Annotated in this window: 47 protein-coding genes; 13 read left to right on the forward strand and 34 right to left on the reverse strand. The window is 59.8% G+C overall.

Translation table 11 applies throughout. From position 1 onward, the window contains the following. Positions 1-211: 211 nt before the first annotated feature. Positions 212-775 (reverse strand): D-glycero-beta-D-manno-heptose 1,7-bisphosphate 7-phosphatase, encoded by a 564-nt coding sequence (gene gmhB / locus REA38_RS16170; protein ID WP_033635715.1) that lies wholly within the window; start codon positions 773-775, stop codon positions 212-214. A 188-nt stretch (positions 776-963) separates the two neighbouring features. Between gmhB and metN the strand changes: the two genes are divergently transcribed. The 6 genes from metN (at position 964) to proS (ending at position 6,558) form a co-directional block, all read left to right on the forward strand. Continuing rightward, on the forward strand, positions 964-1,995 hold the full coding sequence (gene metN, locus REA38_RS16175) for a methionine ABC transporter ATP-binding protein MetN (RefSeq protein WP_004932012.1): 1,032 nt from the start codon (positions 964-966) through the stop codon (positions 1,993-1,995). Next, a complete protein-coding gene (locus REA38_RS16180) occupies positions 1,988-2,641 on the forward strand; it encodes a methionine ABC transporter permease MetI (protein WP_308886237.1) in 654 nt (217 codons plus the stop codon). Before metN ends, REA38_RS16180 begins: the two co-directional genes overlap by 8 nt. A gap of 39 nt (positions 2,642-2,680) precedes the next feature. Next, complete coding sequence (locus tag REA38_RS16185; RefSeq protein ID WP_033635716.1) at positions 2,681-3,496, forward strand: MetQ/NlpA family lipoprotein; 816 nt, start codon at positions 2,681-2,683, stop codon at positions 3,494-3,496. A gap of 114 nt (positions 3,497-3,610) precedes the next feature. Next, positions 3,611-4,015 carry an Rcs stress response system protein RcsF gene (gene rcsF, locus REA38_RS16190; RefSeq protein ID WP_025304011.1) on the forward strand — a complete coding sequence of 135 codons (405 nt, stop codon included), beginning with the start codon at positions 3,611-3,613 and terminating at the stop codon, positions 4,013-4,015. Continuing rightward, positions 4,012-4,719, forward strand: a complete 708-nt coding sequence (gene tsaA / locus REA38_RS16195) for a tRNA (N6-threonylcarbamoyladenosine(37)-N6)-methyltransferase TrmO (protein WP_039569840.1) — start codon at positions 4,012-4,014, stop codon at positions 4,717-4,719. The genes rcsF and tsaA overlap by 4 nt, the downstream gene beginning before the upstream one ends. Before the next feature lie 120 nt (positions 4,720-4,839). Beyond that, positions 4,840-6,558 (forward strand): proline--tRNA ligase, encoded by a 1,719-nt coding sequence (gene proS / locus REA38_RS16200; protein WP_033655309.1) that lies wholly within the window; start codon positions 4,840-4,842, stop codon positions 6,556-6,558. A gap of 60 nt (positions 6,559-6,618) precedes the next feature. On the opposite strand, the gene nlpE is transcribed toward proS, so the two are convergent. The 3 genes from nlpE to REA38_RS16215 are packed head-to-tail and all read right to left on the reverse strand — an operon-like array spanning position 6,619 to position 8,297. Then, on the reverse strand, positions 6,619-7,302 hold the full coding sequence (gene nlpE, locus REA38_RS16205; protein WP_033655310.1) for an envelope stress response activation lipoprotein NlpE: 684 nt from the start codon (positions 7,300-7,302) through the stop codon (positions 6,619-6,621). 29 nt (positions 7,303-7,331) lie between these two features. Continuing rightward, entirely contained in the window at positions 7,332-7,745 is a 414-nt protein-coding gene (arfB, locus tag REA38_RS16210; RefSeq protein ID WP_308886239.1) for an alternative ribosome rescue aminoacyl-tRNA hydrolase ArfB, read from the reverse strand. Between the two features lie 3 nt (positions 7,746-7,748). Next, the gene (locus REA38_RS16215; protein WP_033655311.1) at positions 7,749-8,297 is read right to left on the reverse strand and encodes a YaeQ family protein; all 549 of its coding nucleotides are present in this window, start codon (positions 8,295-8,297) and stop codon (positions 7,749-7,751) included. A gap of 213 nt (positions 8,298-8,510) precedes the next feature. Here REA38_RS16215 and REA38_RS16220 point away from each other — a divergent pair, with 213 nt between their 5' ends. Beyond that, positions 8,511-8,711, forward strand: a complete 201-nt coding sequence (locus REA38_RS16220; RefSeq protein ID WP_004931993.1) for a YaeP family protein — start codon at positions 8,511-8,513, stop codon at positions 8,709-8,711. After that, complete coding sequence (gene rof, locus REA38_RS16225; protein WP_004931991.1) at positions 8,698-8,961, forward strand: Rho-binding antiterminator; 264 nt, start codon at positions 8,698-8,700, stop codon at positions 8,959-8,961. Before REA38_RS16220 ends, rof begins: the two co-directional genes overlap by 14 nt. Positions 8,962-9,011: 50 nt before the next feature. Here the strand turns inward: rof and REA38_RS16230 are convergent, their stop codons facing one another. The 25 genes from REA38_RS16230 to rpsB form a co-directional block, all read right to left on the reverse strand. After that, complete coding sequence (locus REA38_RS16230; protein WP_308886240.1) at positions 9,012-9,326, reverse strand: c-type cytochrome; 315 nt, start codon at positions 9,324-9,326, stop codon at positions 9,012-9,014. Continuing rightward, positions 9,326-10,657 (reverse strand): tRNA lysidine(34) synthetase TilS, encoded by a 1,332-nt coding sequence (gene tilS / locus REA38_RS16235; RefSeq protein WP_308886241.1) that lies wholly within the window; start codon positions 10,655-10,657, stop codon positions 9,326-9,328. Before tilS ends, REA38_RS16230 begins: the two co-directional genes overlap by 1 nt. 56 nt (positions 10,658-10,713) lie before the next feature. Beyond that, complete coding sequence (dtpD, locus tag REA38_RS16240) at positions 10,714-12,165, reverse strand: dipeptide permease DtpD (protein WP_308886242.1); 1,452 nt, start codon at positions 12,163-12,165, stop codon at positions 10,714-10,716. 68 nt (positions 12,166-12,233) lie between these two features. After that, positions 12,234-14,372, reverse strand: coding sequence for a lysine decarboxylase CadA (gene cadA, locus REA38_RS16245; protein WP_043139919.1), 2,139 nt, complete (start codon positions 14,370-14,372; stop codon positions 12,234-12,236). Between the two features lie 95 nt (positions 14,373-14,467). Next, on the reverse strand, positions 14,468-15,811 hold the full coding sequence (gene cadB / locus REA38_RS16250; protein WP_041036471.1) for a cadaverine/lysine antiporter: 1,344 nt from the start codon (positions 15,809-15,811) through the stop codon (positions 14,468-14,470). A gap of 368 nt (positions 15,812-16,179) precedes the next feature. Continuing rightward, positions 16,180-17,733: a lysine decarboxylation/transport transcriptional activator CadC gene (gene cadC / locus REA38_RS16255; RefSeq protein WP_161727195.1), complete on the reverse strand. Its 1,554-nt coding sequence runs from the start codon at positions 17,731-17,733 to the stop codon at positions 16,180-16,182. Positions 17,734-17,822: 89 nt separating this feature from the next. Next, the gene (locus REA38_RS16260) at positions 17,823-18,212 is read right to left on the reverse strand and encodes a VOC family protein (protein WP_033655316.1); all 390 of its coding nucleotides are present in this window, start codon (positions 18,210-18,212) and stop codon (positions 17,823-17,825) included. Between the two features lie 105 nt (positions 18,213-18,317). Further along, positions 18,318-20,462, reverse strand: a complete 2,145-nt coding sequence (locus REA38_RS16265; RefSeq protein ID WP_060431013.1) for a lysine decarboxylase LdcC — start codon at positions 20,460-20,462, stop codon at positions 18,318-18,320. 111 nt (positions 20,463-20,573) lie between these two features. Continuing rightward, positions 20,574-21,533 carry an acetyl-CoA carboxylase carboxyl transferase subunit alpha gene (accA, locus tag REA38_RS16270; RefSeq protein WP_004931972.1) on the reverse strand — a complete coding sequence of 320 codons (960 nt, stop codon included), beginning with the start codon at positions 21,531-21,533 and terminating at the stop codon, positions 20,574-20,576. A gap of 12 nt (positions 21,534-21,545) precedes the next feature. Continuing rightward, entirely contained in the window at positions 21,546-25,034 is a 3,489-nt protein-coding gene (gene dnaE, locus REA38_RS16275; protein ID WP_308886243.1) for a DNA polymerase III subunit alpha, read from the reverse strand. 82 nt (positions 25,035-25,116) lie between these two features. Continuing rightward, positions 25,117-25,710 (reverse strand): ribonuclease HII, encoded by a 594-nt coding sequence (gene rnhB / locus REA38_RS16280; RefSeq protein WP_033635733.1) that lies wholly within the window; start codon positions 25,708-25,710, stop codon positions 25,117-25,119. Beyond that, on the reverse strand, positions 25,707-26,855 hold the full coding sequence (lpxB, locus tag REA38_RS16285) for a lipid-A-disaccharide synthase (protein ID WP_033635734.1): 1,149 nt from the start codon (positions 26,853-26,855) through the stop codon (positions 25,707-25,709). Before lpxB ends, rnhB begins: the two co-directional genes overlap by 4 nt. 3 nt (positions 26,856-26,858) lie before the next feature. Next, on the reverse strand, positions 26,859-27,647 hold the full coding sequence (lpxA, locus tag REA38_RS16290) for an acyl-ACP--UDP-N-acetylglucosamine O-acyltransferase (RefSeq protein WP_004931964.1): 789 nt from the start codon (positions 27,645-27,647) through the stop codon (positions 26,859-26,861). Between the two features lie 3 nt (positions 27,648-27,650). Then, positions 27,651-28,106, reverse strand: a complete 456-nt coding sequence (gene fabZ / locus REA38_RS16295; protein WP_004931962.1) for a 3-hydroxyacyl-ACP dehydratase FabZ — start codon at positions 28,104-28,106, stop codon at positions 27,651-27,653. A 160-nt stretch (positions 28,107-28,266) separates the two neighbouring features. After that, positions 28,267-29,289: a UDP-3-O-(3-hydroxymyristoyl)glucosamine N-acyltransferase gene (gene lpxD, locus REA38_RS16300; RefSeq protein ID WP_033635735.1), complete on the reverse strand. Its 1,023-nt coding sequence runs from the start codon at positions 29,287-29,289 to the stop codon at positions 28,267-28,269. A gap of 3 nt (positions 29,290-29,292) precedes the next feature. Continuing rightward, on the reverse strand, positions 29,293-29,790 hold the full coding sequence (gene skp / locus REA38_RS16305) for a molecular chaperone Skp (protein ID WP_004931958.1): 498 nt from the start codon (positions 29,788-29,790) through the stop codon (positions 29,293-29,295). 156 nt (positions 29,791-29,946) lie between these two features. After that, entirely contained in the window at positions 29,947-32,373 is a 2,427-nt protein-coding gene (gene bamA, locus REA38_RS16310; protein WP_033649807.1) for an outer membrane protein assembly factor BamA, read from the reverse strand. Positions 32,374-32,408: 35 nt separating this feature from the next. Further along, a complete protein-coding gene (gene rseP, locus REA38_RS16315; RefSeq protein WP_308886256.1) occupies positions 32,409-33,764 on the reverse strand; it encodes a sigma E protease regulator RseP in 1,356 nt (451 codons plus the stop codon). 27 nt (positions 33,765-33,791) lie between these two features. Next, complete coding sequence (cdsA, locus tag REA38_RS16320; protein ID WP_033644875.1) at positions 33,792-34,634, reverse strand: phosphatidate cytidylyltransferase; 843 nt, start codon at positions 34,632-34,634, stop codon at positions 33,792-33,794. A 9-nt stretch (positions 34,635-34,643) separates the two neighbouring features. Next, positions 34,644-35,402 carry a (2E,6E)-farnesyl-diphosphate-specific ditrans,polycis-undecaprenyl-diphosphate synthase gene (ispU, locus tag REA38_RS16325; RefSeq protein WP_033635737.1) on the reverse strand — a complete coding sequence of 253 codons (759 nt, stop codon included), beginning with the start codon at positions 35,400-35,402 and terminating at the stop codon, positions 34,644-34,646. Between the two features lie 277 nt (positions 35,403-35,679). After that, entirely contained in the window at positions 35,680-36,876 is a 1,197-nt protein-coding gene (ispC, locus tag REA38_RS16330) for a 1-deoxy-D-xylulose-5-phosphate reductoisomerase (RefSeq protein WP_048321893.1), read from the reverse strand. Positions 36,877-37,033: 157 nt separating this feature from the next. After that, positions 37,034-37,591 carry a ribosome recycling factor gene (frr, locus tag REA38_RS16335; RefSeq protein WP_004931943.1) on the reverse strand — a complete coding sequence of 186 codons (558 nt, stop codon included), beginning with the start codon at positions 37,589-37,591 and terminating at the stop codon, positions 37,034-37,036. 119 nt (positions 37,592-37,710) lie between these two features. Further along, positions 37,711-38,436, reverse strand: a complete 726-nt coding sequence (gene pyrH / locus REA38_RS16340; RefSeq protein WP_004931940.1) for a UMP kinase — start codon at positions 38,434-38,436, stop codon at positions 37,711-37,713. A 148-nt stretch (positions 38,437-38,584) separates the two neighbouring features. Further along, entirely contained in the window at positions 38,585-39,436 is an 852-nt protein-coding gene (gene tsf, locus REA38_RS16345; protein WP_033654122.1) for a translation elongation factor Ts, read from the reverse strand. A 129-nt stretch (positions 39,437-39,565) separates the two neighbouring features. Further along, a complete protein-coding gene (rpsB, locus tag REA38_RS16350) occupies positions 39,566-40,291 on the reverse strand; it encodes a 30S ribosomal protein S2 (protein WP_016929891.1) in 726 nt (241 codons plus the stop codon). A gap of 345 nt (positions 40,292-40,636) precedes the next feature. On the opposite strand from rpsB, the gene map reads away from it, so the two are divergent. From map to REA38_RS16370, 4 genes are all read left to right on the forward strand, one after another. Further along, entirely contained in the window at positions 40,637-41,431 is a 795-nt protein-coding gene (map, locus tag REA38_RS16355; RefSeq protein WP_004931936.1) for a type I methionyl aminopeptidase, read from the forward strand. 73 nt (positions 41,432-41,504) lie between these two features. Then, on the forward strand, positions 41,505-44,168 hold the full coding sequence (gene glnD / locus REA38_RS16360) for a bifunctional uridylyltransferase/uridylyl-removing protein GlnD (protein WP_033649826.1): 2,664 nt from the start codon (positions 41,505-41,507) through the stop codon (positions 44,166-44,168). Between the two features lie 42 nt (positions 44,169-44,210). Beyond that, positions 44,211-45,035 (forward strand): 2,3,4,5-tetrahydropyridine-2,6-dicarboxylate N-succinyltransferase, encoded by an 825-nt coding sequence (gene dapD / locus REA38_RS16365; protein WP_004931932.1) that lies wholly within the window; start codon positions 44,211-44,213, stop codon positions 45,033-45,035. A gap of 129 nt (positions 45,036-45,164) precedes the next feature. Then, the gene (locus tag REA38_RS16370) at positions 45,165-45,554 is read left to right on the forward strand and encodes a DUF3461 family protein (protein ID WP_004931929.1); all 390 of its coding nucleotides are present in this window, start codon (positions 45,165-45,167) and stop codon (positions 45,552-45,554) included. A gap of 57 nt (positions 45,555-45,611) precedes the next feature. Here REA38_RS16370 and REA38_RS16375 read toward each other — a convergent pair whose 3' ends face one another. From REA38_RS16375 to REA38_RS16395, 5 genes are all read right to left on the reverse strand, one after another. Then, positions 45,612-46,064 (reverse strand): flavodoxin, encoded by a 453-nt coding sequence (locus REA38_RS16375; protein ID WP_016929894.1) that lies wholly within the window; start codon positions 46,062-46,064, stop codon positions 45,612-45,614. 33 nt (positions 46,065-46,097) lie between these two features. Beyond that, positions 46,098-46,868 carry a tRNA pseudouridine(65) synthase TruC gene (gene truC, locus REA38_RS16380; protein WP_033635741.1) on the reverse strand — a complete coding sequence of 257 codons (771 nt, stop codon included), beginning with the start codon at positions 46,866-46,868 and terminating at the stop codon, positions 46,098-46,100. A gap of 60 nt (positions 46,869-46,928) precedes the next feature. After that, positions 46,929-49,187: a penicillin-binding protein 1C gene (pbpC, locus tag REA38_RS16385; protein WP_308886246.1), complete on the reverse strand. Its 2,259-nt coding sequence runs from the start codon at positions 49,185-49,187 to the stop codon at positions 46,929-46,931. A 49-nt stretch (positions 49,188-49,236) separates the two neighbouring features. Beyond that, entirely contained in the window at positions 49,237-55,212 is a 5,976-nt protein-coding gene (locus REA38_RS16390) for an alpha-2-macroglobulin (RefSeq protein ID WP_308886247.1), read from the reverse strand. Between the two features lie 146 nt (positions 55,213-55,358). Then, positions 55,359-55,685: a YqcC family protein gene (locus REA38_RS16395; RefSeq protein WP_033654135.1), complete on the reverse strand. Its 327-nt coding sequence runs from the start codon at positions 55,683-55,685 to the stop codon at positions 55,359-55,361. Positions 55,686-55,863: 178 nt separating this feature from the next. On the opposite strand from REA38_RS16395, the gene REA38_RS16400 reads away from it, so the two are divergent. Then, positions 55,864-57,102, forward strand: a complete 1,239-nt coding sequence (locus tag REA38_RS16400; protein ID WP_103799348.1) for an MFS transporter — start codon at positions 55,864-55,866, stop codon at positions 57,100-57,102. The last annotated feature ends 569 nt before the right edge of the window (positions 57,103-57,671 follow it).

The raw sequence follows: 57,671 nt of genomic DNA on the forward strand, positions 1-57,671 counted from the left end.
TCGCTTGCTAACTCGAGGTGGCGTATATTACGCTTTCCTCTTTCAGAGTCAACCCTAATTTTCAGGATTTTTTCTCTTTCTTCCCGGCCGCTGTGTGAAGTGAATCACTTGCGCCGTGTCGATGGAGGCGCATTATAGGGAGCCGGTTCAGAATGACAAGCGATAATATGCATTTTTTATCTGACCGCTCACTATTCATTCGTAACGCCTATTAAACCCGCTTTTTGATGGCTTCAGGCAGGTCCGCCAGGCTATTTAGCACCCAATCGGCCAGCTTTTCGCCCTGCTCCGTCACCGGCTTGCCGGTACGCACCAGCACCTTGGTGCCGACGCCGGCCGCGATCGCCGCCTGCATATCTTCCGGTTTATCGCCCACCATATAAGAAGCGGCCATATCGATGTTCAATTCCTGCTGCGCTTGCAGCAGCATGCCCGGCTGCGGTTTACGGCAGTCACACACCTGACGATACTCTTCTACTACCGCCTCCGGATGGTGCGGGCAGAAATAGATGCCGTCGAAGTCAACGTCGCGATCGGCCAGCGACCAGTCCATCCACTCGGTCAGGTACATGAATTGGTCTTCGCTGAACTTGCCGCGCGCAATGCCGGACTGGTTGGTCACCATTACCAGCGCGAAGCCCATCTTTTTGAGTTCGCGACAGGCGTCAATCACGCCGTCAATAAAGTGGAAGTTGTCGATTTCATGGACATAGCCATGGTCAACGTTAATCGTACCGTCACGATCGAGAAAAATTGCTGGAACGCTTTGTGTCACCGCTTTGCTCCTGAGGGCCTGTATACGCTGACAGTATCGCATGTTTTACCCCACGCTGAGAACGCCGGAGAACGTCGTTGGCCGTTGACTTGGACGTCTAGACGCCTTAACATCTGATTCATACCTTGGTTCCACGCCGAGGTTTACTTTTATCTAGCCACGGGCAACCACGCTAAAATAAGAAGAATATGATTAAACTTTCTAACATCACTAAAGTGTTCCAGCAGGGTTCGCGCACCATTACCGCGCTCTCTGACGTGACCCTTCACGTCCCTGCCGGGCAAATCTATGGCGTCATCGGTTCCTCCGGCGCCGGTAAAAGCACGCTGATTCGCTGCGCCAACATGCTGGAGCGCCCAACGTCCGGCCAAGTGCTGGTCGATGGTCAGGATCTGACCTCGCTGTCGGAAAGTGAACTGACGCGCGCCCGTCGCCAAATCGGCATGATCTTCCAGCACTTCAACCTGCTCTCTTCCCGCACGGTGTTCGGCAACGTGGCGCTGCCGCTGGAGCTGGACAATACGCCGCGCGCCGAGATCAAAAAGCGCGTGACCGAACTGCTGGAGCTGGTCGGCCTGGCGGACAAGCACGACGCCTACCCGGCCAATCTGTCCGGCGGCCAGAAACAGCGCGTGGCGATCGCCCGCGCGCTGGCCAGCAATCCTAAAGTGCTGCTGTGCGATGAAGCCACCAGCGCGTTGGATCCGGCCACCACCCGTTCCATCCTGGAACTGCTGAAAGACATCAACCGCCGGCTGGGCCTGACCATTCTGCTGATCACCCATGAAATGGACGTGGTGAAACGCATCTGCGACCAGGTCGCGGTCATCAGCCAGGGGCAACTGATCGAAAAAGACAGCGTCAGCGAAGTGTTCTCGCACCCGAAAACCCCGCTGGCCCAGCAGTTCATTCAGTCCACGCTCCATCTGGATATCCCGGACGACTACGCCGCGCGCCTGTCGCCGGAGCGTCAGGGCGACCGCCAACCGCTGCTGCGCCTGGAGTTCACCGGCCAGTCGGTCGATGCGCCGCTGCTGTCTGAAGCCGCTCGCCGCTTCAACGTGAACAACAACATTATCAGCGCCCAGATGGATTATGCCGGCGGCGTGAAATTCGGCGTGATGCTGGCGGAGCTGCACGGCAGCGACGAAGACGCGCTGGCGACGATTAAGTTCCTGCAGGAAAATCAGGTAAAAGTAGAGGTTCTGGGTTATGTCTGAGGCAATGATGTGGTTGATGGCGCGTGGCGTGTGGGAAACCGTCATGATGACCTTTGTCTCCGGCTTCTGCGGTTTCGTGCTCGGCCTGCCGGTAGGCGTGCTGTTGTATGTCACCCGCCCGGGGCAGATCATCGCCAACAACTCGCTGTATAAAATCCTGTCCGGGCTGGTGAACATCTTCCGTTCTATCCCGTTCATTATCCTGCTGGTTTGGATGATTCCATTTACCCGCATGATCGTCGGCACCTCTATCGGTCTGCAGGCGGCCATCGTGCCGTTGACCGTGGGCGCCGCGCCGTTCATCGCGCGCATGGTGGAAAACGCCCTGCTGGAGATCCCGTCCGGTCTGGTGGAAGCGGCGCGCGCCATGGGCGCCACGCCGATGCAGATCATCAAGAAAGTGTTGCTGCCGGAAGCCCTGCCGGGCCTGGTCAACGCCGCGACCATCACGCTGATCACCCTGGTGGGCTACTCCGCCATGGGCGGCGCAGTCGGCGCCGGCGGTCTGGGCCAAATCGGTTACCAATACGGTTATATCGGTTATAACGCCACAGTGATGAATACCGTATTAGTATTACTGGTAGTTTTGGTTTATCTGATCCAATTCTGCGGCGATCGCATCGTCAAAGCCGTTACCCATAAATAGTTTCACAGCATGTTAATGCGAGTCTAATGAGGAAGGGATATGTCGTTAAAATTTAAATCCATCGCGGCAATTGGCGCACTGATCGGCTCTCTGGCTCTGGCGGGCTGCGGCCAGGATGAAAAGAATCCGAACCACATCAAGGTCGGCGTGATCGTCGGCGCTGAGCAGCAAGTGGCCGAAGTGGCTCAGAAAGTGGCGAAAGAGAAATACGGTCTGGACGTTGAGCTGGTCACTTTCAACGACTACGTGCTGCCTAACGAAGCGTTGAGCAAAGGCGATATCGACCTGAACGCCTTCCAGCACAAGCCATATCTGGATCAACAGATCAAAGATCGCGGCTACAAGCTGGTGCCGGTCGGCAACACCTTTGTTTACCCGATCGCCGGTTACTCCAAGAAAATCAAATCGCTGGACGAGCTGAAAGAGGGTTCTCAGATCGCACTGCCTAACGATCCGACCAACCTGGGCCGTTCGCTGCTGCTGCTGCAGAAAGTCGGCCTGATCAAACTGAAAGACGGCGTTGGCCTGCTGCCGACCGTGCTGGACGTGACCGAAAACCCGAAAAACCTGAAGCTGGTTGAGCTGGAAGCGCCTCAGCTGCCGCGTTCTCTGGACGATCAGCAGATCGCGCTGGCGGTGATCAACACCACCTACGCCAGCCAGATCGGTCTGACGCCGGCGAAAGACGGCCTGTTCGTGGAAGATAAAGACTCGCCTTACGTCAACCTGCTGGTTGCGCGCGAAGATAACAAAGATGCGGAAAACGTGAAGAAATTCGTGCAGGCCTATCAGTCTGACGAAGTGGACGCCGCCGCCAACAAAATCTTCAACGGCGGTGCGGTGAAAGGCTGGTAAGCGCTTATTCGCCAATTTTATTCCTATAATTGCAAGACGGGCCAAGGCCCGTCTTGTTATTTCCGCCATAGATTGCTTCAATAGCGCCACTTTCATTAAGGCAGAGGAATCTCAATGCGTGTTTTACCTCTCTGTTTGTTAGCGCTCGCGCTGGCCGGATGTTCATCGCAACGTATCGCGCCGTCCTCAACAAACAGCACCAGCAAGCCGACCACCACCGCCCCGGCCAAGACCACGCCGGCCGCCCGCCCCGCTCCGGTAAAACTGTACAAAAGTGCAGAAGAGCTTGTGGGCAAGCCATTCCGCGATCTGGGTGAAGTGTCCGGCGAATCGTGCCAAACCACCGTACAAGACTCCCCACCGAATCTGGCTACCGCACGTAAACGCATGCAGATCCGCGCGTCTTACATGAAGGCCAACGCCGTGCTGCTGCACGACTGCCAGATTGTCAGCGGTGTCGCCGGTTGTTACCAGCAGGCCGTCTGCCAGGGCTCGGCGCTTAACGTCTCGTCCAAATGACCGAATTCGTTTTCGAGCAGATCGGCGTGATCCGCTCGCCGTATAAAGAAAAATTCGCCGTTCCCCGCCAGCCGGGGCTGGTCGAAGACGGTGGCGGCGAACTGCTGCTGCTGCCACCTTACAACCAGGCGGAGGCGGTACGCGGCCTCAGCGATTTCAGCCATCTGTGGGTGATGTTCATTTTCCATCAAACCCTGGAAGGCGGCTGGCGGCCGACGGTGCGCCCGCCGCGTTTAGGCGGCAATGCCCGCATGGGCGTATTCGCCACCCGCTCCACTTTCCGCCCCAACCCGCTCGGCATGTCCCTCATTGAGCTAAAAGGCGTGCGGGTGAAAAACGGCGAAGTGGCGCTGGAGCTGGGCAGCCTCGATCTGGTCGACGGCACCCCGGTGGTGGACATCAAGCCGTATCTGCCGTTCGCCGAGAGCCAACCGCAGGCCCGCGCCGGTTTTGCCCAGGCTGCGCCCGCCGGCGATATGCCGGTGCGTTTCGCGCCTCAGGCCGAGCAGCAGCTGCAGCAACATCAGGCGCGTTATCCGCAATTAAGGCGTTTTATCAGCCAGGTGCTGGCGCAAGATCCCCGTCCCGCCTATCGTAAAGGAGAGGACGTCGAACGGGATTACGCCGTCTGGCTGCTGGATTTCAACGTGCGCTGGCGCGTCGTGGACGGTCATACCGAAGTGTTGGCGCTCGACCCGCGTTAAAATTCCGCCGCCTCTCTTTTGGCGACCCGCTCGCGCTGGTAAACTAAACCACTTTTGTCACTTTTGGCCGCCACTCTGGCAGCCCGATGCAATTTGCAGTTCTAACGGAACCAAAACACCATGCGTACTAGCCAATATCTGCTCTCCACATTGAAGGAGACACCTGCCGACGCCGAAGTGATCAGCCACCAGCTGATGCTGCGCGCCGGGATGATCCGCAAGCTGGCCTCCGGTCTTTACACCTGGCTGCCGACCGGCCTGCGCGTTCTGAAAAAGGTTGAAAACATCGTTCGCGAAGAAATGAACAATGCTAACGCGATCGAAGTGTCCATGCCGGTGGTTCAGCCTGCCGATCTGTGGCAGGAAAGCGGCCGTTGGGAGCAATACGGCCCCGAGCTGCTGCGCTTCGTCGACCGCGGCGATCGTCCGTTCGTGCTGGGCCCGACGCATGAAGAAGTGATCACCGATCTGATCCGCAACGAGATCAGCTCGTACAAACAGCTGCCGCTGAACTTCTTCCAGATCCAGACCAAGTTCCGTGATGAAGTGCGCCCGCGTTTCGGTGTAATGCGTTCCCGTGAGTTCCTGATGAAGGATGCCTACTCCTTCCATACCTCGCAGGAGTCTCTGCAAGAGACTTACGACGCGATGTACGAAGCGTACAGCAAAATCTTCAGCCGCATGGGCCTGGATTTCCGCCCGGTGCAGGCCGATACCGGCTCGATCGGCGGCAGCGCCTCGCACGAATTCCAGGTGCTGGCAGACAGCGGTGAAGACGATATCGTGTTCTCCACCGGTTCCGACTTCGCCGCCAACATCGAGCTGGCAGAAGCAGTCGCGCCGGCGGCTCCACGCGCGGCGGCCGGCGAAGAATTGCGTCTGGTGGATACGCCGAACGCCAAAACCATCGTTGAGCTGGTCGATCAGTTCCAACTGCCGGTGGAAAAAACCGTGAAGACGCTGATGGTGCGCGCCACCGAAGAGAGCGGCCACAAGCTGGTTGCCCTGCTGGTGCGCGGCGATCACGAGCTGAACGAAGTCAAGGCCGAGAAGCTGGCGCAGGTTGCCACGCCGCTGACCTTCGCCACTGAAGAAGAAATTCGCGCCATCGTCGGCGCCGGCCCGGGTTCACTCGGCCCGGTCAACCTGCCGATGCCGGTGGTAGCCGACCGCAGCGTGGCGGCGATGAGCGACTTTGGCGCCGGCGCCAACGTCGACGGCAAACACTACTTCGGCATCAACTGGGAGCGCGATCTGCCGCTGCCGCAGGTGGCCGATATCCGTAACGTGGTGGACGGCGACGCCAGCCCGGACGGTCAGGGCACGCTGCTGATCAAACGCGGCATCGAAGTGGGCCATATCTTCCAGCTCGGCACCAAGTACTCGGAAGCGATGAAAGCGACCGTGCAGGGCGAAGACGGCCGCAACCAGGTGCTGACCATGGGTTGCTACGGCATCGGGGTTACGCGCGTCGTGGCCGCCGCCATTGAGCAGAACCACGACGAACGCGGCATCATCTGGCCGGACGCCATCGCGCCGTTCCAGGTCGCTATCCTGCCGATGAACATGCACAAGTCGTTCCGCGTGCAGGCGCTGGCCGAAGAGCTGTACAACACCCTGCGCTCCCACGGCATCGACGTGATCCTCGATGACCGCAAAGAGCGCCCGGGCGTGATGTTCGCGGATATGGAGCTGATCGGCGTGCCGCACTCTATCGTTATCGGCGACCGCAATCTCGACAACGAAGAGATCGAGTACAAGAACCGCCGCGTCGGCGAGAAGCAAATGATCAAAACCGGCGAAATCGTTGATTTCCTGCTGGGTCAGATCAAACGCTAAGCGACGAATGCCAGAAAGTAAAAAACCCGCTCTCGCGGGTTTTTTTATATCCGAAATCGCTTATTTGCTGCTGCAGTTCTTGCTGCGGTCAAACACGATTTTGCCGTCCGGCACCAGCGCCTTCTCGGTCAGACCTTCCTCCATCGACGGCTGCACGCTGAAGTGCGCGCTGAACGTCAGAAATACCGGCTCGCCGGCGGTCTTGTATGCTTTGGCGTAACCTTGCTCCAGCGCGATGTTGTTGTCCACCGGGAAGGTTTTGCCGGTAGCGCAGTCCTTGAAGACCGCCGCGTCCGCCATATAGGTGTAGCTGCCTTTCAGCGTCATCGGCGTTTTAGGCAACGGCTTCTCAACCGGATCCAGGCGGTAATTCAGCTTGGACTCGATCGGCACGCCGCTGCGATCCAGCATTTCCAGGCTCTTGCCCACCGGGCGGAAATAGCGTTTTTCGCCGTTGCTGTCGGTCAGCACCAGCTTATCCGCGGTGCGCGCCCATTTGCCGTAGTCGGCAAAGGTCTGATCGCCGTCTTTGGTGCCGCGATAGGTTTCCTGCAGCACGAAGGTGCCGTCCTCATCCAGGAACAGCGCCGTCTCCAGACCGCCGCAATCGGCGCAAGGCAACACCCCTTGATAGCTCTGCGGCATTGGCTGCAGCGGTTGTTCCTTCGGCTGATAATGATTGTTGCATCCCAACAACGAGAGTGCGCCTGCCGCGAGGAACAGGGCTACCGTAATTTTTTTCACAGTTATTCTCCTACTGTGTTCATGTATTCCTAAGTGTGAACCTTGCCACGCAGCGCCTTGGTGGCGCCTTTACGCGCCTTGCCTTCCAGGCGACGCAGTTTGGCCCCTTTTGTGGGCTTGGTCGCCTTGCGCGTTTTTTCCACCACCATCGCCTGCCGAATCAGCGCGGCCAGCCTGGCCAACGCCGCTTCGCGATTCAATTCTTGACTGCGATACTCTTGCGCCTTGATAATCACCACGCCATCGGCGGTAATGAGATGATGATTCAGCGCCAGCAGCCTTTCCTTATAATACTCTGGCAGGCTGGATGCCCGGATGTCAAAGCGCAAATGGATCGCCGTTGAGGTTTTGTTCACGTGCTGGCCGCCCGCGCCCTGCGCGCGGATCGCCGTCAATTCCAGCTCATTATCCGGTATGGCGACGTTTCTTGACAGTTCCAGCACCGGTTACACCTGTGCCTGCTGCCACTCGGCGAACTGGATTTCCAGACTATTCTGAGCATCGGACAGCCAAATAGTTCCCTCCTGCAACGTCGCCTGCAGCGTCATGGTGCGGCTGGCCAATGCCGTCAGGCGCGCCAACTGCTCGTCGTCGAGGAAACGCACGCTCAGGTTCTTGTAGCCGGCCACCTTGCCCTGCATTCCCTGCCACCACACGTGCGCGGCGCGCTCGCCGTAGGCGTACAACACCACGCGCGGCGACTGGTTGCAGGCCTTGCGGATGCGTTTTTCGTCGGGCAACCCCATCTCGATCCACATTTCCAGCCCATTGTGGTCGTTGCGCTGCCAGATCTCCGGCTCGTCGTCGGCGCTCAGCCCTTTGGTGAACACCAGTCGCTCGTCGGCATGGCAGATCCAGGCCAACAGGCGCAGCATCATGCGCTGCTCGTTTTCGGACGGGTGTTGCGCCAGCGTCAATGCGGCGTCGTGGTAGAAGTGACGATCCATATCAGCGATATTGACCGCGGCTTTATAAATGGTTGCTTTCAGCGCCATGGGTGACCTCGTTATTATCCGGCGACAGTGTACTTGATCAGGGCCGAACGCCGCCAGCGCGGCCCGGCCGCGGCAGTGCGAAAGGCGTGCCGGGGTGCTGATAACTCCATAACAGCTGTGCTATAGTCGTCTGGGATAGGATAAAACTCCAAGAGCCTGCGCCTCATCGCGATAGTAGTCTTGATGATGCAGAGGTTCTTAAGGGAGGAAACTGTGCAACAATACTGTGAGTTAGTACGCCGTACTTACGCCGAGATTGGCAGTGGAGATCTTGGCTACGTGCCCGATGCGCTGGCTTGTGCGTTAAAGGCATTGGACGATGTCGCAGCGAACGATGCGCTACCGTCCTCCGTTAGGGAACAGGCGGCCTTTGCCGCCGCTAACTTATTGGTGAGCGACTATGTTGATGAATGATGAGTACCAACCCATCAATTGCGATGACTACGACAACCTGGAACTCGCCTGTCAGCATAAACTTATTCTGAAGCTGGAGTTACGCGACGGAGAAGTGATCGAGGCCAAGGCGATCGACCTGCTGCAAAAGAAACGCGTTGAGTATCTGACCATCGAACAGAATGGCCAACAGCGCGACCTGCGTCTGGACCATATCAGCAGTTTCAGTCATCCGGAAATCGGTACCGTGGTCGTCAGTCTGTCGGACTGAGCAGCGGTAACCCCATCCCAACAGGGCAGCCCAACGGCTGCCCTCGTCATTTACGGCTTCAGGCTGGCGTAAAAGGCCGCCAGATCGGCGATATCGTCATCCGACAGCCCCGACACGTAGGCCTTCATCACCTCGGCCTGGCCGCCGTTGCGCCCCCCTTTCTTGTACGCCTGCAGCGCGTGCTGCAGGTACATGGCGTTCTGCCCGGCCAGATTCGGGTACATCGGCACCGTCACCTTGCCCTGCGCGCCGTGGCACGCAGCACAGGCGGCGGCTTTCGCCTGGCCGGCCGCAGCATCCCCCGCCGCCAACGCCGGCAGGCTGAACAGGCCGGCGGCCAACAGCGTGATCCCCACAAACTTCATTATTGCTCCTCGCGATTATGATTTTTTTCCCAGCGCAGCCGCCACGGACGTTCGCCTTCCGGCACCTGCCCCGCCTCACAGACGAATACGCCCAGCGCGGCGATCAGCTGCTCATCATAATAAATCAACGGGATGCGTTCACGCTGCCAGGGCGGGATCCCCAGCTCCTGCCACAATTTTTTTATCGGCCGCGAATGGGCGCGCCCCACGATGCGCACCGCGCCCTGCACGCCGCCGAAACGAATGCTGATCCGCTGCGACGGCTGCGGCGCGCGCAGCGCCAGCTCGCCCTCACCCGCGACAAGCCGCCCCAGCCCATCCGGCAGCGCCAGCGGCTCGTCAGGCTGCCAGGGCAGATGCACATCGCGCAGCGCCGCCAGCGGCGGCAACAGGTGCAACCGGCCGCGGAAACGGCGAATCTGATAGGCGCCGAGCTGCAGCTGCGGTTCGGCATCCTCCCGGCTGAGCGCCACCTCCACCCACAGGCGCTGAAGCTGCTCACGCGCCGGCATGGTGACGTTAAACAACGCGATCCAGCGCCGCAGCAAGGCGAAGCGCCGCACCGGCGAACAGTCCGTCAGGCCGTCGATCGCCAATGAGCGATCCGCCGCCAACAGGCTTTGCAGCGGTTCCGCCAGCAGTTCGTCCAGCAGCTGCTCCTGCTCGGCGCACAGGCCGGCGCTGCGCGCCACCGCCGAGGCGAAGTGCGGCCAGCGCTGGTTGAGCTGCGGCAACACCTGCAAGCGCAGGAAATTGCGATCGAAGCGCGTATCCTGATTGCTGTCGTCATCTATCCAGGTTAGGGCGTGGCGTTGCGCGTAGTTTTCCAACGTCTGGCGTGAGCAACCCAACAGCGGCCGCAACAGCAGGTGCTCGCCCAACGCCGCGCGCGCCGCCATCGCCGACAGCCCCGCCGGCCCGCTGCCGCGCTTGAGCGCCAGCAGGAAGGTTTCGCTTTGATCGTCGAGGTGTTGGGCGGTGAGCAGCGCTTCGCCCTCCGTTAGCGCGGCGCTGAAGGCGGCATAGCGCGCCGCGCGCGCCGCCGCTTCGATGCCGCCCTGGCGGGCGTCCACCTGCACGTGCGTCACCGTCAGCGGGATCTGCCAGTCGGCGCAGCGGCTGCGGCAATGCTCAACCCAGCGGTCGGCGAAGGCGCTCAGGCCGTGATGCACATGCAGCGCGCGCAGTTGCATTCCCGGACGCCGGCGGCGCAACGCCGCCAGCACATGCAGCAGTACGCTGGAATCCAGGCCGCCGCTGAACGCCACCAGCAGCCGCTGCTGCGCGCCCAACTGGTCTGCCACCCGCGTCGTTAATTGATCAGTATTCATCGGTCGGCTTTGTCACTTCTACATAGCTGCACGTTAACCCCGCCTACCGTCATCAATCAAGCATTAACCGTCCGTGCCTGGCGCCGCGTCAGCAACCACCAACCACCCAGCACCGCGATCACCGCCAGCGCGCATCCGGCCGCTCCCCAGCCAATCTGGGCGAAAATGCGGCCATACGCCTGCATCGCCGCCCCCTCGATGTGATCCTCGGCGGTCTGATTGGCGATAATGCCCGCCAGATAGTTGGCGATCGAGCCGGTCGCCAGCATATAGATGCCGGTCAGCACGCCGGTGGCGCCGGGGATATTCAGCCGGGTGATCTGCGCCATCGCCACCGGATCGATAAACAGTTCGGCGAAGCCCATCACCGCCAGGCCGGCGATCATCAGCCCCATCGAGCCCGGCCCGTGCAGCCGCGTATTGAGTGCCATCAGCGTAAAGCCGACGCCGATCAACAGCAGACCGAAGGCGAACTTGCACCAAATGCGCAGCGTGCGATCGCCCGTACCGTCGCCGTTCGCCAGCCATGCCAGCGCCACGCCGCCCAGCATCACCGCGCAGGCATTAACCGACTGGAACAGCGCGGTCGGCACCGTCCAGCCGAACCAGCGCCGATCGACGAAGTGATCGATAAACAGGCTGATGGAGCTGCCGCCCTGCTGGGCGAAAGCCCAGAACAGCGTGCCCAGCAGCATCAGCACAACGATCTGCCACAGTCCCCGGCGCTGGCCGGCGTCCGCACGCAGCATAATGCGTGCCACCAGCACCACCGCCGCCACGCACACCAGCCCGAGCAAATAGCCGGCCCAGTCGTGCACAAACAGCAGCGTGAAGAACAGCGGCGATGCCAGCAGCGCCGCCAACAGCCAACCCCAGTGCGGCAAACCCAGGCTTTTGGCGCGCATCAGCGGTGCATTCACGCCGCGGGTATGGTGGAAGTGGCGCCCGCCGAGCAGGAAGATCGCCAGGCCGGCGAACATGCCGATCCCGGCCAACGCAAAGCCGACGTGCCAGCCATAGCGCTCGGCCGCCAACCCGCAGGCGATCGGCGCCAAAATAGATCCGACGTTGCCGGCGGCGTACAGCAGCGAGAAGCCCCCTTCGCGGCGCGAGTCGTGCGCCGGATACAGTTCGCCCAGCAGGCAGCTGATATTGGATTTGAACAGGCCGTAGCCGCAGATGATGATGGCCAGCGCCAGATAGAGCGACTGGGCGGAGACCGCGCTCAGGCCGAGCACGATATGCCCCAGCGTCATCAGCGCCGCGCCGGCGATCACTGCGACGCGATTGCCCAGCAGGCGGTCGGCGAGCCAGCCGCCCAAAATAGGAGTGACGTAAACTAACGAAGCGTAAGCGCTGTAGAGATCGATGGCGTGGCTGTCGGTATAGCCGAGTTGGTGGGTCAGATAGAGAATCAGTAACGCACGCATGCCGTAAAAGCTGAAATATTCCCAAATTTGTATGGCTACGACATAGTAGATTGCGCGCGGCTGTGAGGGTGTTTTCATGGAGGTCTCCCATCAGTCGGTGAACGGCAAAGGGGAAGCGCGAGCGCCTCCCCTGTTATTGGCTGCGGTTATTTCGCCTTCAGCACTTTCACCCGATAACGTCCGTCCGCCTGACGATAGGCGCCGTGAATGTCGGTTTCAAAGCCCGGATAATGCGCGCCGATTTCGCACAGCATCTGCAGGAACTCCAGCACCGGCCGGCTCTCCTCGGTCAGCATTTCGCCCGGCATCACCAGCGGCACGCCCGGTGGGTATGGGAGGATCATATTGGCGTTGACCTTGCCGACCATCTCTTCCAGATAAACCTCTTCCACTTCGCCGTGCAGCTCTTTCTGGAACGCCTGGTACGGGTTCATCACCATGGTTGGCAGCACTTCGAACGCGCGATACATCAGGTCCGGCAGGTTGTGCTGCTCCACCAGGCGGTGAATGTTCTGCGCCAGATCCTGAATGCGCATGTTTTCATAGAAATCAGGCGCTTCGTGATACAGCGAAGGCAGCATGTTTTTCACCCGCAGGTTCAGATCGAACGAGCGTTTGAAGTCGGTCATCGCGCGCAGCAGGCTGAGCGCCTTGGTTTTGTCGATGCCGATGCTGAACAGGAACAGCAGGTTGTACGGCCCAGTTTTCTCGACGATGATGCCGCGTTCGTCGAGGTATTTCGCCACGATGCTGGCCGGGATGCCGAACGGCTGCATCTCGCCTTCCTTGCTCATCCCCGGCGTCAGAATGGTGACCTTGATCGGATCGAGGTACATGTGTTCATTGTCGATGTTCTTGAAACCGTGCCAGGCGCTGTCGGAGCGCAGCGGCCAGCATTCCGGCTCATCGATATGCTCCGGCTGCCAGACGTCGAAGAACCAGCCGTCGGACTCGACTTTCAGGCGTTTGATCTCTTTGCGGAACTTGATCGCGCGTTCGATGGAGCCGTTGATCAGGCGCTTGCCGGCGTTGCCTTTCATCATCGCCGCGGCGGTTTCGGTCGACGCCACGATGCCGTAGTGCGGCGAGGTGGTGGTGTGCATCATGTAGGCTTCGTTGAAGGTTTCTTCGTTGATGTCGCCCTTCACATGAATCATCGAAGCCTGCGAGAAGGCCGCCAGCAGCTTGTGGGTGGACTGGGTTTCATAGATCACCTTGCCCTCCACGCGGCCGCCGCTCATGCCGCACTTGCCTTTATAGATCGGGTGGAAGTTGGTGTAAGGCACCCAGGCGGAATCGAAGTGGATAGACTTCACGTCCAGGGTGTTCTTGATAAAGTCGGTGTTGTACAGCAGGCCGTCATAGGTGGAGTTGGTGATCACCGCATGCACCGGCCAGGTGGCGTTCGGGGTCTCCTTCACACGTTTGGCGATGGTGGCGCGCTGGAACTCGCTCTGCGGAATGCCGCCGAGGATGCCGTAGGCGTTGCGGGTCGGGCGGAAGTAGATCGGCGTGATGTCGCTCATCATCATCAGGTGAGTCAGCGACTTGTGGCAGTTACGGTCAATCAGTACCGTGCTGCCCGCCGGCGCCGAATACATGCCGACGATCTTGTTGGCGGTGGAGGTGCCGTTGGTGACCATGTAGCTGCGTTCGGCGTTGAACACGCGGGAAATGTACTCTTCCGCCTCTTTGTGCGGGCCGGAGTGATCCAGCAGCGATCCCAGTTCGGACACCGAAATCGAGATATCCGACTTCATGGTGTTCGGGCCGAAGAAATCGTAGAACAGGCTGCCCACCGGGCTTTTCTGGAATGCGGTGCCGCCCATGTGGCCCGGCGTACAGAAGGTGTATTTGCCTTCGCGCACGTATTTGAACAGCGCCTTGGTCAACGGTGGCAGGATGGTGTCGATATACTCGTCGGTATTCTGTTTGATCTTGGCGGCGATGTCGGTTGCCGCGCCGAGCGCATATTCGAAGAAGCGCACCTGCATGCGCAGATCGTTCAGGCTGACGTCCAGCGTCGAATAGGTGTTGGCGAACGCGTACAGCGGCATGTACTCGTTCAGCTGGCTGATCTCTTCGCACAGCTCCAGGTTGTATTTGTCCCAGTCGAAGATCACCCCGCACAAGCGGGCGTTGTTCTCGATCAGTTTCAGCAGGTCTTCGCGATCGTTAGGGTAAACGATGCGGAAATCCAGACTTTCCAGCGCCTGATGCAGTTCACGGATAGGCTCTTCTTTGAAGTAGACACCCATGTGATTCATGATGGCGATAACGTTCATATGCATTTCTCCTGGCAAAGCAAGCCCCTTCCCGTCGCGGCTGACAGGTCGGAAAGAAAGGGGCTGGGTAAATTCAGTCGGTCAGCGGACGCGAATCAGTGCGCTTTGGCCGTGGTGTTTTCATCGACCGCCGCGGCGTTGGCAGCCTGGCGGGTATTCATTTTCCGGGCGTAGAACATCAGGATAATCAGGCTGATGATAAAGGTGCCGGACAGTTCGAATGAGTTGGCGCCCATCAGCGCGATGAAGCAGAAGCCGCAGCCGCACACCGAAGCGATCAGGCTCAGCAGGTTGCGCACGTTGACCCCTTCGAAGCGGATCAGGTCTACGCAGGAGTAGAAGTAAGGCAGCATGGTCAGCAGCACCGCGATGCCGGTCAGCTCGCCGAACAGGTCGGACGCTTTGCCGCCGGCGGAGCTCATCAGGGTGATCAGCACCATCAGCGCGGTCATTTTGCAGCCGGCCAGCAGCAGGCCTTTCTTCGGAATGCCGTTTTTATCCAGCTCGCCGTACACTTTCGGGAAGTTACCGTCGTTGGCGGCGCGTACCCCGGCCTGGCCGACCAGCATCATCCACGAACCGAGCGACGTCAGGCAGGCGAAGGCAGTGAAGGCGGAAACCATCGGTGCTGCCCAGTTGCCCATAATCGCCGAGGCGCTGATGGCGAACGGCGCGCCGCTGGCGGCCATTTCAGACGCCGGGAACATACCGCTGATCACCTGAGTGGCGGCGATGTAGATAATGCCCGCCAGGCCGGTGCCGAGCATGGTCGCCAGCGGCACGGTGCGTTTCGGGTTTTTCACCATGCCGGTGCTGACCGCTGCGGATTCCACACCGATAAATGCCCACAGGCACAGCAGGATACTTTTAATCACCGCATGGCTGTCGGTGGTACCGGAGGTATTCCAGTTAGCCTGGTAGGTGGCGACGTCAAACCAGTGCCAGCCGAGGGTGGCAGTCACGATCACCGGGATCAGCACCAGCACCAGGCCCAGGGTGGTCAAACGGCTGACCCAGGTTCCGCCCAGCATGTTCACGAAGGTGAAGATCCATACGATGGCGATACAGGCGATGCCGGCAGGTACCGGATTATTCAGCGCCGGGAAGAAGGTGGAGAGATAAGAAACGGCGGTAATGCCGATGGCCAGGTTACCGATCCAGTTGGCATGGTAATAAAGCACGCCGGTCTGGAAACCGAAGGCCGGGGAAATTTCACCCGCATAAGCGATAGGGCCGCCCTGCTGCGGGTTTTTGGTGGCGAGGCGGGCATACACATAGGCCAGCGACATCGCCCCGATAATCGAGATCACCCATCCCCAAATGGCGATAGATCCGAGACTCGCCAGGTTGGCGGGCAATAAGGCAATCCCGCTCCCCATCATATTACCGGCGACGACGCCGGTGCAGGCAATAAGCCCTATTTTCTTGGGTGAAGCCATGGTCAGTTTCTCCTGATTTACGTTTCTTATAAGCCACACCCATAAATGAAAGATTTTAATGAGCCGGCTTGATAGTCAGGATGCTAACCATCGGGGGGAATAAAGTCCTAAAGATAAAGTGAGATTACGCTCATGATCATACAAATGATAACCTGAGGTTTTTCATTAACACATCAAGATAAAAAGGTAAGCTAAAGAAAAGATAAACATCATTTAAAAACAGCAAAATAGCGAGGTTAATCACGCATAACAAACGGCAAAAAAAGAGCAATATTGCGCAGAAAAATAATACATTCATGCAACATGGCTTTACCAATAAATAACGCCGCCATGATCCCGGAGAATAATGGCAGCGTGATAGCGGTTAATTATTGGCGCTGATAGTTATTTAAATAAGGCACCACGTTGGTCAATGACGTCTGGAATACGCCATTGGTGATCCAATGCAATGTGTCTTCGCCGGGGCGAAGATTGAATGCGGTAATATAAGAATCCGCCGCCAAATGGTTCTGCCCCTGCATTTCATACACTTTCCCCAGCAGCACATAATTCAGCCACGACATTTGCAATTCAATCCCCAGATCGATCGCCCGGTGCGCCTCGTCAATGCGCCCCTGCGTCAATGCATCTACCGCCAGAACTTGCTGCATGATTGGCGTGTTTTTCAATTCCGGGATGGTCGCCAGATGGCTGATATCGGCGCGCAGTTGCGCCAAGGCCTGGCTGTCGAACGGTTGATAAGAATTGCGCAGCAGGTCCACCAGCGCTTTTTCCGCCAGCAGGTAGTGGAAGTTCGGCGCGCTTTTAATCAACTCGCTCAGCTGGGCGCTGGCGCGGGTCAACGAATCGGCGTCGCCGTGGATCAGCAACTGATGCGCCTGGTAGAAACGCTGCAGCAGCGGCCCGTTGTCGGGCAGCAGCTGCGCCAGACGCTGCTCCAGCTGTGGCGGCCAGGGCTGCTTCAGCGCTGCGGACAGGCTGGAGAGGAAGTCGGTCTGGATCTTCAGCTGGTTATCGGCGGTAATGAAGTAACGCTTGTCCAGCATGACTGAGCTGTCGGCGTTATCCACCAACCGCACGGACAGGAAACACTGCTGGGCGCGGTAGTGGCGCTGATTGACGAACTCGATATACAGCGACTTGCCCGAGTTGCTGGGGCCGGAATAGTTGTAGTTGGTCTGGTCGTGCACCAGGAAGGTCGAGTAGGTGTTCAGCGAATCGGTGATCAGCTCGCTGACGCCCACCACATAGGAGAGCTGCGGCATCCAGTTGCTGCAGCTCTCGCCGCCCTGGATGCGAATATCGATATCGCGCGGGTTGAGCAGCACCGGCATGGTCGATACCGGCACGCGCTGCGACAGCGTGGCGATGCCGACAAACGCCACGCAGACGCTGAGCGCCGCCAGAAACGCCAGCCACACCCAGAAGGTTGAGCGGCGATAAAAGCGCGGCTTCTTTTCGCCGGGCGCGGCAACCGGCGCGCTTGCCCGGCGCGGCGGCACATACGGCGTTTCGTCTTCCTCGCTGCCGTCTTCCGGTTCATGCATGATCACCGCAATCTGCGGCGCCGGTGCGGGAGCGGGTTGCGCCTCCCCCTCTTCACACCAGATCACCGACGTCGCCAGCTTATATCCGCGCTTGGGCACGGTGATAATGTATTCCGGGCTGTCGCTGTCGCCGTCTTTCAGGTATTTGCGCAGCTCCGAAATACATTGGGTCACCACGTGGTTGGTGACGATATTGCGCTTCCAGACGTTGTCGATCAGCTCGTCGCGGCTCAGCACCACGTCCGGATGGCGGGCGAAATAGCACAGCATGTCGATCAGGCGCGGTTCCAGCGTTTTTAGGCGTCCGTCGCGGCTGATGGTGTTGTCGGCAGGGGTAACCAGCCACTCCCCGACGCGAAAAGCAGGCTCTTGCATGGCGGAAATAACTCTGTAGGCATGTAGGGCAAGGGCGCGATCATAGCATAACCGCCCCCGGCTGTGGCCGCCGGGAGGCGATTAAGCCGTTAACTCTCGTATAATTCTAACGGTAAACCATCGGGATCGCTGAAAAAGGTAAAGCGGGATTGGGTGTAAGGATCGACGCGTACCGGTTCGCAGGCGACGCCGGCCGCCTGCAGATGGGCGATGGCCTGGTCAATGTCGTCAACGCTGAACGCCAAATGGCGCAGGCCGCAGGCCTCCGGGCGGCTGACGCGAGCCGGCGGCGAAGGGAAAGAAAACAGCTCGATGGCGTATTGCCCGTTGAGCGCCAGATCCGCTTTCCAGGAGTCGCGCTCCTCGCGGTAGACCTCGCTCAGCAGGGTGAATCCGAGAATGTCACAGTAAAAACGCTTGCTGGCGGCGTAATCCGCGCCAATGATCGCGATATGGTGTACCTGACGTAACGCCAGCATGGCGGCCTCTCCTGTTCGGTCTGATGAGGCAAGGTATCCGGCGGCGGTGATACCGTCAATGGGAACGCCCGGCATATCTTTCCAAACCGCCGGGCGTGTTATGCATTATGGCTGTGGGGCTTTCAACACCTTCACCAGATAGCGCCCGTCCTCCGTCAGTCTGGCGCCGTGGATGTCGGTTTCAAAACCGGGGTAACGTTCGCCGATCGAGCACAACATCAGCAGAAAATCGAGTACCGCCCGGCTCTCTTCGGTAATCATTTCCCCCGGCATCACCAGCGGCACGCCCGGCGGATACGGCAGGATCATATTGGCCGCCACCTTGCCCACCAGCTGATCCAGCTCACAGGTTTCCACGTTGCCCCGCACCTGCTCCTGGAACATCTGGTGCGGCGTCAGCTTCATTTCCGGCAGCACGTCGAACGCCCGCTGCATCAGGCGCGGCAGATCGTGCTGGCAGATCAGGCGATGAATGCCGGCGGCCAGATCCTGAATGCGCATGTTGCGATAGAAATCCGGATCCTCGGCGTACAGATCCGGCAGCATGTTCTTCACCCGCAGATTGAGATCGTAGGCGCGCTTGAAGTCGGTCAGGCCGCGCAGCAGGCTCATCGCCTTGGTTTTGTCGATGCCGATGCTGAACAGGAACAGCAGGTTGTACGGCCCGGTCTTCTCCACCACGATGCCGCGCTCGTCGAGGTACTTCGCCACCAGCGCCGCCGGGATCCCTTCCTCCTCCAGCGCGCCCAGCTCGTTCATGCCCGGCGTCAGGATCGTCACCTTGATCGGATCGAGGTACATGTGATCGCGATCGGTCTGGCCGAAGCCGTGCCAGTTGTCGTCCGGATCCAATGGCCAGCATTGCGCCTCATCGATCTCTTCCGGCTGCCAAATGTCGAAGAACCAACTGTCGCTCTCCTCGCGCAGCCGCTGCACTTCACGGCGAAAATGCAGCGCGCGCTCCACCGAGCGGTTGATCAAGCGGCGCCCCGGGTTGCCGCGCAGCATGGCGGCCGCGGTCTCCATCGACGCCACGATGCCGTAGTGCGGCGAGGTGGTGGTGTGCATCATGTAGGCTTCGTTGAAGGTGCTCTCGTCGTAGTCGCCCTTGATATGAATCATCGAGGCCTGCGAGAAGGCCGCCAGCAGCTTGTGCGTCGACTGGGTTTCGTAGAAAACCTTACCGGGCACCCGCTCGCCGCTCATGCCGCTCTTGCCGTCGTAAATCGGATGGAAGTTGGTGTAAGGCACCCAGGCGGAGTCAAAGTGGATCGATGGCACCTCCAGCGTCTGCTTGATGTAGTCGGTGTTGTACAGCAGGCCGTCATAGGTGGAATTGGTGATCACCGCATGCACCGGCCAGGTGGCGTTCTCGGTCTCCTGCACCCGGGCGGCGATGCTTTCGCGGGTGAACTCGCGCTGCGGAATGCCGCCGAGGATGCCGTAGGCGTTGCGCAGCGGGCGCAGATAGATCGGCACGATATCGCTCATCATCAGCAGGTGGCACAGCGATTTGTGGCAGTTGCGGTCGATCAGCACGGTGCTGCCGGCCGGCGCCGAATACATGCCGACGATCTTGTTGGCGGTGGAGGTGCCGTTGGTGACCAGATAGCTCTGCTCGGCGTTGAAGGTGCGCGCGATATACTCTTCGGCCTCCAGGTGCGGCCCGGTGTGATCCAGCAGCGAACCGAGCTCGGTAACCGAAATCGAGATGTCGGCCTTCAGGGTATTGGCGCCGAAAAAGTCATAGAACAGGCAGCCCACCGGGCTTTTTTGAAACGCGGTGCCGGCCATGTGGCCCGGCGTGCAGAAGGTGTACTTCCCTTCGCGCACATAGTTGAACAGCGCCTTGGTCAGCGGCGGCGTAATGGTATCGATGTATTCCGCGGTGTACTGCTGGATGCGCTGCGCGATATCGTCCGCCGCATTCAGGCCATACTCGAAGAAATAGAGCACCATGCGCATTTCATGCAGGCTGACGTCGAAGGTGGAATGGGTATTGATAAAGGCGTACAGCGGCAGGTATTCATTCAGCTCGTTGATCTCGCTGCACAGCTCCAGGCTGTAGTCGTCCCAGTCGAAGATCACCCCGCAAATGCGGGCATTGGCTTCGATCAGCTTCAGCAGATCACCGCTGTTTTTGGGGTACACCAGCTGGAATCCCATGGCGGCCAGCGCCGCGTGGAGCTCGCGGATCGGCTCATCTTTGTAGTAGACGCCCGTCGGGCCCATGATGGCGATGATATTCATCGGCAGCTCCTGTCAGTTAACGGCCAAGTCTCTATAACACCACGAAAATCCGGTGGTGTGTAGCCAAAAAAAAACCGCCCGGAGGCGGTTTCTTGCAGCGAAGCACAGAACTCAGCAGTAGCCGTAGTTCATCAGACGCTGATAGCGGCGGTTGAGCAACTCTTCGTCGTTCAGGCCGTCCAGATCTTTCAGATCGGCCAGCAGCTGCGCTTTCAGCGCGGCGGCCATTGCCGGCACGTCGCGGTGCGCGGAACCCAGCGGCTCCGGGATCACCGAGTCGATCAGCTTCAGCTCTTTCAGGCGCGGCGCGGTGATGCCCATCGCTTCTGCGGCCAGCGGCGCCTTATCGGCGCTCTTCCACAGGATAGAGGCACAGCCTTCCGGCGAAATCACCGAGTAGGTGCTGTACTGCAGCATGTTCACCTTATCGCCCACGCCGATCGCCAGCGCGCCGCCGGAGCCGCCTTCGCCGATGACGGTGCAGATGACCGGCACGTTCAGGCGCGACATCTCACGCAGGTTGCGCGCGATGGCTTCGGACTGGCCGCGCTCTTCCGCGCCCACGCCCGGATAAGCGCCCGGGGTATCGATAAAGGTGATGATCGGCATCTTGAAGCGCGCGGCCATTTCCATCAGGCGCAGCGCCTTGCGGTAGCCTTCCGGCGCCGGCATGCCGAAGTTGCGGCGGATCTTCTCTTTGGTTTCACGGCCTTTCTGGTGCCCGATGATCATCACCGGGCGGCCATCCAGGCGCGCAATACCGCCGACGATCGCTTTGTCGTCGGCGTAAGCGCGATCGCCCGCCAACTCTTCGAAGTCGGTAAAGATGTGTTTGATATAATCCAGGGTATAAGGACGGCGCGGGTGGCGTGCCAATTGGGCAATCTGCCAGGCCCCAAGATCGGCAAAAATCTTGCGCGTCAGCTCAACGCTCTTTTCACGCAGGCGCTGAACCTCTTCGTCCAGATTAATATCTAATTTTTCGTCTTGACGGCTGACTGCAGTCAGCGAGTCAATTTTCGCTTCCAGCTCTGCAATCGGCTGTTCAAAATCAAGAAAATTCAGACTCATAGCATTCCTATTTTAGTCAAATTCCAAGTCCACCTGCTCATTGCCTACCAACGTCCGCAAGTCGATCAACAAGCGGTCGGTGGGCGTCACGCGCCAGGTTGCGCCAAAACGCAGCTTGGCTCGCGCATCTTCCCGTTGATAGTAGAGATGCACTGGAATCGTCCCCGAGCGATGGGGTTCCAACGACTGACGGAGACGGTTCAAAAGCTGGTCATCAATTTGCCTGTCAGTCAGCGAGATAGCAAGCCCGCGAGCGTATTTTTCCCGGGCTTCACTGATGTCCATTACCTCGCGGGCCATCATTTTAAGCCCGCCGCTAAAGTCATCAAAGCTGACCTGTCCACTGGCGATAAGGATACGGTCTTTTTCCAACAAATGCTGGTATTTTTCTAACGCTTCGGTGAATAACATCACTTCCAGGCGGCCCGAACGGTCATCCAATGTACAGATGCCGATGCGGTTGCCGCGCTTGGTCACCATCACCCGCGCGGCGACCACCAGCCCGACGGCGGTGGTCATTTTGCCCCGATCCGTCGGGTGCATGTCTTTCAAACGCTGGCCACCGGCGTAACGTTCGATCTCCTTCAGGTACTGGGTGATCGGGTGGCCGGTCAGGTACAGCCCCAGCGTCTCCCGTTCACCGTCCAGCACCACCTGCTCCGGCCAGGGCGCGATATTGGCGTAGGATTGCTCCACCTGCTCCGGCGCTTCCGCCAGCACGCCAAACATATCCACCTGGCCGAGCGCTTCGGCTTTCGCATGCTGATCCGCCGCTTTCAACGCGTCGCCGAGCGAATTCATCAGCGCGGCGCGGTGCGGCCCGAGGCGATCGAACGCGCCGGACATGATCAGTTTTTCCAGAATGCGGCGGTTCAGTTTCTTGATGTCTGAGCGCGCGCAGAGATCGAACAGGTCTTTGAAGTAACCCTGCTCGCCGCTGTTGCGCGCCTCGATGATGGCTTCGATCGGCCCTTCCCCCACGCCCTTGATGGCGCCTATGCCGTAAACGATCTCGCCGTCGTCGTTGACGTGGAAGTGATACAGGCCGCTGTTGATGTCCGGCGGCAGGATCTTCAGCCCCATGCGCCAGCATTCGTCCACCAGCCCCACCACCTTATCGGTGTTGTCCATATCGGCGGTCATCACCGCCGCCATAAACTCGGCCGGGTAGTGCGCTTTCAGCCACAGCGTCTGATACGACACCAGCGCATAGGCGGCGGAGTGCGATTTGTTGAAGCCGTATCCGGCGAATTTCTCCACCAGGTCGAAGATTTTCACCGACAGTTCGCCGTCGATGCCGCGCGCTTTGGCGCCATCTTCAAAGCCGCCGCGCTGCTTGGCCATCTCGACCGGGTTCTTTTTACCCATCGCACGGCGCAGCATGTCCGCGCCGCCCAGCGTATAGCCCGCCAGCACCTGGGCAATCTGCATCACCTGTTCCTGATACAGGATGATGCCATAGGTGGGTTCCAGCACCGGCTTGAGCGACTCGTGCTGCCACTGGATGTCCGGGTAGGAGATCTCTTCGCGGCCGTGCTTGCGGTCGATGAAGTTATCCACCATCCCCGACTGCAGCGGCCCCGGACGGAACAGCGCCACCAGTGCGATCATGTCTTCGAAGCAGTCGGGCTTCAGACGTTTGATCAGGTCTTTCATGCCGCGCGATTCAAGCTGGAACACCGCCGTGGTTTCCGAGCGCTGCAGCATGTCGAAGCTTTTCTTGTCGTCGAGCGGAATGGCGGCGATGTCGATCGGCTCCAGCCCGGTCTTGGCGCGCCGGGCGTTGATCATCTCCAGCGCCCAGTCGATGATGGTCAGGGTGCGCAGACCGAGGAAGTCGAACTTCACCAGCCCGGCGTATTCCACGTCGTTCTTATCGAACTGGGTCACCGGGTGCTGCCCTTCGGCGTCGCAGTACAGCGGCGCGAAGTCGGTGATTTTGGTCGGCGCTATCACCACGCCCCCGGCGTGTTTACCGGCGTTACGCGTCACCCCTTCCAGCTTGCGCGCCATGTCGATCAGCGCCTTGACCTCTTCGTCTGCCTCGTAAATTTCCGGCAGCTGCGGTTCGGCAGCGAAGGCTTTTTCCAGCGTCATGCCCGGATCCGGCGGCACCAGCTTGGAGATGCGATCGACGAAGCCGTACGGGTGCCCCAGCACGCGGCCCACGTCGCGGATAACCGCTTTCGCCGCCATGGTGCCGAAGGTGATGATCTGCGATACCGCTTCGCGGCCGTACATCTCCGCCACGTGCTCAATTACCTGATCGCGCTTCTCCATGCAGAAGTCGACGTCGAAGTCGGGCATCGAGACACGTTCCGGGTTCAGGAAACGTTCGAACAGCAGGTCGAACTCCAGCGGATCGAGGTCGGTGATTTTCAACGCATAGGCCACCAGCGAACCGGCGCCGGAACCGCGCCCCGGGCCCACCGGCACGTTGTTGTCCTTCGACCACTGGATAAACTCCATCACGATCAGGAAGTAGCCGGGGAACCCCATCTGGTTGATCACCTTCAGCTCGACGTCCAGACGCTCGTCGTATTCCGGGCGGCGCTGCGCGCGCACTTCAGGATCGGGGAACAGGAACTCGAGACGCTCTTCCAGCCCCTCTTTCGATTTGAGTACCAGGAAGTCCTCGGTGCTCATGTCGCCGGTCGGGAACTGCGGCAGGAAGTATTCGCCGAGGCGAATGGTGACGTTGCAGCGCTTGGCGATTTCGACGCTGTTCAGCAGCGCTTCGGGGATGTCGGCGAACAGCTCGCACATCTCGTCTTCGCTGCGCATGTATTGCTGCGGGCTGTAGTTGCGCGGCCGCTTGGGATCGTCCAGCGTAAAGCCGTCGTGGATGGCGACGCGAATTTCATGGGCGTCGAAGTCATCTTCCACCAGGAAGCGCACGTCGTTGGTGGCCACCACCGGCAAACCGCGCTCGGTGGCCAGCGCCACCGCCGCATGCAGGTAGTTCTCTTCGTCCGGGCGGCCGGTGCGGATCAGTTCCAGGTAGTAACAGTCCGGGAAGTGCTGCTGGTAGAAGTCCAGACACTGATCCACCTGCGCCTGGTTGCCGCGCAGCAGAAACTTGCCGACGTCGCCCTGACGCGCGCCGGAGAGCAGAATCAGCCCTTCGCGATGTTCAATCAGCCAGTCGCGATCGATGATCGGGCCGGCGGCGCCGTAGCCGCGCTGATAGGCGCGGGAAATCAGCAGCGTCAGGTTCTGGTAGCCTTCGTTGTTGCTGGCCAGCACCGTCAGCTGAGCCAGCTCGTCGCCCAGCTCTTCGCTTTGCACATGGAAATCCGCGCCGATGATCGGTTTGATCCCGGCGCCGTGCGCGCTGCCGTAGAACTTCACCAATCCACACAGGTTGGTGAAATCGGTGATTGCCAGAGCAGGCATGGCTAACGCGGCGGCTCTTTTCACCAGCGGTGCCGTCTTGGCCAATCCATCAATCATGGAGTAGTCACTGTGGACGCGCAGGTGAATAAAACGAGGTTCGGCCATCTCCAGATACCTGATTGAAGGGGCTCAGCAGGCTGAACCCGGGTTAATGCTATCGTCGGGCCTGGTCAACCAGGCCCGCAGGCTACAGCGCCAGCGCCCTTTTCACCGGCGCGAAGCTGCGGCGGTGATGCTCGGTGGCGCCCAGCGCGGCCAGCCGCTCCAGGTGGAAGGCGGTCGGGTAACCCTTATGCTGCGCGAAACCGTAGTCCGGGAACTCGCTGTCCAGCGCGGCCATTTCACGATCGCGCGTGACCTTCGCCAGAATGGACGCCGCGCTGATCTCCGCCACGCGGCTGTCGCCCTTCACCACCGCCTGCGAACGCATCGGCAGGTTCGGGCAACGGTTACCGTCGATTAAAACCATGTCCGGCGCGATATGCAACCCGGCCACCGCGCGCTGCATCGCCAGCATGGTGGCGTGCAAAATGTTCAGTTGGTCGATTTCTGCCGGCTCGGCGCGCCCCAGGCTCCAGGAGAGCGCCTTGGCGACGATTTCGTCATACAGCGCCAGGCGGCGTTTTTCACTGAGTTTCTTGGAATCCGCCAGCCCGACGATCGGCTGCGCCGGATCGAGGATCACGGCGGCGGTGACCACCGCACCGACCAACGGCCCGCGGCCCACTTCGTCCACGCCGGCAATCAGCGTGGCAGCGGGATAGATAAAGGGTTCAATCATGCTTTCGCCAGCTCCAACACAGCCTGAGCGGCCTGTTCGTCCGCACCGCAACGGATGCTTTGGTGCAAGGTAAGGAAAGTCTGTTTCAGCGCTTCGGTTTGCGGGCTCTCTTCCAGCAGCGGCATCACGGCGGCGGCCAGTTTGTCCGGCACGCAGTCATGCTGCAGCAGCTCGGTAACGATCTCCCGCCCCGCCAGCAGATTCGGCAGCGAAACGTAAGGCGTTTTCACCAGCTTCTGCGCCAGCCAGAAAGTGAACGGCTTCATGCGATAGCCCACCACCATCGGGCACTTGGCCAGCATGCACTCCAGCGCCGCTGTGCCGGATGCCAGCAGCGCCGCGTCGCTGGCGATCATCGCCTCGCGCCCCTGACCGTTCAGCAGGTGTACGGTCAGATCCGGCGCCACTTCCGCCTTGATGCGCTCAAACTGCTCGCGCCGTTTGGCGTTGACCAGCGGCACCACCACTTCCAGCTCGGGATAACGGGTGCGCAGCAGCTGCGCGGTCTTGAGGAAGTCGGCGCTCAGCATCTCGACTTCGGCGCCGCGGCTGCCCGGCAGCAACGCCAGACAGCGCGCCTGCGGATCGATGCCAAGCTGAGCGCGCGCCGCCAGCCGATCGGGCTGCAACGGCATGGCGTCCGCCATGGTGTGGCCGATAAACCGGCAGGGCACGTTGAAACGATCGTAAAACGCTTTTTCGAAAGGGAGAAAGGCCAGCACCAGATCGGTGGCTTTGCCAATTTTGAAAACGCGCTTTTGCCGCCAGGCCCACACGGAAGGGCTGACGTAGTGAATGGTACGGATACCGCGCTGCTTGAGGCGGCCTTCCAGCGTGATGTTGAAGTCCGGCGCGTCGATGCCGACAAACACGTCCGGCCGCAGCTCGCCGAAGCGGCGGGTAAGATCCTTGCGGATCTTCAACAGGCGTGGCAAACGCTCGAGCACTTCCACCACGCCCATTACCGCCAGCTCTTCCATTTCGTACCAGGCTTCACAGCCTTCGGCCTGCATCAGCGGGCCGGCGACGCCAACAAAACGCGCGTCGGGGATCTGCGCCTTGAGCGCGCGGATCAAACCGGCGCCGAGAATGTCACCGGAGGTTTCTCCGGCGACCAATCCGATAGTCAATGGACGATTCGACATAACTCAGCGAATGATACCGCGGGTGGAACGGGTAAAGAAATCGAGGTATTGCTGCACCACCGGCTGTTCTTTGGCCAGGGCTTCGATTTCCGCTTTCGCTTCATCCAGCGTTTTCTCGCTGCGATACAGGATCTTGTAGGCGTTGCGGATCGCCTGCATTTCATCCTTGTCAAAACCGCGACGCTTCAGGCCGACCGCGTTGACGCCGAACGGCGTCGCGTGGTTACCCTGAGCGATGACGAAGGGAGGCACGTCCTGAGCGACGCCGGAACAACCGCCTACCATCACATGCGCGCCGATAATGCAGAACTGGTGGATCGCCGTCATGCCGCCGATAATGGCGTGATCGTCGATTTCCACATGCCCCGCCAGCGTGGCGTTGTTGGCCAGCACGCAAGCGTTGCCGACCACGCAGTCGTGAGCGACGTGCACGTTGACCATCAGCAGGTTGTCATTGCCCACTTTGGTCAGGCCGGTGCCCTGCGCGGTGCCGCGGTGAATGGTCACGCTTTCGCGGATGCGGTTGCGATCGCCCACTTCAACGCGCGTCGGTTCGCCCGCGTATTTCAGATCCTGGTTCACTTCACCGATGGAAGCGAACTGATAAATCTGGTTATCGCAGCCAATCTTAGTAATGCCGTTCACCACCACGTGGGATTTCAGCACCGTGCCGGCGCCGATTTCCACTTGGGAGCCGACGTAGCAGAAAGGGCCGATATGCACGTTGGCGCCGATCACGGCGCCTTCTTCGACTATCGCGCTAGGATGGATAAAGGCGGTTTGGTCAATCACGGATTAAGCCTCCCGGCTGCGGGCACACATCATGGTTGCTTCGCAGACAATTTTACCGTCAACGGTCGCCACGCCTTTGAAGCGAGTCAGGCCGCGGCGAGTTTTCTCGAAGGTGACTTCCATGACCATCTGATCGCCTGGCACCACAGGGCGTTTGAAGCGTGCTTCGTCGATACCGGCGAAGTAATACAGCTCGCCCGGCTCCAGTTTGCCGACGCTTTTAAACGCCAGGATACCGGTGGCCTGCGCCATGGCTTCCAGAATCAATACGCCTGGGAAAATCGGTTTGCCAGGGAAGTGGCCCTGGAAAAACGGTTCGTTCACCGATACGTTCTTCACCGCACGCAGATATTTGTGCTCTTCAAACTCGAGGACGCGGTCGACCAGCAAGAACGGGTAACGGTGAGGAAGCAGATCCAAAATTTCTGCAATATCCAGAGTATGAGTGTCAGTAGTCAAAATACTCTTCCTGTCTCTAAAAACTGATGGCATCAACAACACGGCCTGCGCTGACCCCAAAAGGAGATCATTATGCAGGCCGCAAATTAACATCTCTTTGCGCTTTTGGTCTCACGACCAACGCGTTTCGTTTTGTACCCGCGAAGGCGGGCGGCAATGATTAGTCTTTTCCGACTTTACGTTCGACAGCTTTCAAGCGTTTGCTGATCTCATCGATATTCATCACCAACGCAGCGGTTTTACGCCAAACCTTGTTAGGCTGCAACGGAATGCCCGAAGAGTATACCCCAGGTTCGGTGATTGGTCGCATAACCATTCCCATTCCGGTAACAACAACCTTGTCGGCAATTTCCATGTGACCGTTGATCACGCTGGCACCGCCGATCTGGCAGTAGCGGCCGATTTTCAGGCTGCCGGCCATGATCACACCGCCGGCGACGGCGGTATTGTCGCCAATCACGACGTTATGTGCAATCTGGCATTGGTTGTCGATGATAACACCATTCCCGATTTGGGTGTTATCCAAAGCGCCGCGGTCGATGGTGGTGCAGGCGCCGATTTCGACGCGATCGCCGATAATCACCGTGCCCAACTGAGGGATTTTGATCCACTCGCCGCGCTCATTGGCATAGCCGAAACCGTCCGCGCCGATCACGGTGCCGGACTGGATCAGGCAGCGCTGGCCGATTTCAACCGCATGATAAATCGTGACGTTCGCCCACAGACGCGTTCCCGCGCCGATGCGTGCGTGTTTGCCGATGAAGCAGCCCGGGCCGATAACCACGTTATCGCCAAGCACCGCCCCCGACTCAATCACCGCGTTCGCCCCAATGGCGACGTTCTGCCCCAGTTGCGCTTCAGGCGAGACAACCGCGCTTGGCGCAATATCCTGCGCCGGCGCCGGCGTGGTGTCCATCAGCTGCGCCATGCGCGCGTAGGTCAGGTAAGGGTTTTTAACCACCAGCGCCGCAGTACGGCAGTGTGGTAAATCCGCTTCGGTAAGCACCACGGCGCTTGCCTGGCAGGAAGACAGCTGCTCTTGATAGCGGCTGTTTGACAAAAACGTGATTTGGCCAGGCTGTGCCGAATGCATAGAAGCAATGCCGGTGATGACGAGATCGCCATCACCGTGCAATTGTGCATCCAACTGCTGCGCTAAATCAGCCAGTCGAATTGAAAGCATGTGTTATTTAACCTGTTTCAGCACGTCAGCAGTGATATCTTTGGAAGAGTCTGCATAGGCAACGGCGTTGGCGTCGATCACCACGTCATAACCGCCTTTGCTGGCGACAGATTTCACCGCGTCCTGAATGCGGCTCAGGATCTTGTTACGCTCTTCCATCTGGCGACGACGGTTGTCCTGCTCGAAAGCCTGGGCTTTCTGAGAGAACTGCTCGCGCTGCGCCATCACGTCTTTTTCCAACTTGCTGCGATCGCTGGCTTTCATGGTAGCGCCGTCACGCTGCAGACGTTGCATTTTGGTCTGCAGGCTACGTTCCATGTTCTGGAGTTCGCTTGCACGGCCTTTAAACTCGTTTTCCAGCTGTTTAGCGACCGCTTCGCGGGCCGGCAGCTGTTGGAAAATGCTGGAGACGTTAACGACAGCGATCTTATCTGCTGCCTGAACGCCAGCTGAAGCAGCCATTGCTAAACCGAGGCCTGCGGCACACAACCACTTTTTCACTATAAACTCCTTACCATCACCCATTTGTGTCATATGACACTGAAGTACACAATTTGCCAGACTTATCCCACCAAACAATGAGAATCATCTCCCTCTGCCGGCGGGCGCCTGGCCATTGCGATTCTTAATAACTTTTATGCCCAGAGGCGAGACCCGTTACCAGGTCTTACCGATGTTAAACTGGAACTGTTCGGACTTGTCGCCTTCGTATTTCTTGATCGGGTTGGCGTAAGAGAACACCAATGGCCCCAGCGGCGACATCCACTGCAGCGCGATACCGGCGGAAGAACGAATATTGCTGGCCTTGCTGTAGTCCGGCACGCCGTACATCAGCGTTTCGTCGGTATTCTTCCACTTGGTATCCCACACGGTACCGGCATCGATGAACAGCGACGTCCGCACCGAGTTGGCGTATTTCTCGCTGATGAACGGCGTCGGGGTGATCAGCTCCAGGCTGGCGACCGCCATGGCGTTACCGCCCACCGCGTCATCCGAGCTACAGATGTTCTGACGCGTGGTCGTGCTGCCGGCGTTGAACTGACACTGGTACGAGTTGGAATTGTAGTACACCGCCTTCGGACCAATGGTGTTGGACTGGAAGCCACGCACGGTGCTAGAACCACCGGCGTAGAAGTTCTCGTAGAACGGCATTTCCTTGCCGCCCAAGCCATCCGCGTAACCCAGACGGCCACGGCCCAACAGCACCCAGGTGCGATCGTCGTTGATCGGCACGTACTGTACGCTGTCCAGCGTCACCTTGTAGTATTCGTTGTCCGAGCCCGGAATGGTGACCTTGCCGTTCAACGTGGTGCGGTTACCCGACGTCGGGAAGTAGCCGCGGTCCAGGTTGTTGTAGGTCCAACCCAGGTTCAGCGTAAAGTCGTCCGTCGAGTAGCTGGCGCGGTCGGTCTTGTTCGCATCCACCCCCATCGAGTCGAGGTAACGCCACATGGCGATCTGCGGCTGCATGTTCGACAGGCCGTTGTGGACGTAGCCCAGGCCGGTACGCAACGAGTTGTTTTCGTTGATCGGGAAGCCCAGCGTGCCGTCGATACCGTAACTCTTGTTGGTATAGTCCGACAGATCCGCGTCATCCGCCTTAAAGTCGTTGTAGAAGATGCGGCCGCCCAGGCTCACACCGTCAACGGTGAAGTACGGGTTGGTGACCGACAGTTCCGTATAGGTCTGGTAGTCGTTCTTGGTGCCGCTGATGCCCACCGAGTAGCCGGTACCCAACCAGTTATCCTGCTGCACGCCCGCCTGGAAGCTGACGCCGCTCTCGGTGCCGTAACCGACGCCGAAGTTGAAGGTACCGGTGTTGCGCTCTTTCACCTTGTAGGTGACGTCGACCTGATCGGCGGTGCCCGGCACGCGCTGGGTTTCCACGTCAACCGTTTCGAAGTAGCCCAGACGGTTCAGACGCTCCTTACCCTGCTCGACCTGCTCGTTGCCGAGCCAGGCGCCTTCCATCTGGCGCATTTCGCGACGCAGTACGGAATCCTTGCTGGTATCGTTGCCTTCGAACTTGATGCGACGCACGTAGAAGCGGTTGCCCGCGTCGACGTTGACGTGCAGTTTGACGGTTTTATCCGCGTCGTTGATCTCAGGCTGAGTGCCGACGCGCGGGTAAGCGTAACCATAACGGCCCAACATCGTTTTGATGTTGTCTTCCATTTTGGTCACCTTGCTGCCGTTGTACAGCTCGCCCGGTTCGATTTTGGTGATCTGAGCGACTTCCGCCGAGTGGCCGGCCAGGTTGCCGTTCACGACAACATCGGAAAGCTTGTACTGATCGCCTTCGGTGATGTTGATGGTGATGTAGATGCCTTTTTTATCCGGCGTCAGGCTCACCTGGGTAGAATCGATGTTGAAGCGGGCATAGCCGCGATCCAGATAGAAGCTGCGCAGGGTTTCGAGATCGCCCGCCAGTTTCTGCTTCTGGTATTTGCGATCGCCGACCAGGTTCCACCACGGCACTTCGTCACGCAGCTGGAAGCGCGAGATCAGTTCGTCGTTGGTGAAGGCATGGTTGCCGACGATGTTGATTTGTTGAATCTTGGCGGAGACCCCTTCCGTGAACACCAGTTTCAGGTCGACACGGTTGCGCGGCAGCGGCGTGACTACGGCTTTCACCGAGGCGCTGTATTTACCGACGCTGTAGTAGAAGTCTTCCAGCCCTTTTTCAATGCTGGAGATCGTGGTGCGGTCGAGCGCCTCGCCCACCCGGACGCCGGAGGCTTCCAGGTTCTGCTTGAGCATGTCATCCTTCACCGACTTGTTGCCGGAGAAAGTGATGCTGGCGATGGTAGGACGTTCCTTCACCTGCACGATCAAGGTATTACCATCGCGCAGTACGCGCACGTCCTCGAAGTTGCCGGTGGCAAACAAGGCACGGATGGTATTACTGATGTCATCGTCAGTGACGGTATCGCCGACGCGAACCGGCATGTTGAGTAACGCCGCACCGACGGCGACTCGCTGCAGGCCTTCGAAATGAATATCTTTCACTACGAACCCGTCTGCACCGTATACGGTGGCGCTGCCAAACAGCAGCGACGCTATGAGCAACTTTTTCATCGCCATCGTTGTTATGCGTTCTTCCTAACCTATCCCCGCCCCTAGAGGCGGGAAAAATCATTGAAAAGTGCAAGACCCATCAACAACACCAGCACGATCGAACCTATGCGGTAGCTGTAGTCCTGTACTCGCTCGGAAACCGGCCCACCCTTCAGCTTTTCTATCGCCAGGAAGAGGAGATGCCCACCATCTAACACCGGTAATGGGAACAGGTTGATGATACCCAGGTTGACGCTAATCAACGCCAGGAACATCAGATAATACACGAACCCGACTCCGGCTGACGCCCCTGCTCCCTGTGCAATCGAGATCGGGCCACTCAGGTTGTTCAGCTTTACATCACCGGTTATTAATTTGCCCAGCATGTTGACCGTCAGCCACATCAGCTGCCAGGTCTTGTCGCCGGCCTGATACAGCGCCGGGAACGGTCCATACTGGCGAATCGTTTTATACTCGTCCGGCAGCGGCAGCACCTTTGGAATGATGCCTGCAAACCCCACCGATTTGTCTTTTCCCACCGGCTTTGTATCCGGTATCAGCGTCAAAGACAAGGGGGCGCCGTTTCTTTCAATCTCCAAAGCCAGCGGTTGCCCCGGGCCATCGTGGATACGCTTCACCAGCGTCTGCCAACGACCCAACGGCTGACCATCGACTTTAACGATCCTGTCCCCCGCTTGTAAACCCGCCTTTTGCGCCGCCGAGTTAGGCTGCACTTCCGCCAACACGGATTCTATCTGCGGGCCGCGCGGCATAATGCCCAGCGCGACAACGGGATCCTGCTTGTCCGGTTCAAAGTTCCACTGGCGCAAATCCAGGGTTTTGGTCACCACCTGCGAAGAGCCGAACGGCGCGACGCCGACTTCGGTTTGCGCATCGCCAATCTTCGCCACCAGCGCCAGACGAACTGATTCCCAATCAGGCGTTTCGATGCCGTCAACCGACTTTAGTTCCATGCCAGACGAAATTTCGGCCTTGGCGGCAATGGATTGCGGCGCGATTTCGCCGATCACCGGACGGAAACTCGGCACGCCGATGATGAACACCAGCCAATAGGCAAGGATAGCAAACAGGAAGTTGGCGATGGGGCCGGCGCTGATGATGGCCGCGCGCTGCCAGACGGTTTTGTTGTTGAAGGCCTGATGGCGCATTTCCGGCGCCACCGACTCCACGCGCTCGTCCAGCATCTTCACGTAGCCGCCGAGCGGAATCAAGGCGATGACGTACTCGGTGCCCTGGCGATCGGTGCGGCGCCACAGCGCCCGGCCGAAGCCGATGGAGAAGCGTTCAACGCGCACGCCGCAACGGCGGGCAACCCAAAAGTGTCCGAACTCGTGCACGGTGATCAAAATACCGAGCGCAATCAGAAACGCCACCAGGTTCCAAAGCACGCTGACCATCATCCCTCACTTTCCGTCATCGACGGATTAAAACACCAACAGCATCAGGCAGGCAAACACCGGCACCGCCGCGGTCAGGCTGTCGATACGATCCAGTATGCCACCGTGACCGGGGATCAAGTGACCGCTGTCCTTGATCCCCGCTTCGCGTTTGAACATGCTTTCGGTCAAATCGCCCAGCACCGAAGCCAGCGCGGCGATCACCGAACAGGCCAACAGCGTGGTCGGCACCACGTTCAGCGGCGCGTAGCGGCCGAACAGCCAGGAAATGACCGCCGACGTCAGCAGCCCGCCAATCAGCCCTTCCCAGGTTTTACCCGGAGAGACCTTCGGCGCCAGCTTATGCTTGCCGAACAGCTTGCCGAACATATAGGCGCCGGAATCCGCGCCCCACACCAGCAGCATCACGTACAGCAGCCACCAGGCGCCGGTAAACGGGTTTTGCTCGTAGCCGAACTGGCGCAGCGCCAGCATGCCCCAGAAGAACGGCACGATGGTCAGCAGGCCGAACAGCAGGCGCAGCGGGCGCGAATTGCGCCAAATGGCGGCCGAGCCGGGGTAAAACAGCACCAGCAGCAGCGCCGCCAGCCACCAGGCCAGCGACAGCCACAGCGAGCCGCTTATCTGCGGCACGGATTGATGGTAAGCGGGAACGCTGAGCATCATCAGCGCCAGCAGAAAACCGCACAGTATCGCCAGCCAGATGCGCTGCGAACGGGAGGTAAAACCGGCCAGTTGGCCCCACTCCCAGGCTGCTAACATGCACACGACGAGCGTTACCAGAGCAAAGGCCAGCGGCGGCAACAGGAACAGCGCCGCGATAACGATCGGGATTAAAATCAGAGCAGTTATGAGGCGATACTTCAGCAAAAGTTCTCCCTAGGACGCATCGGCGCCGATAGGTGTTGTTCCCCCGAAGCGGCGCTCACGTTGTGCAAATGCATTCAGCGCACCTTCAAAGACAAGTTCATCGAAATCAGGCCAGAGCACATCAGTAAAGTAAAGTTCAGCATAGGCGATTTGCCACAGCAGGAAGTTACTGATGCGATGCTCGCCACCGGTGCGGATAACCAGATCCACCGGCGCCAGGTCGCTCATGCAAACCCGCTCGTTCAATAATTCCTCGCTGATCTGATCCGGGTGCAACTCCCCCACCCGTACTCGTTCGGCCAGTTCCCTTACTCCCTGAATGATATCCCAACGGCCACCGTAGTTGGCAGCGATATTGAGCGTCAGGCCATCGTTATTTTCCGTCAGTGCTTCAGAGCGGCGGATCCGCTCCTGCAAACGCGAGCTGAAGCGGCTGATATCGCCGATCACCCGCAGCCTGACGTTATGTTTATGCAGGCTTTTTACTTCACTATCCAGAGCACGGACAAAAAGCTCCATCAGGGCGGAGACTTCCTGCACCGGACGGTTCCAGTTTTCGCTGCTGAAGGCATAAAGCGTGAGCGCATCTAAATGGTGGCTGGCGGCAAAACTGACCGCGCGGCGAACCGATTTCACCCCTGCTTTATGACCGAAGACACGTAACTTGCCCTGACGTTTGGCCCAGCGTCCGTTACCGTCCATGATAATGGCGACATGGCGCGGCCCCGGGGAAGATGGATTAGCCTCTTGTTGGTTTGCGGACGACATAACTCGTACTTATTTCCTCAATAGAAATATAACTGCCTTTCCGGAACATCAGGCCCTTACGCGCAAAAAAAGCCGTGTGCCCGACACGGCTTTCAGCCAGCCCTCGCGATGCCCGGCGCAGCCGGGCCGCCATTGGCGCACAAAGCGCCAATCAGGCCATAATTCAACGGTATAACCGCTGACAGGTGGCGCAGACTATACCACCTCAGCGGGGCATGAACAAACGGCCCCGCTGCGGCACGCGTGAATTACGAGCAAAATCGGATAATCGCCGTCCTCAACCGCGCAACGCGCGAACGCGCTCCTCGGCGGCGGCGCGCGCCTGGCGGTCAATGTCTAAGACCGCTTCGATGCTGGTCGGTTCCTGCAGCGCAAGGCGCTCCACCACCTGGCGGTTGACCGCCGCAATGTCGGTAAAGCGAATCTGCTGCTGCAAAAATGCCGCCACGGCGATTTCGTTGGCCGCGTTCAGCGCAGTGGTCGCCGCCTGGCCGGCATCGAACGCTTCAATCGCCAAATACAGGCAAGGATAACGCTCGCACTCCGGTTCGGCGAAGGTCAACGAACCGATGCGACAGAAGTCCAGCGCCTCCACGCCGGAGTTCACGCGCTGCGGATACGCCATCGCGTGGGCGATCGGCGTGCGCATATCCGGCGTACCCAGCTGCGCCAGCACGCTGCCGTCGGCATAGCGCACCATCGAGTGAATCACCGACTGCGGATGCAGGATCACTTCCATTTGCTCGGCCGAGGCGTTAAACAGCCAGCGGGCCTCAATGTATTCCAGACCTTTGTTCATCATGGTGGCGGAATCCACCGAGATCTTGCGCCCCATCGACCAGTTCGGGTGGGCGCAGGCTTGATCCGGGGTCATCGCGGCGAACTGCTCCAGCGGCGTGGTGCGGAACGGGCCGCCGGAGCCGGTAAGCACGATGCGCGAAACACCATGACTGTCCAGGGAAGAGTATCCCAACTGACGCTGAATGCTCTCAGGCAAACTCTGAAAAATCGCGTTGTGCTCGCTGTCGAGCGGCAGCAACTGCGCCTGGCTTTGGCGCACCGCATCCATAAACAGACGGCCGCAGGTGACCAGCGACTCTTTGTTGGCCAGCAGCACCTGCTTGCCTGCGCGGATCGCCGCCAGCGTCGGCAACAGCCCCGCGGCGCCGACGATGGCCGCCGTCACTTGATCGACGTCGTCCAACGCCGCCAGTTCGCAGGCCGCTTGCTCCCCGGCCAATACCTCGGTAGCGACGCCGTTTTCCGCCAGAATGGCGCGCAGCTCGCGCGCGGCGCTTTCATCCGCCATCGCGGCGAAGGCGGGCCGAAATTCCATGCATTGCTGCGCCATGACCGCGACGTTGCGGCCGGCCACAAGCGCTTTGATCGCAAAAAGGTCGGGATTTGCCCTGACCACGGCCAGGGTGCTGGTCCCTACCGAGCCGGTCGAGCCAAGAATGGTCAGTTGCTTCATGAGTTCACTCTGAATAACTGTCTGATAAGATCGGAGGTGTTCCAGTGTGGAACCTTGGACACCGCTTGTCCATGATCTTTCAGTACGATAAAACGGGATCTGCGCCACAAAAAACAAAGCGCCGCCCAGGCGACGCTTTTTTTCTGCGCGATGCTGATTAGAAATCCATCAGCTCTTTTTCTTTCTCCGCCAGCGCGGCGTCGACCAGCTTGATGTAAGCGTCGGTCATTTTCTGAATCTCGTCTTGTGAACGACGTTCTTCGTCTTCGCTGATCTCTTTGTCTTTCAGCAGCGCCTTGACCTTGTCGTTGGCGTCGCGACGCACGTTACGCACCGCTACTCGGCCCTGCTCGGCTTCGCCACGCACGATCTTGATCAGATCCTTACGACGTTCTTCGGTCAGCGGAGGCAGCGGAACGCGAATGTCAGAACCGGCAGAAGACGGGTTGAGGCCCAGATCGGAGCTCATGATCGCTTTCTCAACGGCCTGGCTCAGGCTGCGGTCGAACACGTTGATTTTCAGCGTACGGGAGTCTTCCACGGTCACGTTGGCCAGCTGGCGCAGCGGCGTAGCGGCGCCGTAGTATTCCACCATGATGCCGTCCAGAATGCTTGGAGAAGCGCGGCCGGTGCGGATCTTGCTGATTTGGTTTTTGAATGCTTCTACGCTTTTTTCCATGCGTGAATCAGCATCTTTTCTGATTTCATTAGTCACGTTGCAAACCCTTGGAAGCTGGTTACTTGGCAGGCGATACTCAAGTATAGCCCGTAATCGTACTCGGAGAGCGCGCGGCGTCTGGCGTCACGCGCACCGAAAAAGGGGTGTGAACAGCCTTATTTGCTGATCAGCGTACCTTCATTCTCACCCATCACCACGCGGCGCAGCGCGCCCGGCTTGTTCATGTTGAACACGCGGATCGGCAGACCGTGATCGCGGGCCAGCGTAAACGCCGCCAGATCCATCACTTTCAGCTCGCGCTCCAGCACGTCCTGATAGGTTAATTGTTCATACAGCGTCGCATCCGGGTTTTTCACCGGATCGGCGGAGTATACGCCATCCACTTTGGTGGCTTTCAGCACCACGTCCGCTTCGATCTCGATGCCGCGCAGGCAAGCGGCGGAATCGGTGGTGAAGAACGGGTTACCGGTACCGGCGGAGAAGATCACCACGCGGTTGTTGCGCAGCAGGCTGATCGCCTCTGCCCAACTGTAATTGTCACACACGCCGTTCAGCGGGATCGCCGACATCAGGCGGGCGTTCACATAGGCACGGTGCAGTGCATCACGCATAGCCAGGCCGTTCATCACGGTAGCCAGCATTCCCATGTGGTCGCCCACTACGCGGTTCATGCCGGCTTGCGCCAGGCCCGCGCCGCGGAACAGGTTCCCGCCGCCAATAACTACACCGACCTGAATTCCCAGTTCGACCAGCTCTTTCACTTCCTGAGCCATGCGATCCAAAACGCTGGCGTCGATACCAAAACCTTCTGCACCTTGCAGGGCTTCGCCACTCAGTTTAAGCAGAATACGCTGATATACGGGTTTTGCATTGGTTGCCATGGTGTTCTGTCCTAAGAAGCAGTATTAGTATTGGGGATTTCAGCCGATGAAACGCGCCTGAGGTGAGCATCACGCTGCAGGGCCTGCCACCGGTGTAATTCTGGCTGGATAGTATGGAACCGCCAGACGGCGGTTCCATCGACAGTCATTAAGACTGTTTGCTCATCGCGGCAACTTCAGCAGCGAAGTCGGTTTCGACTTTCTCGATGCCTTCGCCCACTTCGAAGCGAATGAAGTTGGTCACGTCAGCGTTGTGCTCTTTCAGCACCTGAGCAACGGATTTGCTCGGATCAATAACGAAAGGCTGACCGGTCAGAGAAACTTCGCCGGTGAATTTCTTCATGCGGCCTTCAACCATTTTCTCTGCGATTTCTTTCGGCTTGCCGGACTGCATGGCGATGTCCAACTGAACCTGGTACTCTTTTTCTACCACTTCAGCAGACACGTCTTCCGGCTTAACGAACTCTGGCTTGCTTGCCGCAATGTGCATTGCGATTTGCTTGACCAGCTCTTCGTCAGCGCCTTTAGCCGCAACCAGAACGCCGATACGCGCGCCGTGCAGGTAGCTGCCCAGCACTTCGCCTTCCAGGGAAGCAACGCGACGAATGTTGATGTTTTCGCCGATTTTTGCCACCAGCGCTACGCGCTCTTCTTCGAACTGTGCTTTCAGCACGTCAACGTCAGTGATTTTGCCGGCCATGGCCGCATCCAGCACTTTGTCGGCGAACGCCTGGAAACCGGCGTCTTTCGCTACGAAGTCAGTCTGGCAGTTAACTTCCAGAATGATGCCGTAGTTGCCTTCGATCTTGGTTTTGATCACGCCGTCAGCAGCTACGTTGCCTGCTTTTTTAGCGGCTTTGATCGCACCGGACTTACGCATGTTTTCGATTGCCAGTTCGATGTCGCCGTTGGATTCAACCAGCGCCTTCTTGCAATCCATCATGCCAGCGCCGGTACGCTCGCGCAGTTCTTTTACCAGGGCAGCGGTAATATCAGCCATTTATTTTTCCTCGGTTATCTCGCGTGGAGACAGTTCTCATTCAGATAAGCAAAGGGGGCCTTAACAGGCCCCCCTAACCAACATATGTCAATACCTGGTTAATAAGGGCTCAGTGACGAGCTTGCCTTATTATTCAGCTTCTACGAAGCCTTCTTCCGCCTGAACGGCCAGATCTTGAGAACGACCTTCACGCACAGCGGCAGCAACGGCAGTCAGGTACAGGTTTACTGCACGGATTGCGTCGTCGTTACCAGGGATGATGAAGTCAACGCCGTCTGGGTTGGAGTTGGTATCAACGATAGAGAATACCGGGATACCCAGGTTGTTGGCTTCTTTGATCGCGATGTGCTCGTGATCGGCATCGATAACGAACAGTGCGTCTGGCAGACCGCCCATATCTTTGATACCGCCCAGGGAGTTTTCCAGCTTGGCCAGTTCACGAGTGCGCATCAGCGCTTCTTTCTTGGTCAGCTTGTCCAGGGTGCCGTCTTGAGACTGGATTTCCAGATCTTTCAAACGCTTGATGGACTGACGAACGGTTTTCCAGTTAGTCAGCATGCCGCCCAACCAGCGGTGGTTCACGAAGAACTGGTCACAGCTGTTAGCAGCGTCTTTTACCGCTTCGCTTGCTGCGCGCTTGGTACCTACGAACAGGATCTTGCCTTTACGGGAAGAGATCTTGCTCAGTTCAGCCAGAGCGGCGTTGAACATTGGTACGGTCTGCTCCAGGTTGATGATGTGAACCTTGTTACGAGCGCCGAAGATGAAAGGCTTCATTTTCGGGTTCCAGTAACGGGTCTGGTGACCAAAGTGAACACCAGCCTTGAGCATGTCGCGCATGGAAACAGTTGCCATGATTAAACCTCTATAGATTAATTGGGGTTATGCCTCCACGTATCCCATAACGCCGACCCTGGCGGCGACAAGTCACCTCAGGGCACCCCGGCGGATGTGCCGATACGTGTGTGTTATTTACACAAAATGAGTGCAGTTAAAGTATTTTCGGCCAATTCCTGCCAGGTCACAAGAACCAAGTCGCGGATCGCCGGCGCGCTTTATACCATAAACCCGCCGCCGACACCAACTTTTGTTGCTTTGCGCCGGGCATCGGGAAATGAAATTTGGCAGCCCCCGGCCGGGCTGATACCATAAGTCACTGCTTCTTATTGTCGACGATAACGACACCTGCGGACGAATTTCATGGCAATCTCAATTAAAACACCTGATGACATCCAAAAAATGCGCGTGGCCGGCCGCCTGGCCGCCGAAGTGCTGGAAATCATCGAGCCGCACGTCAAACCTGGCGTGACCACCGGCGAGCTGGACCGTATCTGTCACGAGTACATCACCAACGAGCAGCAGGCCATCTCCGCCTGCCTCGGCTACCACGGCTTCCCGAAATCCGTGTGCATCTCGGTGAACGAAGTGGTGTGCCACGGCATCCCGAGCGACGACAAAACGCTGAAAGACGGCGACATCGTCAATATCGACGTGACCGTGATTAAAGACGGCTTCCACGGCGACACCTCGAAGATGTTCATCGTCGGCAAACCGACCATTCTGGGCGAGCGCCTGTGCCGCGTCACTCAGGAAAGCCTGTATCTGGCGCTGAAGATGGTCAAGCCGGGCATCCGCCTGCGCACCCTGGGCAAGGCTATCCAGCAATTCGTCGAGGCCGAGAAATTCTCCGTGGTGCGCGAGTACTGCGGCCACGGCATCGGCGAAGTGTTCCACGAAGAGCCGCAGGTGCTGCACTATGATGCCGATGACGGCGGCGTGGTGCTGCAGGCGGGCATGGCCTTCACCATCGAACCGATGGTCAACGCCGGCGACTACCGCATCCGCACCATGAAAGACGGCTGGACGGTAAAAACCAAAGATCGCAGCTTGTCGGCGCAGTATGAGCATACTATTGTGGTCACTGATAACGGCTGCGAGATAATGACGTTGCGCAAGGATGACACCATCCCCAACATCATTACGCACGAGATGTAAGCACCGCGGCGAACGCCGCGTGCAGAATATCACCAGGCCGGCTTTTGCCGGCCTTTTTTATGGGCTGCGCACTATGTCTGACAATCTCCTTCAACAAGCGGCCCCGGCCGTGCCGATGCCGCCCGCCTCCCCCAGCACCTACGGCGACGAAGAGCTCACCTGCCCGATGCTGAAACAGCGGCTGGAGCAGTTCCAGCTGTGGCTGGCGGCGGCGTTCGACGCCGGCTCCAGCGCCGAAAGCCTGGTGGCGGCGCGCAGCGACTTTATCGATCGCCTGCTGCGCCGGCTGTGGACGTTCTACGGCTTCGAAGATATCCCGGAAACGGCGCTGGTGGCGGTCGGCGGCTACGGCCGCGGCGAACTGCATCCGCTGTCGGACATCGACGTGCTGGTGCTCAGCCAGCGCCGGCTGACGGAACAGCAGTCGCAGCGGGTCGGCGAATTCATCACCCTGCTGTGGGATCTCAAGCTGGAAGTGGGCCATAGCGTGCGCACTCTGGAAGAGTGCCTGCTGGAAGGGTTGGCGGATCTGACCGTGGCCACCAACCTGATCGAATCGCGGATGATCTGCGGCGACGTCGCGCTGTTCCTGCAGATGCAAAAACATATCTTCAGCGACGGCTTCTGGCCTTCGCCGCAGTTTTTCCACGCCAAGATCAACGAGCAGCAGGAGCGCCATCAGCGCTACCACGGCACCAGCTATAACCTGGAGCCGGATATCAAAAGCAGCCCCGGCGGCCTGCGCGATATTCACACGCTGCTGTGGGTGGCGCGGCGCCACTTCGGCGCCACTTCGCTGGACGAAATGGTCGGCTTCGGTTTCCTCACCCAGGCCGAGCGCAACGAGCTGAACGAGTGCCAGAGCTTCCTGTGGCGCATCCGCTTTGCACTGCACCTGGTGCTGCCGCGTTACGACAACCGCCTATTGTTCGATCGCCAGCTCAGCGTGGCGCAGCTGCTGCGCTATGAAGGCGAAGGCAACGAGCCGGTCGAGCGCATGATGAAAGACTTCTACCGCATGACGCGGCGCGTCAGCGAACTGAACCACATGCTGCTGCAGCTGTTCGACGAGGCCATTCTGGCGCTGGACGCCACCGAGAAGCCGCGCCCGCTGAACGACGATTTCCAGCTGCGCGGCGATCTGATCGACCTGCGCGACGAAACGCTGTTTATCCGCGAGCCGCAGGCTATCATGCGCATGTTCTACCTGATGGTGCGCAACCGCGAGATCAAGGGCATTTATTCCACCACCGTGCGCCAGCTGCGTCACGCGCGCCGCCACCTGAAGCAGCCGCTGTGCACCATTCCGGAAGCGCGCGATCTGTTTATGGCCATCCTGCGCCATCCCGGCGCGGTGTCGCGCGCGCTGGTGCCGATGCACCGTCACAGCGTGCTGTGGGCCTATATGCCGCAGTGGGGAAAGATCGTCGGGCAGATGCAGTTCGACCTGTTCCACGCCTATACCGTCGATGAACACACCATCCGCGTGCTGCAGAAGCTGGAGAGTTTCGCCGACGACCAGACTCGGCCGCGCCATCCGCTGTGCGTGGAGCTGTATCCGCGCCTGCCGCACCCGGAACTGCTGCTGCTGGCGGCGTTGTTCCACGATATCGCCAAAGGGCGCGGCGGCGACCACTCGATCCTCGGCGCGGAAGACGTGGTGGAGTTCGCCGAACTTCACGGCCTCAACTCGCGTGAAACCCAGCTGGTGGCCTGGCTGGTGCGCTGCCACCTGCTGATGTCGGTCACCGCGCAGCGCCGCGATATCCAGGATCCGACGGTGATCCAGCAGTTCAGCAGCGAAGTGCAGAGCGAAACCCGCCTGCGCTATCTGGTATGCCTGACGGTGGCCGACATCTGCGCCACCAACGAAACCCTGTGGAACAGCTGGAAGCAGAGCCTGCTGCGCGAGCTGTATTTCGCCACCGAGAAGCAGCTGCGCCGCGGCATGCAAAACAGCCCGGATCTGCGCGAACGCGTGCGCCATCACCGCCTGCAGGCGCTGGCGCTGCTGCGCATGGACAACATCGACGAAGAGGCGCTGCACCGCATCTGGAGCCGCTGCCGCGCCGACTATTTCCTGCGCCACTCGCCGAATCAGCTGGCCTGGCACGCCCGCCACCTGCTGGCCCACGATTCCACCCAGCCGCTGGTGCTGGTCAGCCGCCAGGCGACGCGCGGCGGCACCGAGATATTCATCTGGAGCCCGGACCGCCCTTATCTGTTCGCCGCCGTCGCAGGCGAGATGGATCGCCGCAATCTGAGCGTGCACGACGCGCAGATCTTCACCAACCGCGACGGTATGGCAATGGACACCTTTATCGTGCTGGAGCCGGACGGCAGCCCGCTGGCGCAGGATCGCCACGCGGCGATCCGCCAGGCGCTGCTGCAGGCCATCACCCAGCGGGAGTATCAGCCGCCGCGCGTGCGCCGGCCCTCTTCCAAGCTGCGCCACTTCAGCGTGCCGACCGAGGTCACTTTCCTGCCGACCCATACCGATCGCCGCAGCTACCTGGAGCTGACCGCACTCGACCAGCCCGGCCTGCTGGCGCGGGTGGGCGAAGTGTTCGCTGACCTGGGGCTGTCGCTGCACGGCGCGCGCATTTCCACCATCGGCGAGCGGGTCGAGGACTTGTTTATCCTGGCCGACGGCGAGCGGCGCGCGCTCGACCAGGAAACGCGCAGAAAGTTGGAGCAACGGTTGACAGAGGCCCTCACCCCAAACGATAAAATGTGATACAAGTAACTTTTTACCGACAACATCAGGAAAGAGAACAGCATGCAGCAATTACAGAACGTTATTGAAAGCGCCTTCGAGCGCCGTGCGGACATCACCCCGGCGAACGTAGACACCGTAACGCGCGAAGCGGTAAACCAGGTGATCGGCCTGCTGGACAGCGGCGCCCTGCGCGTCGCCGAGAAGATCGACGGTCAATGGGTCACCCATCAGTGGCTGAAGAAAGCCGTGCTGCTCTCTTTCCGCATCAACGACAACAAGGTGATGGACGGCGCGGAAACCCGCTACTACGACAAGGTGCCGATGAAGTTCGCCGACTACGATGAAGCGCGCTTCCAGAAGGAAGGTTTCCGCGTCGTGCCGCCAGCCACCGTGCGCCAGGGCGCGTTCATCGCGCGCAACACCGTGCTGATGCCGTCTTACGTTAACATCGGCGCCTACGTCGACGAAGGCACCATGGTCGACACCTGGGCCACCGTCGGTTCTTGCGCTCAGATCGGCAAAAACGTTCACCTGTCCGGCGGCGTCGGCATCGGCGGCGTGCTGGAGCCGCTGCAGGCCAACCCGACCATCATCGAAGACAACTGCTTCATCGGCGCGCGCTCCGAAGTGGTGGAAGGCGTGATCGTGGAAGAAGGCTCGGTGATTTCGATGGGCGTGTACCTCGGCCAGAGCACCCGTATCTATGACCGCGAGACCGGCGAAATCCATTACGGCCGCGTACCGGCGGGTTCGGTGGTGGTTTCCGGCAACCTGCCTTCGAAAGACGGTTCCTACAGCCTGTACTGCGCGGTGATCGTCAAGAAGGTCGACGCCAAAACGCGCGGTAAAGTCGGCATTAATGAGTTATTGCGCACTATCGACTAAATTGAAATAGCGGGTGATTCACCCGCTATTTTTTTGTCTGCGTTTCGCTGGCAGTCACAGTCGCAGACCTCGCTTTCCGCCATAATCGCAGTCGTGGAATATAACGATCACATCTAAAGAGGGCGCAGTATGTACGATAACTTGAAGAGTTTGGGCATCAATCAACCGGAAGACGTCGATCGCTATAGCCTGCGTCAAGAGGCCAACAACGACATCCTCAAGATCTATTTCCGCAAGGACAAGGGCGAGTTCTTCGCTAAAAGCGTGAAGTTCAAGTACCCGCGCCAGCGTAAAACCGTGGTGGCGGACAACGCCGGCCAGGGCTACAAGGAAATTCACGAGATCAACCCGAACCTGCGTTACGTGATCGACGAACTGGATCAGCTGTGCCAACGCGATCAGGTGGAAGTGGATCTGAAGCGTAAAATCCTCGACGACCTGCGCCATCTCGAAGGCGTGGTGTCGCACAAGATTGCCGAGATCGAAGCCGATCTGGAAAAACTCACCCGCGGCAAGTAATGCGGATCGGTTGATCCGCATCATCGCCAAGGCGCCCTTTCGCGGCGCCTTTTTACTTTACGATTGCAGCAGCGTGCCCCACTGCTCGACCCACGGGCAGGCGGCCACTTCCGGCTCCGGCTGTTCCATCGCATCGATCTCCAGCACTTCGCCAACGCGGGTAGCGCCCTGCTCCTGCAGCAGCGCGTCGAACGCGCGCCCGGCGCCGCAGAAGTTGTCATAGCTGCTGTCGCCGAGGGCGATCAGCCCATAGCGCAGCTCCGGCTGATAGCCAACCTGATCGCGAATGGCGTGGAACAGCGGCGCGATGCTGTCCGGCAGATCGCCCTGCCCGGTGGTGGAGGTAATCACCAGCGCGTAGTGCTGACGATAATACTGCCAGGCCTCCAGCGTGCCCTCTTCGAACAGTTTGACCTCATGGCCCTGTTCGCTGAGGATGTTTTGCGCCTCTTCCGCCACCAGCAGCGAATTGCCGTAGACCGTTCCCACGAAGATACCAACCTGAGCCATGGCTCCTACTCCCTTCATTACCTTTAAAAATTGTCAGCTATCCTGACCGTTAGCCGCGCTAAACTCAACCCCGGCAAGTTCAGGGAATACTCCCGCCCAGCCGAACTGCGTCATCACCCCTTGCCAGTCTTCGTCCCAGCGCGCCGTCACCCGCAGCGCCTCACCGGTCACCGGGTGCGTCAGCTGCAAATGGCTGGCGTGCAGCATCAGGCGCGGGCAGCCGAAATGCTGCGCCATGCCGCGGTTCTGCCGCAGATCGCCGTGCTTGCTGTCGCCGATGATCGGATGGCGAAGATGCGCCATGTGGCGCCGCAGCTGGTGCTTGCGGCCGGTTTCCGGCTGCAGCTCCACCAGGCTGTAGCGCGCGCTGTCGTAGCGGCCGACGGCCACCGGCATCTCTACCTGCGCCAGCGGCCGGTAGTGCGTCACCGCCGGCTGCGGCCCTTTATCGGCATCGGCATGTTTATCGGCGATTTTGTCCAGCTCCGCCGTCAGCGGGTAGTCGAGGGTCGCCCCCTCCTGCACGTAGCCGCGCACCACCGCATGGTAGGTTTTCTGCACCTGATGCTGCTCGAACTGCAGCGACAGCAGACGCGCCACCTCGCTGGAGAGCGCCATCAGCAGCACGCCGGACGTCGGGCGATCGAGACGGTGCACGGTAAAGACGTGCTGCCCGAGCTGATCGCGCACCGTCTGCATCATAAAGCGGGTCTCATGACGATCCAGCCAACTGCGGTGCACCAACCAACCCGACGGCTTGTTCACCGCCACCAGGTGTTCATCCTGATACAAAATCTCAATCACATCGCTTTCCCAGGTAAATAGCCGTTTCGGGCGCGAGTATAACAGGCGTGCGGCTCAGCGCTAGTTCACCCATTCGATGGTCACCAGCCGCGTATCGGCGCGGCCGCGATCGTCCACCGCCCGAATGCGGTAGCGCCCATTGTCGATCGGCCGCCAATCGATCGGCTTTTTGCTGGCGCTGCTGCCGAGATAGATATCGTCGACGAACCAGTACACCGTCTTGCTATCGGCGTCCGTCACCGCGTTGAAGGCGATTTTATCTCGCCCCTGCTGCGACTGGCGCAGGGTATAGGTGGTGTTTTTCAGCGGCGAAGTGATGCGCGGCGCGTTGCCGCCGACGGCGATGCCGTTGTCCTTGCAGCGGTTGACCGGCGGCGCCCGCTTCGGCAGCCCGGCCTGGGCGAACACGTTGGCCAGATCGGAAGGCCAGAACTCAAAGATTTCGGTGCGGGTCTGCGCCGCGTCATACGGCGGGCAAACGACCTCGCCGCTGTGAATATCCAGCACCACCGGCCGATAGACGCTGTCGACCTTGATCGGCGACTTGCCGGGAATAAACCAGGTCTTGCCCTTCTGCTGGCACCACGGCGTCGGCAGATCGCCGCTGGCGAGGCAAATATCCACCCGCCGCAGCCGTTGGGGGAACGGGTGCTTCGGTTCCCGCAGGCCGGGGTAGCTGGCATTGACGCTGTCGATGATGTTGAAGAACAGCGGCGCGGCCGCCTCGGCGCCGACCAACGCATTGTTGCCGCGCCCGTCGAAGTTGCCTTCCCACACCACCAGCACGTAAGGACCGAAAATCCCGACGCTCCAGGCGTCGCGAAAGCCCCAGGAAGTGCCGGTCTTCCAGTACACCGGCAGCGAAGAAGAACGCTGCGCCAGCGTATCGCCCGGCCGCCGGTGCTGGCGCAGCATATCCAGCGTGATGAAACTGGCCTCCTCGCTCAGCAGCCGCACCGGCGTCGATTCGGCCTCGTTCAGCTGCATACGAAGCGGCCGCAGCTCGCCGCGGTTCGCCAGCAACGCATACAGCTTCGCCAATTCCTGCGCCGTCACCTCGCCGCCGCCCAGCACCAGCGACAGCCCGTAGTGGCTTTCGTTGGCCATATTGGCGACACCGGTCAGGCGCAAAAACTGATAAAAGGTCGGCTGGCGCAGCTGCGAGGCAACATACACCGCCGGGATGTTGCGGCTGAAATTCAGCGCGTCGGTGGCGGTCACCGGGCCGAGAAAGCGCCGGTCGAAATTTTCCGGCGCATAGGCGCCGAACGACGAAGGCACGTCCTTCAGGATGGTCATCGGATGCAGCACGCCCTGCTCCATACCCAGCGCGTAGATGAACGGTTTGAGCGTCGAACCCGGCGAGCGTTTGGCGTTGGTGCCGTTCACCTGCCCCTGGATCGGCCGATTGTAATAATCCGCCGATCCCACCAGCGCGCGCACCCCCATATCGCGGCTGTCCACCAGCAGCACCGCGGCGTTTTGGATGCCGCGGCTGCGGTTGCGGGCGATAAAGGCATTGACCTGCCGCTCAACCAGCCGCTGCAACCCGGCGTCCAGCGTGGTGTCGACGCGGGTATCGCGCTGCACCAGTTGCTGCGTCTGCTGGCGCAGCTGTTCGATAAAGTGCGGCGCGATATAGGGCACTTGTTCGGGCTGGCGCAGCGCCAGCGGCAGGCGGAACAGCGTTTGCTGGCTGACGTCGGTGGGGTAAACCCGCTGCCAGCGCTGGAACAGACGGTTGCGCGCCTGGGTCAACGCGGTGCCGAGCACGCCGGTTTTCGGCTCCAGACGGTAGCTGGGCGACTGCGGCAGCACCGCCAGCGTCAGCGCCTCCGGCAGGGTCAAATCCTTCGGCGACTTGGCGAAATAGATCAGGCTGGCGGCGCCGATGCTTTCGATGTTGCGGCCGTAAGGGGCGTAATTCAGGTAGGCTTCCAGGATATCGCGCTTGGAGTAGCTCAGTTCCAGTTGCACCGCACGCAGCACCTGCAGCAGCTTGCCGCCCGGCGTGCGGGTGTTGAGATGCCAGCGCATGCGCGCCAGCTGCATGCTGATGGTCGATCCGCCCTGCATTTTGCCGCCGGCGACATAGCTGCGCCAGAAGCCGCGCATCAGGCTGACGGGGTTAAAACCGGGGTTGTAGTAGAACCAGCGGTCTTCGTGCAGCAGCAGCCCGCGCACCGCCAACGGCGACACCTGCTCCAGCGGCGTCCACAGCCGGTAGCGGTCGTCGTTGGCCAGGGTGATGCGCAGCAGCGCCAGTAAAAACACCGCCATCAAGCCGTTTTGCAGCACGCGCCCGGTCAGGATCTTCATACGTTCTCACCACCCCGGCGCCAGACGCTGGCCTGGCGCCGGAGCCGGCCTAGTCGTTGCCCGCCGGCACCACCACCAGCTTGCCGCCGCCGGCCGACATCGCCTGTACTTCACGGTCATACATGGCTTCGCCGTAGGCCGGTGGAACAATAAAGCTGCCGGTATTGGTGGCCTTGATCTGATAGACGAACTCCTGCACCTCGGTGCCGGCGCTGCCATAGATAATCACCCGATCTTCACGGATATCGCTGTAATCCGGCGCCCAAGTGGAGCCGGTAGCGGCCAGCGGCGACTGCCAACCGCCGCGGTCTTCGCTCTCCTCGCCGGCATCGGCCGGTTCCGGCGGCGTCTGCTGCACCACTTCGAACCCGCCCGGCAGCAGATCGACGATCGCCAGGTTGCTCTGCCCCTCTTTCGAGTTGGCGCGCACCTTCAGATGGACATTGATCTTCTGCCCCAGCGTCACCTGCGTCACCGGCTTGCCCTGTTCGTCGGTGTAATCGCGGACGATCTCAATGCCGCGCGACAGCGCTTTTTGCGGCGCATTCAGGTCGTAACCGGCCTGCGTCACCACATACCAGGCCGGCGCATTGCCACCGTTGGTGAAGCGCACCGCGGTGGCATCGGCGTTGAACTGCCCCTGAACGAACAACCCCTGCAGCTCACTGATGCGCTGCGGCTCGCCGCCGGCTTTGCCTACCTGCACGATGCCCAATGCATCCGCATTGGCGGATTGCGCCGCCACCTGGGCCGAATAGCTTTCCAGCGCCAGAATGCTCATCGCGGAGGAGTAGGTGGTGTAACGCTCTTCTTTCAGCGCCTTGACCATATTCTCCAGCACCTGCGGCGGGATCGACGCCACCTTCTCCGGGAAGTGACGGGTAATCAGATACAGCCGCGTCGCATCCTGCACCAGCGGATCGAAATAGTTCTGCGTCCACCAGGCGCTGTCATACGCCTTGCTCAGCTGCTGCCAGCTCGGTTGCAACAGCGCGGCGGCTTCGTCGTCCATCTTCAACAACCGATAGGAAGAAGCCAGATACAGCGCGCTCAGATCGGTTTTCCACCCTTCGCCATAGCGTTTTTGCAGCGTATCCTGCACCGCCGCCAGCGAGTTGGTGGTCACTTCACCCTGCAGCGTCAGCAGGTAAACCGCCCAGCTGCGCAGGCGCAGCAGATACAGATCGTCGAATCCGCTGGCCGCCAGCTCGCGCAATGTGCCGTTGGCCTCGTCCAGCATGCCTTCCGGCAGGGCGTAGCCCGCCGCTTTGGCTTCGAGCAGATACTGCACCACATAAGGCGTGACGAAAGGATCGGCATCCGGCGACGAACGCCAGGCGCCGATCGCTCCGCTGTCGTTCTGGCGCGCGCGCAGCACGCCAAGCAGGTTGCGCAGCTGCTTGCTGACTTCCGCCTGGCTCAGGCTGCTTTTCATCTCGGGGTGGCGGCTCTGCAGCATCAGCGGAATTGAGCGGCTGACGATCTGCTCGGAACAGTAATACGGGTAATCCGCCAGGTATTGCGCCAGCCCGCTGGTCAGCACCAGCGGCGAATTCGACACCGCCGCCCGGCGCTGCGCGAAAGCGTCAAACATCTGGCGCAGGCCATCGACGTTCTGACTGCCGCCGCTCATGCGCCCCATCACCGACTGGGTACGGTACGGCGCCGCCGGCCGCACCGAGGTGCTGACAGTGCGGCGGCTGGCCTGGTCGCCGTAACGGGCGTCGAACACCAGCGGCGCATCGCCCAGCACGGCTTTGGCGCGCAGGCGGAAAGCGATCACGCCTTCGCGTTTTTCCGCCAGCGTCAGGCTTTGCGTCGCGTTGCCCACCACCTCCAACTGCGGCGGCGGCGTCAACAGAACGTTGATGGCCACCGACTGGCCGTTCAGCCCGTCGAGGTTGTTGCTGACGCCCACGCTGACGTCGAACTCGTCACCCGGCGCCACCATCGCCGGCACGTTCGGCGTCATGATGAAATTGTCGCGCACCGTGGCGGCGGTTTGCGCCTTGCCGATTTTCTCCGGGGTCACCGAAATCGCCATCACGCGGATCTTGCCGTTGAAGTAGTCCGGCACCGGGTAGACGAACTGCTTCTCGCCGCTGACCTCGGTAATGCCGGACCAATAGGCCACCGGCTTGTCGCGCTTGCGCTTGAACGGGTTGAGGTTGAGATCCAGCCCTTCGCCCGCATCGCCGCCCGGCGCCGCGGTCAGCGCCATCAGCTTGCTGAACTCCGGCAGGATCAGATCGAGGATCTGCGAGCTGCTCACATTTAGTTCGCGCTTGCTGAAGAAGAACTCCAGCGGATCCTTCAGGCGGTAACGCGCCACCTGTAGAATGCCCTCATCGACGGCGAACAGCGCCACCTGCTGCGGCGCGTCGGTCTTGACCGTCATCGTCAGGTTTTCACCCGGCTTGATGACTTCCGGCGCCGTCACCTTGAGGCTGTTTTGCCGCGCCTTGGTGCTGATCTTGAACGGCATCACGCCATAGCTCAGCGGGCTCATGAAGATCTCGCTGGAGTTGATGTCGCGCACGAACTGCACGTTGATGTAGCCGTTGCCCTCCATGCCGGCCGGCACGCGGATCTTCTGCACCGAGCTGGTGGTGTCGGTGTGGAACCACTGCCAGGCGTAAACCCTGTCCTTCTCGATGGTGATCAAGCCGCTGCCGGTATAAGGCGCGTTGATCGCCACCTCGATCTCTTCGCCCGGCTGGTATTCCGCCTGGTTCAGTTTCAGCTTCAGTTCGGCGTTGCGATCCAGCGAACGGCTCAGGTTGGCGTTGCCGGCCACGCTGTAGGCAACGCGGTTGAGCGTCTTGCCCTGCGCATCTTCAATCACCAGCACGAAGTCGCCCGGCTTATCGGTCGCCAGCCGCAGATCCGCGCCCTGCGCGCTCAGCGCCAGCGGCTGTTCCGACAGCTGCACTTCCTTCATCTTCGACTGGTATTTGTAAACGCCCGAATCCTGTTTGGTCAGCACCGAAATGTATTTCTGCTCGATCAACACCTGCTTCAGGTTCGGCAGGGCGATCTGTTGCAGATTCGGATCGATGGCGATCACGTTCAGATGCCGCTCCGCGTCGCGGTTGATGTAGCCCAGATCGCCGTCCGCCTTCACCCCGATCAGGTAATCGTAAGGCGAAACCAGCGTGCGGGCGGTCGCCGCCACCGAGCGCCCGCCGCCGGCGACGAACGCCTCCGACAGCAGCTGCAGCTGATAAGTGGCGTCGGCGTAGGATTTCAGATCGAGCGGGATATCGGCCGCGCCGTGCTCATCGGTGGTGCGATCTTCCAGCTCGGTTTCGAACCCGTCGCTGTTTTGCCGATTTTCATAGAACGCATAATCCGGGAAGCGATCGAAGCTCGGATACATCGGCCGCAGCGTCAGCCTGGTGCTCACGCGGCGATCCTGCGCCGGGGTGCCGAACAGGTTCTGCACATCGATGCTGGCCTTCAGCTCGGACGGTTTGACCCAGCCTTGCTGGCGGTTCGGCGTCAGCGCCAGCTTCACTTTCAGCTGATCCGGTTCGAACTCCTTCACATTGACCGCGGTATGGCCGAGCAGCGTGGAGGTATCGTTGTTTTTGCCGATCAGATACAGATAGACGTTCCACTCGCCGGTAGGCGAGTTTTCATCGGTGGTATAGCTCAGCTCATTGAAACCGCTGGCGCCCAGCGTCAGCGGCACGGTGGTCATCAGCTTGTCGCGCGGATCGCGGATTTCGGCGCGCACCGGCACGCCGGCCAGACCAACGCCCCAGTCGGCGGCGCGGGTGATCAGGCCGATGTTAAAGGTATCCCCCGGCCGATAAACGCCGCGATCGGAGAACAGGTAACTGCTGAGCGTGCGCGGATCGGTCGGCGTTTGTTCACCGGCGACGTCAAAGCGCGAGAAGTCCAGCCCGCGATCGTTATAGCTGCCGGTCGGCAGGAAGGAGACATCCCCCTCCTTTTCCACCAGGAACATCACCGGCTGGCGCTCGTTGGTGTACACGTCGAGCGCCGGGAAACGCACGTGGCCGTCGGCCCCGGTGGTTTGGCTGAGCAGCGTCACGCCATTTTTGGCCACCACCGACACGTTGGCGCCGCTGACCGGCGCGCCGCTTTGAATCGACTGCACAAAGACGTCGCGCGTCTTATCCTGCGAGCTCTTGGCGACGATACCCAGATCGGTCACCACCACAAAGCGCGAATCGCCGACGTCGGGCTGATCTTCCCCGGTGCTCTCGTCCGGTTCCTGTTCTGGCTCGGCGCCCGCCTCTTCCGCCGCCGGTTTCCGGTTCGGCTGCCATTCGGACAGCGTCAGCAGGAATACTCCGCGATGGGAACTGGCGTTGGTGGAGAGATAGCGGGAGAGATCGATGCCCTGATAGTTCACTTCCCCCGGCCGCTCGTTGTTGAGCGCCGTCTGGTATTTGAAATGCTCGGTGAAATATTCGTCGTTGAGCCGGTTGAATTCCGTTGACGAGTATTCCCGGCTTTTGAAGGAGACGATGTGCTGCAACTGGCTCGGGATCACCCGCTTGATGTCCAGCCGCAGGCCCGCCACGTTGCGCGCCGCCACGCTGATCTGTTTGTCGCCGTTGACCGACAGCAGCGAGCCTGCGGACATGAACTGCAGCGATTTCGGGAACTCCGGCACTTCGACCACTCGATAAACCTTCTTCGGCATTTTGTAACCGCCGACGGAGACCAGCTGGTTGTCTATCTCGATCAGCACGAAGCGGTGCGCCGGGGCTTCAAAGCGGAAGCTGAACTGCGGCTGGTAGGCCTCTTCCGCCTCGTTAAGCGTCAATGGCAATGCCGTCGCCTGCGCCAGCACGTTTTTACCGACGCTGTCGACCGTCCATTGATAGAAATCTTCGGCATCGTTGGCGGTCTCGGCATCGCTCGGATCGTGCTGCGGCAGCAGCCAGGCCTTGGTGGCCCGCGCCAGCTCTTTATCCTTCACCGCATCGCTGAAACCGACCACCAGCGCACGCTGCCCTTGGCCGCCGTCGGTATCCACCACCTGGGCGCTGGCGTCGCTCAGCGCCAGGCTGTACAGCGTCGGTACTTTGACCCAGTTGCTTTTCGCCTCAGCGACCGCATTGCCGGCCGCCGTCAATTTAACGCCTTTGCCGACGGTCAGATGCACAGCACCGCCCTGATCCAGCGCCTGCAGCGGCTCGGAATGCACCCAGGCGTTCAGTTTTTTCTCGTCATAGACCAGGGAGAAGTTCAGCTTTTTCTCGGAGGAAGCGCTGCCCTCCTTCAATCCCAGCGAAATCTGTTTTTCAAAGCTGGCGACGTCGACCGGCGCATTGAACTGCAAATTGAAAATCGCGCTGCGTTTCTGCGCATCTTGCGGATCGCGGTAATACTCGGCCTGCCCCAGGCGGTAATCGAACGCGGGCACGGTGAAGGCATAGCGGGTTTTGGCGAGCTTGACCTGCGGCGCCAGCAAGGTGGCGGGCTCGAGGGTTACGTCATATTTCGCGCCCATCGGCAGCGGTTTTTTCGGCGTGAACACCAGCGTCGACTCATTGCGCCACACCCACTGCCCTTCCGCAGCCGGTTTGAGGATGATGCCGGCGCTCACGGTTTTGCCCACCGCGCTTATTGCCGCGGCCGAGCCGCTGAAGGTCAGGCTCACCGTTTGCGGCGCCTGCCGGGCGGCGGCGTAGTCTATCGGCTCGGGGTTGGCCAACTCGGCGCTGATCTCCTGAACCGCCATCGGCGCCAGTTCGATGGGCTGGGGCCGGTTTTGCCACCAGTGCCAGCCGTAAAACGCGCCGCCTGCGGCGCCAGCCAACAGCAGCAAGCCCAAACCGATCGCTTTCGGGTGTTTATCCACGCCGCTTTCGAGCCGCAAAAAACCGCGCGGCAGCGCAGCCCACCAGGCCGGCGCACGCCAGCTGAGGTTGCCGACCAGCGGTCTCAGCAACCGCCCCAACAGCGACAAAATCCCGCCCAGCAGGCGGCAAACGCCCTTAACTAGGGTAAAAGGCAAACGCAGGATAAACCTTAATAAATCCATTATTGCAGCACCTCATCATCCTAATGCAGCCCCCGGTCAACCGCCGCGGTTCAACCGAGCCGAAAGACGCCTTCGGCTCTCCTGCCCGGCATCCGCGCGAGTACTCTACACTGCCGGGCGGCAAAAATCTGCGCGCCGCCGGCGAATTACGGCGCTTTATTCAACATCAAATCCAGCTGTTGCAGCAGCACCAGCAGCGGCAGGCTGCTCGGTTCACGATCTTTCAACGCCTCTTCGAAATAAGGCGTGATGGCGAAGCGCGTCGGCAGCGGCGCTTCGGCGTCCAGCAACGCATACATGCGCGGCAAGAACACCCACTGCAGCCAGGCTTCGGCCGACATGCTGTCGATGCAGAACGGCTCGGTGCTGGAGAAGGCCTCATGATCAGGCGGCGCGGCCTGCCACAGCGCCAGATCGCGCATGGATTGTTCAATCGCCTGCAAACTGCGGCGCACCTGGTTATGTATACTCATCTGCATTCCCGATCTCTTTTCATCATGGTATTCAGCGCGCTGGCTGAAAGGCGGCAAAGCATAGCATTTTTATAGCCCAAATTCGGCGCGTCTGAGACAGCCCGCCGTTTTTATCTGGTGGCGTCCGCCGCCGCGCGGCACAATAGGCCCACCGAGTTCACCACACAGATAAAGATTCATGTCCGTAATAACAGAGAAAAAAAACCACGCGACGCCCGGTAAGGCCATGCTGGCTTCGGTCACCGGTTACGCCATGGACGGGTTTGACCTGCTGATCCTCGGCTTTATGCTGCCGGCCATCAGCAGCGAATTAGGATTAACCTCATCGGCCGCCGGTTCGCTGGTCACCTGGACGCTGATCGGCGCGGTGCTGGGCGGCGTGATCTTCGGCCACCTCAGCGATCGCTTCGGCCGAATCCGGGTGCTCACGATCACCATCCTGATGTTTTCCCTGTTCACCGGCCTGTGCGCCGTGGCGCAAGGATATTGGGATCTGCTGGCCTATCGCACCCTGGCGGGCATCGGGCTGGGCGGCGAATTCGGCATCGGCATGGCGCTGATCGCCGAAGCCTGGCCGGCGGAGAAGCGCAACCGCGCTTCGGCTTACGTCGGCATGGGCTGGCAACTGGGCGTGCTGGCGGCCGCCTTCCTGACGCCGCTGCTGCTGGAACACATCGGCTGGCGCGGCATGTTTTTGGTCGGCCTGCTGCCGGCGCTGGCGTCATTCCTGATCCGCCGCACTCTGGGCGAACCGGAGGAATTCGTACGGCAGAAAGACGCTGGGCAATCGCTCTCCTTCCTGCAGCGTTTGCGCCTGCTGTTTAAGGATCGCGCCACCAGCAAGGCCAGCATCGGCATCTTCATTCTCTGTTCGGTGCAGAACTTCGGCTACTACGGCCTGATGATCTGGATGCCGACTTACCTGGCGAAAAACTTCGGCTTCTCGCTCACCAAGTCCGGCCTGTGGACGGCGGTGACGGTGGTCGGCATGACGTTCGGCATCTGGCTGTTTGGCGTGCTGGCCGATCGCTTCGCCCGCTGGAAGATCTTCGTGTTTTATCAGATCGGCGCCGTGGTGATGGTGATCGGCTATGCCCAGTTGAGCGACCCGACGCTGATGCTGTTCGCCGGCGCCGTGATGGGCATGTTCGTCAACGGCATGATAGGCGGCTACGGCGCGTTGATTTCCGATACCTATCCGGTGCAGGCGCGCGCCACCGCGCAGAACATCCTGTTCAATCTCGGGCGCGGCGTCGGCGGCCTGGGGCCATTGGTAATCGGTGCGCTGGTGACGCAAGTGTCGTTTACCGCGGCCATCAGCCTGCTGGCGGCGATTTACCTGCTGGATATCTACGCCACGCTGTTCCTGCTGCCGAAAAAACAGGGCGCAGGCGATACGCTGGGCGCGATTGGTTAACGCTGAAGAGGGATTAAGGCAGGGCCGCACGCGCGGCGGAATGGAACAAAAAGTTGGGGGCACTGCGTTAACAGTGCCCCCGGTTCGTTTTATAGCCATCCCGCTACACAGCGTGCTCCCTGCTCAATCCTTGAAAACTTTTCCTGCGGCCATCCTGACCAAGTGGTCCTTGCATCATCCTGCAGCATCGTCCTGACGCGGTTCCTCAGCCTTCCTGACCCGCCGACAGTCCTGTGCCGGCTCTCAATCTCCGTCCTGGAGGTGTCCCTGGTTTCTATCCTGAAACATCCTGGGCATCTCCTGACGCCATCCTTCGCTCTTGCCTGAGCGCATCCCTTTCTTCTTCCTGAAGCTGCATCATCCTGATGCTTTCCTGCTCCGCCGGTTCCGTTCCGGTAACGATAAGATCGCTTAAATTCCCCGGAATCACAAGGGTTTGGGAGGTGTCTCACACTAAATTAAGCCTAAGAGTTATCCTAAAGAAATTCTAACCAATTGATCTGGATAACAATAATCTCATCGCCTGGAGAAAGGCGGGAAAAATTAAGAGCGATCTCTCACAGCCCGTG

It is taken from the genome of Serratia sp. MF1(2023), assembly GCF_030954545.1.
Taxonomy (GTDB): domain Bacteria; phylum Pseudomonadota; class Gammaproteobacteria; order Enterobacterales; family Enterobacteriaceae; genus Serratia; species Serratia sarumanii.

Excerpts from the sequence above, each read along its gene's own strand:
- lpxD (WP_033635735.1), bottom strand. The coding sequence starts at position 29,289 with ATGCTTTCAATTCGACTGGCTGATTTAGCGCAGCAGTTGGATGCACAA.
- tsaA (WP_039569840.1), top strand. The coding sequence starts at position 4,012 with ATGACCGAATTCGTTTTCGAGCAGATCGGCGTGATCCGCTCGCCGTAT.
- glnD (WP_033649826.1), top strand. The coding sequence starts at position 41,505 with ATGTCTGACAATCTCCTTCAACAAGCGGCCCCGGCCGTGCCGATGCCG.
- ispU (WP_033635737.1), bottom strand. The coding sequence starts at position 35,402 with ATGTCGTCCGCAAACCAACAAGAGGCTAATCCATCTTCCCCGGGGCCG.
- REA38_RS16400 (WP_103799348.1), top strand. The coding sequence starts at position 55,864 with ATGTCCGTAATAACAGAGAAAAAAAACCACGCGACGCCCGGTAAGGCC.
- dnaE (WP_308886243.1), bottom strand. The coding sequence starts at position 25,034 with ATGGCCGAACCTCGTTTTATTCACCTGCGCGTCCACAGTGACTACTCC.
- REA38_RS16375 (WP_016929894.1), bottom strand. The coding sequence starts at position 46,064 with ATGGCTCAGGTTGGTATCTTCGTGGGAACGGTCTACGGCAATTCGCTG.
- cadA (WP_043139919.1), bottom strand. The coding sequence starts at position 14,372 with ATGAACGTTATCGCCATCATGAATCACATGGGTGTCTACTTCAAAGAA.
- cadC (WP_161727195.1), bottom strand. The coding sequence starts at position 17,733 with ATGCAAGAGCCTGCTTTTCGCGTCGGGGAGTGGCTGGTTACCCCTGCC.
- rpsB (WP_016929891.1), bottom strand. The coding sequence starts at position 40,291 with ATGGCAACTGTTTCCATGCGCGACATGCTCAAGGCTGGTGTTCACTTT.
- pbpC (WP_308886246.1), bottom strand. The coding sequence starts at position 49,187 with ATGAAGATCCTGACCGGGCGCGTGCTGCAAAACGGCTTGATGGCGGTG.
- tilS (WP_308886241.1), bottom strand. The coding sequence starts at position 10,657 with ATGAATACTGATCAATTAACGACGCGGGTGGCAGACCAGTTGGGCGCG.
- accA (WP_004931972.1), bottom strand. The coding sequence starts at position 21,533 with ATGAGTCTGAATTTTCTTGATTTTGAACAGCCGATTGCAGAGCTGGAA.
- REA38_RS16260 (WP_033655316.1), bottom strand. The coding sequence starts at position 18,212 with ATGCTGGCGTTACGTCAGGTACACCATATCGCGATCATTGGCGCGGAT.
- REA38_RS16230 (WP_308886240.1), bottom strand. The coding sequence starts at position 9,326 with ATGAAGTTTGTGGGGATCACGCTGTTGGCCGCCGGCCTGTTCAGCCTG.
- rof (WP_004931991.1), top strand. The coding sequence starts at position 8,698 with ATGTTGATGAATGATGAGTACCAACCCATCAATTGCGATGACTACGAC.
- tsf (WP_033654122.1), bottom strand. The coding sequence starts at position 39,436 with ATGGCTGATATTACCGCTGCCCTGGTAAAAGAACTGCGCGAGCGTACC.
- rcsF (WP_025304011.1), top strand. The coding sequence starts at position 3,611 with ATGCGTGTTTTACCTCTCTGTTTGTTAGCGCTCGCGCTGGCCGGATGT.
- cadB (WP_041036471.1), bottom strand. The coding sequence starts at position 15,811 with ATGGCTTCACCCAAGAAAATAGGGCTTATTGCCTGCACCGGCGTCGTC.
- REA38_RS16265 (WP_060431013.1), bottom strand. The coding sequence starts at position 20,462 with ATGAATATCATCGCCATCATGGGCCCGACGGGCGTCTACTACAAAGAT.
- REA38_RS16390 (WP_308886247.1), bottom strand. The coding sequence starts at position 55,212 with ATGGATTTATTAAGGTTTATCCTGCGTTTGCCTTTTACCCTAGTTAAG.
- dtpD (WP_308886242.1), bottom strand. The coding sequence starts at position 12,165 with ATGAAAACACCCTCACAGCCGCGCGCAATCTACTATGTCGTAGCCATA.
- map (WP_004931936.1), top strand. The coding sequence starts at position 40,637 with ATGGCAATCTCAATTAAAACACCTGATGACATCCAAAAAATGCGCGTG.
- rseP (WP_308886256.1), bottom strand. The coding sequence starts at position 33,764 with ATGGTCAGCGTGCTTTGGAACCTGGTGGCGTTTCTGATTGCGCTCGGT.
- rnhB (WP_033635733.1), bottom strand. The coding sequence starts at position 25,710 with ATGATTGAACCCTTTATCTATCCCGCTGCCACGCTGATTGCCGGCGTG.
- proS (WP_033655309.1), top strand. The coding sequence starts at position 4,840 with ATGCGTACTAGCCAATATCTGCTCTCCACATTGAAGGAGACACCTGCC.
- dapD (WP_004931932.1), top strand. The coding sequence starts at position 44,211 with ATGCAGCAATTACAGAACGTTATTGAAAGCGCCTTCGAGCGCCGTGCG.
- REA38_RS16215 (WP_033655311.1), bottom strand. The coding sequence starts at position 8,297 with ATGGCGCTGAAAGCAACCATTTATAAAGCCGCGGTCAATATCGCTGAT.
- pyrH (WP_004931940.1), bottom strand. The coding sequence starts at position 38,436 with ATGGCAACCAATGCAAAACCCGTATATCAGCGTATTCTGCTTAAACTG.
- ispC (WP_048321893.1), bottom strand. The coding sequence starts at position 36,876 with ATGAAGCAACTGACCATTCTTGGCTCGACCGGCTCGGTAGGGACCAGC.
- REA38_RS16370 (WP_004931929.1), top strand. The coding sequence starts at position 45,165 with ATGTACGATAACTTGAAGAGTTTGGGCATCAATCAACCGGAAGACGTC.
- lpxB (WP_033635734.1), bottom strand. The coding sequence starts at position 26,855 with ATGTCGAATCGTCCATTGACTATCGGATTGGTCGCCGGAGAAACCTCC.
- REA38_RS16180 (WP_308886237.1), top strand. The coding sequence starts at position 1,988 with ATGTCTGAGGCAATGATGTGGTTGATGGCGCGTGGCGTGTGGGAAACC.
- REA38_RS16395 (WP_033654135.1), bottom strand. The coding sequence starts at position 55,685 with ATGAGTATACATAACCAGGTGCGCCGCAGTTTGCAGGCGATTGAACAA.
- bamA (WP_033649807.1), bottom strand. The coding sequence starts at position 32,373 with ATGGCGATGAAAAAGTTGCTCATAGCGTCGCTGCTGTTTGGCAGCGCC.
- metN (WP_004932012.1), top strand. The coding sequence starts at position 964 with ATGATTAAACTTTCTAACATCACTAAAGTGTTCCAGCAGGGTTCGCGC.
- REA38_RS16185 (WP_033635716.1), top strand. The coding sequence starts at position 2,681 with ATGTCGTTAAAATTTAAATCCATCGCGGCAATTGGCGCACTGATCGGC.